The sequence below is a fragment of the Rhodanobacter sp. C06 genome (assembly GCF_002001105.1).
Classification (GTDB): domain Bacteria; phylum Pseudomonadota; class Gammaproteobacteria; order Xanthomonadales; family Rhodanobacteraceae; genus Rhodanobacter_A.
Genome location: NZ_MUNP01000041.1, coordinates 1 through 54,971 on the forward strand (window position 1 = coordinate 1; position 54,971 = coordinate 54,971).

The 54,971-nt window shown below is 69.0% G+C and carries 53 protein-coding genes and 1 tRNA gene (1 of these 54 running past the window's edge); 12 read left to right on the top strand and 42 right to left on the bottom strand.

Going from position 1 to position 54,971, the window contains the following annotated elements:
* Positions 1 to 185: 185 nt before the first annotated feature.
* Positions 186 to 848, top strand: coding sequence for a hemolysin III family protein (locus tag B0E52_RS07015; protein WP_077482985.1), 663 nt, complete (start codon positions 186 to 188; stop codon positions 846 to 848).
* On the opposite strand, the gene B0E52_RS07020 is transcribed toward B0E52_RS07015, so the two are convergent.
* From B0E52_RS07020 to pdhA, 5 genes are all read right to left on the bottom strand, one after another.
* Positions 845 to 1,333, bottom strand: coding sequence for a DUF456 domain-containing protein (locus B0E52_RS07020; RefSeq protein WP_077482987.1), 489 nt, complete (start codon positions 1,331 to 1,333; stop codon positions 845 to 847). The two genes, B0E52_RS07015 and B0E52_RS07020, sit on opposite strands and share 4 nt — an antisense overlap.
* 139 nt (positions 1,334 to 1,472) lie before the next feature.
* Complete coding sequence (locus B0E52_RS07025; RefSeq protein WP_077482989.1) at positions 1,473 to 1,934, bottom strand: DUF1456 family protein; 462 nt, start codon at positions 1,932 to 1,934, stop codon at positions 1,473 to 1,475.
* 258 nt (positions 1,935 to 2,192) lie between these two features.
* The gene (locus tag B0E52_RS07030; protein ID WP_077482991.1) at positions 2,193 to 3,551 is read right to left on the bottom strand and encodes a dihydrolipoamide acetyltransferase family protein; all 1,359 of its coding nucleotides are present in this window, start codon (positions 3,549 to 3,551) and stop codon (positions 2,193 to 2,195) included.
* 176 nt (positions 3,552 to 3,727) lie between these two features.
* A complete protein-coding gene (locus B0E52_RS07035) occupies positions 3,728 to 4,708 on the bottom strand; it encodes an alpha-ketoacid dehydrogenase subunit beta (RefSeq protein WP_077482993.1) in 981 nt (326 codons plus the stop codon).
* 3 nt (positions 4,709 to 4,711) lie between these two features.
* On the bottom strand, positions 4,712 to 5,797 hold the full coding sequence (pdhA, locus tag B0E52_RS07040; protein WP_077482995.1) for a pyruvate dehydrogenase (acetyl-transferring) E1 component subunit alpha: 1,086 nt from the start codon (positions 5,795 to 5,797) through the stop codon (positions 4,712 to 4,714).
* 274 nt (positions 5,798 to 6,071) lie between these two features.
* On the opposite strand from pdhA, the gene B0E52_RS07045 reads away from it, so the two are divergent.
* Both B0E52_RS07045 and B0E52_RS07050 read left to right on the top strand, forming a co-directional pair.
* Positions 6,072 to 6,920 carry a tryptophan 2,3-dioxygenase family protein gene (locus tag B0E52_RS07045; RefSeq protein WP_077482997.1) on the top strand — a complete coding sequence of 283 codons (849 nt, stop codon included), beginning with the start codon at positions 6,072 to 6,074 and terminating at the stop codon, positions 6,918 to 6,920.
* 175 nt (positions 6,921 to 7,095) lie between these two features.
* Positions 7,096 to 8,598, top strand: a complete 1,503-nt coding sequence (locus B0E52_RS07050) for an oligopeptide:H+ symporter (protein WP_077482998.1) — start codon at positions 7,096 to 7,098, stop codon at positions 8,596 to 8,598.
* A gap of 187 nt (positions 8,599 to 8,785) precedes the next feature.
* Here B0E52_RS07050 and B0E52_RS07055 read toward each other — a convergent pair whose 3' ends face one another.
* A complete protein-coding gene (locus tag B0E52_RS07055) occupies positions 8,786 to 9,250 on the bottom strand; it encodes a MarR family winged helix-turn-helix transcriptional regulator (RefSeq protein ID WP_077483152.1) in 465 nt (154 codons plus the stop codon).
* A 193-nt stretch (positions 9,251 to 9,443) separates the two neighbouring features.
* Between B0E52_RS07055 and hppD the strand changes: the two genes are divergently transcribed.
* The 5 genes from hppD (at position 9,444) to B0E52_RS07080 (ending at position 13,942) form a co-directional block, all read left to right on the top strand.
* The gene (gene hppD / locus B0E52_RS07060; RefSeq protein WP_077483000.1) at positions 9,444 to 10,538 is read left to right on the top strand and encodes a 4-hydroxyphenylpyruvate dioxygenase; all 1,095 of its coding nucleotides are present in this window, start codon (positions 9,444 to 9,446) and stop codon (positions 10,536 to 10,538) included.
* A 51-nt stretch (positions 10,539 to 10,589) separates the two neighbouring features.
* On the top strand, positions 10,590 to 10,988 hold the full coding sequence (locus tag B0E52_RS07065) for an endonuclease domain-containing protein (RefSeq protein WP_077483002.1): 399 nt from the start codon (positions 10,590 to 10,592) through the stop codon (positions 10,986 to 10,988).
* Positions 10,989 to 11,005: 17 nt separating this feature from the next.
* Complete coding sequence (gene hmgA / locus B0E52_RS07070) at positions 11,006 to 12,298, top strand: homogentisate 1,2-dioxygenase (protein ID WP_077483004.1); 1,293 nt, start codon at positions 11,006 to 11,008, stop codon at positions 12,296 to 12,298.
* A 200-nt stretch (positions 12,299 to 12,498) separates the two neighbouring features.
* Positions 12,499 to 13,485 carry a fumarylacetoacetate hydrolase family protein gene (locus B0E52_RS07075; protein WP_077483006.1) on the top strand — a complete coding sequence of 329 codons (987 nt, stop codon included), beginning with the start codon at positions 12,499 to 12,501 and terminating at the stop codon, positions 13,483 to 13,485.
* 73 nt (positions 13,486 to 13,558) lie between these two features.
* Positions 13,559 to 13,942, top strand: a complete 384-nt coding sequence (locus tag B0E52_RS07080) for a VOC family protein (protein WP_077483008.1) — start codon at positions 13,559 to 13,561, stop codon at positions 13,940 to 13,942.
* On the opposite strand, the gene B0E52_RS07085 is transcribed toward B0E52_RS07080, so the two are convergent.
* From B0E52_RS07085 to B0E52_RS07115, 7 genes are all read right to left on the bottom strand, one after another.
* Positions 13,926 to 14,267, bottom strand: a complete 342-nt coding sequence (locus B0E52_RS07085) for a hypothetical protein (RefSeq protein WP_077483010.1) — start codon at positions 14,265 to 14,267, stop codon at positions 13,926 to 13,928. The genes B0E52_RS07080 and B0E52_RS07085 overlap by 17 nt on opposite strands.
* A gap of 11 nt (positions 14,268 to 14,278) precedes the next feature.
* Positions 14,279 to 15,628 carry a tryptophan--tRNA ligase gene (locus tag B0E52_RS07090; protein ID WP_077483012.1) on the bottom strand — a complete coding sequence of 450 codons (1,350 nt, stop codon included), beginning with the start codon at positions 15,626 to 15,628 and terminating at the stop codon, positions 14,279 to 14,281.
* A gap of 32 nt (positions 15,629 to 15,660) precedes the next feature.
* The gene (rocF, locus tag B0E52_RS07095) at positions 15,661 to 16,575 is read right to left on the bottom strand and encodes an arginase (RefSeq protein WP_077483014.1); all 915 of its coding nucleotides are present in this window, start codon (positions 16,573 to 16,575) and stop codon (positions 15,661 to 15,663) included.
* Between the two features lie 74 nt (positions 16,576 to 16,649).
* Positions 16,650 to 16,722 (bottom strand) — tRNA-Thr (locus B0E52_RS07100).
* A 28-nt stretch (positions 16,723 to 16,750) separates the two neighbouring features.
* On the bottom strand, positions 16,751 to 17,431 hold the full coding sequence (locus B0E52_RS07105; RefSeq protein WP_077483016.1) for an SPOR domain-containing protein: 681 nt from the start codon (positions 17,429 to 17,431) through the stop codon (positions 16,751 to 16,753).
* Between the two features lie 33 nt (positions 17,432 to 17,464).
* Positions 17,465 to 18,202, bottom strand: a complete 738-nt coding sequence (locus B0E52_RS07110; protein ID WP_077483018.1) for a type III pantothenate kinase — start codon at positions 18,200 to 18,202, stop codon at positions 17,465 to 17,467.
* The gene (locus B0E52_RS07115) at positions 18,199 to 19,188 is read right to left on the bottom strand and encodes a biotin--[acetyl-CoA-carboxylase] ligase (RefSeq protein ID WP_077483020.1); all 990 of its coding nucleotides are present in this window, start codon (positions 19,186 to 19,188) and stop codon (positions 18,199 to 18,201) included. The genes B0E52_RS07110 and B0E52_RS07115 overlap by 4 nt, the downstream gene beginning before the upstream one ends.
* Before the next feature lie 182 nt (positions 19,189 to 19,370).
* Here B0E52_RS07115 and B0E52_RS07120 point away from each other — a divergent pair, with 182 nt between their 5' ends.
* A complete protein-coding gene (locus tag B0E52_RS07120) occupies positions 19,371 to 19,724 on the top strand; it encodes a hypothetical protein (protein WP_077483022.1) in 354 nt (117 codons plus the stop codon).
* Positions 19,725 to 19,805: 81 nt separating this feature from the next.
* Here B0E52_RS07120 and B0E52_RS07125 read toward each other — a convergent pair whose 3' ends face one another.
* The 29 genes from B0E52_RS07125 to B0E52_RS07265 form a co-directional block, all read right to left on the bottom strand.
* Positions 19,806 to 21,215: an ATP-binding protein gene (locus tag B0E52_RS07125; protein WP_077483024.1), complete on the bottom strand. Its 1,410-nt coding sequence runs from the start codon at positions 21,213 to 21,215 to the stop codon at positions 19,806 to 19,808.
* Positions 21,181 to 21,873 carry a response regulator transcription factor gene (locus B0E52_RS07130; protein WP_077483026.1) on the bottom strand — a complete coding sequence of 231 codons (693 nt, stop codon included), beginning with the start codon at positions 21,871 to 21,873 and terminating at the stop codon, positions 21,181 to 21,183. Before B0E52_RS07130 ends, B0E52_RS07125 begins: the two co-directional genes overlap by 35 nt.
* A complete protein-coding gene (locus B0E52_RS07135; RefSeq protein WP_077483028.1) occupies positions 21,873 to 22,199 on the bottom strand; it encodes a PepSY domain-containing protein in 327 nt (108 codons plus the stop codon). The genes B0E52_RS07130 and B0E52_RS07135 overlap by 1 nt, the downstream gene beginning before the upstream one ends.
* 82 nt (positions 22,200 to 22,281) lie before the next feature.
* Positions 22,282 to 23,280 (bottom strand): tRNA dihydrouridine(20/20a) synthase DusA, encoded by a 999-nt coding sequence (gene dusA, locus B0E52_RS07140; protein WP_077483030.1) that lies wholly within the window; start codon positions 23,278 to 23,280, stop codon positions 22,282 to 22,284.
* Between the two features lie 61 nt (positions 23,281 to 23,341).
* Positions 23,342 to 23,908, bottom strand: coding sequence for a hypothetical protein (locus B0E52_RS07145; RefSeq protein WP_077483032.1), 567 nt, complete (start codon positions 23,906 to 23,908; stop codon positions 23,342 to 23,344).
* Positions 23,901 to 25,181: a PASTA domain-containing protein gene (locus B0E52_RS07150; RefSeq protein WP_077483034.1), complete on the bottom strand. Its 1,281-nt coding sequence runs from the start codon at positions 25,179 to 25,181 to the stop codon at positions 23,901 to 23,903. The genes B0E52_RS07145 and B0E52_RS07150 overlap by 8 nt, the downstream gene beginning before the upstream one ends.
* Before the next feature lie 6 nt (positions 25,182 to 25,187).
* Positions 25,188 to 26,861 (bottom strand): DUF6519 domain-containing protein, encoded by a 1,674-nt coding sequence (locus tag B0E52_RS07155; protein WP_077483036.1) that lies wholly within the window; start codon positions 26,859 to 26,861, stop codon positions 25,188 to 25,190.
* A 10-nt stretch (positions 26,862 to 26,871) separates the two neighbouring features.
* Positions 26,872 to 29,184 carry a hypothetical protein gene (locus B0E52_RS07160; protein ID WP_077483038.1) on the bottom strand — a complete coding sequence of 771 codons (2,313 nt, stop codon included), beginning with the start codon at positions 29,182 to 29,184 and terminating at the stop codon, positions 26,872 to 26,874.
* Positions 29,181 to 32,360, bottom strand: a complete 3,180-nt coding sequence (locus tag B0E52_RS07165) for a putative baseplate assembly protein (protein ID WP_077483040.1) — start codon at positions 32,358 to 32,360, stop codon at positions 29,181 to 29,183. The genes B0E52_RS07160 and B0E52_RS07165 overlap by 4 nt, the downstream gene beginning before the upstream one ends.
* A complete protein-coding gene (locus B0E52_RS07170; RefSeq protein WP_077483042.1) occupies positions 32,357 to 35,164 on the bottom strand; it encodes a putative baseplate assembly protein in 2,808 nt (935 codons plus the stop codon). The genes B0E52_RS07165 and B0E52_RS07170 overlap by 4 nt, the downstream gene beginning before the upstream one ends.
* Positions 35,161 to 35,532: a GPW/gp25 family protein gene (locus B0E52_RS07175; RefSeq protein ID WP_254426733.1), complete on the bottom strand. Its 372-nt coding sequence runs from the start codon at positions 35,530 to 35,532 to the stop codon at positions 35,161 to 35,163. Before B0E52_RS07175 ends, B0E52_RS07170 begins: the two co-directional genes overlap by 4 nt.
* 7 nt (positions 35,533 to 35,539) lie before the next feature.
* Positions 35,540 to 35,863: a hypothetical protein gene (locus tag B0E52_RS07180; protein ID WP_077483044.1), complete on the bottom strand. Its 324-nt coding sequence runs from the start codon at positions 35,861 to 35,863 to the stop codon at positions 35,540 to 35,542.
* Positions 35,864 to 35,873: 10 nt separating this feature from the next.
* Complete coding sequence (locus B0E52_RS07185) at positions 35,874 to 36,380, bottom strand: phage baseplate assembly protein V (RefSeq protein WP_077483046.1); 507 nt, start codon at positions 36,378 to 36,380, stop codon at positions 35,874 to 35,876.
* The gene (locus B0E52_RS07190; protein WP_077483048.1) at positions 36,377 to 37,513 is read right to left on the bottom strand and encodes a hypothetical protein; all 1,137 of its coding nucleotides are present in this window, start codon (positions 37,511 to 37,513) and stop codon (positions 36,377 to 36,379) included. The genes B0E52_RS07185 and B0E52_RS07190 overlap by 4 nt, the downstream gene beginning before the upstream one ends.
* A complete protein-coding gene (locus B0E52_RS07195) occupies positions 37,506 to 37,826 on the bottom strand; it encodes a hypothetical protein (protein ID WP_077483050.1) in 321 nt (106 codons plus the stop codon). The genes B0E52_RS07190 and B0E52_RS07195 overlap by 8 nt, the downstream gene beginning before the upstream one ends.
* Positions 37,826 to 38,482, bottom strand: a complete 657-nt coding sequence (locus tag B0E52_RS07200) for a hypothetical protein (RefSeq protein WP_077483052.1) — start codon at positions 38,480 to 38,482, stop codon at positions 37,826 to 37,828. Before B0E52_RS07200 ends, B0E52_RS07195 begins: the two co-directional genes overlap by 1 nt.
* Positions 38,479 to 39,369 (bottom strand): hypothetical protein, encoded by an 891-nt coding sequence (locus B0E52_RS07205; RefSeq protein WP_168174154.1) that lies wholly within the window; start codon positions 39,367 to 39,369, stop codon positions 38,479 to 38,481. Before B0E52_RS07205 ends, B0E52_RS07200 begins: the two co-directional genes overlap by 4 nt.
* Complete coding sequence (locus B0E52_RS07210) at positions 39,366 to 40,121, bottom strand: CHAP domain-containing protein (protein WP_077483155.1); 756 nt, start codon at positions 40,119 to 40,121, stop codon at positions 39,366 to 39,368. The genes B0E52_RS07205 and B0E52_RS07210 overlap by 4 nt, the downstream gene beginning before the upstream one ends.
* Positions 40,122 to 40,233: 112 nt before the next feature.
* The gene (locus B0E52_RS07215) at positions 40,234 to 42,480 is read right to left on the bottom strand and encodes a DUF4157 domain-containing protein (protein WP_168174155.1); all 2,247 of its coding nucleotides are present in this window, start codon (positions 42,478 to 42,480) and stop codon (positions 40,234 to 40,236) included.
* An 8-nt stretch (positions 42,481 to 42,488) separates the two neighbouring features.
* Positions 42,489 to 42,785, bottom strand: a complete 297-nt coding sequence (locus B0E52_RS07220; protein WP_077483058.1) for a hypothetical protein — start codon at positions 42,783 to 42,785, stop codon at positions 42,489 to 42,491.
* Complete coding sequence (locus B0E52_RS07225) at positions 42,782 to 44,956, bottom strand: AAA family ATPase (protein WP_077483060.1); 2,175 nt, start codon at positions 44,954 to 44,956, stop codon at positions 42,782 to 42,784. The genes B0E52_RS07220 and B0E52_RS07225 overlap by 4 nt, the downstream gene beginning before the upstream one ends.
* Positions 44,953 to 46,194, bottom strand: coding sequence for a DUF4255 domain-containing protein (locus tag B0E52_RS07230; protein ID WP_077483062.1), 1,242 nt, complete (start codon positions 46,192 to 46,194; stop codon positions 44,953 to 44,955). Before B0E52_RS07230 ends, B0E52_RS07225 begins: the two co-directional genes overlap by 4 nt.
* The gene (locus B0E52_RS07235; protein WP_077483064.1) at positions 46,191 to 46,949 is read right to left on the bottom strand and encodes a hypothetical protein; all 759 of its coding nucleotides are present in this window, start codon (positions 46,947 to 46,949) and stop codon (positions 46,191 to 46,193) included. Before B0E52_RS07235 ends, B0E52_RS07230 begins: the two co-directional genes overlap by 4 nt.
* Complete coding sequence (locus B0E52_RS07240; RefSeq protein WP_077483066.1) at positions 46,946 to 47,677, bottom strand: hypothetical protein; 732 nt, start codon at positions 47,675 to 47,677, stop codon at positions 46,946 to 46,948. The genes B0E52_RS07235 and B0E52_RS07240 overlap by 4 nt, the downstream gene beginning before the upstream one ends.
* Before the next feature lie 4 nt (positions 47,678 to 47,681).
* Positions 47,682 to 48,212, bottom strand: a complete 531-nt coding sequence (locus tag B0E52_RS07245; protein WP_077483068.1) for a phage tail protein — start codon at positions 48,210 to 48,212, stop codon at positions 47,682 to 47,684.
* A gap of 10 nt (positions 48,213 to 48,222) precedes the next feature.
* On the bottom strand, positions 48,223 to 49,827 hold the full coding sequence (locus B0E52_RS07250) for a phage tail sheath C-terminal domain-containing protein (protein WP_077483069.1): 1,605 nt from the start codon (positions 49,825 to 49,827) through the stop codon (positions 48,223 to 48,225).
* Positions 49,828 to 49,861: 34 nt separating this feature from the next.
* On the bottom strand, positions 49,862 to 50,134 hold the full coding sequence (locus B0E52_RS07255; protein WP_077483071.1) for a hypothetical protein: 273 nt from the start codon (positions 50,132 to 50,134) through the stop codon (positions 49,862 to 49,864).
* Positions 50,135 to 50,303: 169 nt separating this feature from the next.
* Positions 50,304 to 51,290, bottom strand: a complete 987-nt coding sequence (locus B0E52_RS07260) for a sigma-54 dependent transcriptional regulator (RefSeq protein ID WP_077483073.1) — start codon at positions 51,288 to 51,290, stop codon at positions 50,304 to 50,306.
* A 252-nt stretch (positions 51,291 to 51,542) separates the two neighbouring features.
* Positions 51,543 to 52,187 carry a TMEM175 family protein gene (locus B0E52_RS07265; protein ID WP_077483075.1) on the bottom strand — a complete coding sequence of 215 codons (645 nt, stop codon included), beginning with the start codon at positions 52,185 to 52,187 and terminating at the stop codon, positions 51,543 to 51,545.
* Between the two features lie 201 nt (positions 52,188 to 52,388).
* On the opposite strand from B0E52_RS07265, the gene B0E52_RS07270 reads away from it, so the two are divergent.
* From B0E52_RS07270 to B0E52_RS07280, 3 genes are all read left to right on the top strand, one after another.
* Complete coding sequence (locus B0E52_RS07270; protein ID WP_077483077.1) at positions 52,389 to 53,165, top strand: ferredoxin--NADP reductase; 777 nt, start codon at positions 52,389 to 52,391, stop codon at positions 53,163 to 53,165.
* A gap of 114 nt (positions 53,166 to 53,279) precedes the next feature.
* Positions 53,280 to 54,041 carry a cyclic nucleotide-binding domain-containing protein gene (locus B0E52_RS07275; protein WP_077483156.1) on the top strand — a complete coding sequence of 254 codons (762 nt, stop codon included), beginning with the start codon at positions 53,280 to 53,282 and terminating at the stop codon, positions 54,039 to 54,041.
* A 233-nt stretch (positions 54,042 to 54,274) separates the two neighbouring features.
* Positions 54,275 to 54,971, top strand: the 5' portion of a protein-coding gene (locus B0E52_RS07280) for an NnrS family protein (protein ID WP_077483079.1). It continues 542 nt past the right edge of the window; the window shows 697 of its 1,239 coding nt (coding positions 1–697); the start codon lies at positions 54,275 to 54,277; its stop codon lies beyond the right edge, outside the window.

A 54,971-nucleotide genomic window follows, 5' to 3' on the forward strand; every position in this document is an offset into this window, starting at 1 on the left:
ATCTCGCACCATAGCGGCGGCGCCCGCGCAGCGTGAGCGTGTCGGCATGGAGGCAGCGTGCAGGTCCGGTGAAGGCCGGATTCACGCGGCGGGGCGCGTATCAAACGCGTGGACGCCTGGCTGCGGTAGGCAAGCGCGGGCGCCGCCGCTATGGTGCGAGATCGATGTCCCACGCTGGAACCGCCATGACCGCCGCCATCGCCGCCTTGCCGCGCTACCGCCGCGGTGACGAATTCGCCAGCAGCCTGCTGCACGGGCTGGGCATCATGCTCAGCATCGGCGGCCTCGCGGTCCTGGTGTCGTTTGCCGCCTTGCGCGGCGACTCGCGTGCGGTGGTCGCCAGCGCGGTGTACGGCGTCACCCTGATCCTGCTGTACACCGCCTCCACGCTGTACCACGCGATTCCCAATGTCACAGCCAAGCCGCTGCTGCGCACGCTGGACCACATCGCGATCTACCTGCTGATCGCCGGCACCTACACGCCGTTCACCCTGCTCGCCCTGCCGGGCGTGTGGGGCTGGAGCCTGTTCGCCGCGGTGTGGACGCTCGCGCTGGTCGGCAGCGTGCTGGAGCTGGGCTGGTTCCGCCGTTGGCGCAAGCTCGCCGTGCTGCTGTACGTGGGCATGGGCTGGATCGGCATGCTCGCGTTCAAGCCGCTGGCCGCGCACCTGCAGGCGGGCGGCATGGCGCTGCTGATCGGCGGCGGCGTGGCCTATACCTTGGGCGTGCCGTTCTACCTGTGGCGCAAGCTGCCGTACCAGCACACGCTATGGCACGCCTTCGTGCTCGCCGGCAGCGTGCTGCATTACTTCGCGGTGCTGCTGTACGTGCTGCCGGCAGCGGCCTAGTCGACCAGCATCGCGAAGCCGAACAGGCCCACCATCACCAGCGAGATCACCAGCTTCACCAGCGCGCCCAGCAAGAGGCCGATCCACGTGCCGATGCCCACGTGGGCCGAGCGCAGCACGCTGGTGCCCGACGACAGCTCACCGATCAACGCGCCCGCGAACGGGCCGATCAGGATGCCGGGGATGCCGAAGAACATGCCGACCAAGGTGCCCAGCGAGGCGCCCCACAGTGCGCGCTTGCTGGCGCCCACGCGCTTGGCGCCCAGCGTGCCGGCGACGAAGTCCACGATCACGCCCACGGTGCCCAGCGCGCCGATCAGCAGTAGCCACCACAGGCCGACGTGCTGGTAATCGTTCACCGCGGCGACCAGCCAGATGCCGCCGAACACCATCGGGATGCCGGGCAGGGTGGGCAGGATCGCGCCGACCAGACCGCCCACGATCAGCAGCGCGCCCAGGGTGTAGAACACTAGGTCGAACCACATGGCAGTTCCTTGGTTCTTTGCGATCATCCTTGATCGCGAGAATCAAATGGGCGGCCATCCGTGGCCGCACTCTATCGGCACTTTTGCGATCATCCATGATCGCGAGAATCAAACGGGCAGCCATCCATGGCTGCACTCTTCAATTGCGAAGGCGTTGGGTGAGGCCGCGCAGGAAATGCCGCAGCAGCTGGTCGCCGCAGGGGCGGTAGTTGGGGTGCTCGGGCTTGCGGAACAGCGCGGTGAGTTCGGATTTCGACAGCGGGAAACCCGCGGCGGCGAGGATCGCGTGCAGGTCGTCGTCGCGCAGTTCGAAGGCCACGCGCAGCTTCTTCAGCACCAGGTTGTTGCTGACGCGCTTGGCCACCGGCAACGGCGGGCGGCTGTCGTCGCGGCCGCGCAGGTGCACCACCAGGCCGTCGAGGAAATGCGCCATCACCTTGTCGGGGCAGTCGCGGTAGCCGGGCTCGTCGTCCTTCATCAGGTACGCGTCGATGTCGGCGGGAGTCACCTCCAGCCCGGCCAGCGCCACGATGGACGGGAGCTTGCCGTCGGGCAGGTCGAGCATGTAGCGCACGCTGCGCAGGATGTCGTTGTTGATCATGGGGGCATTCTATCGGCTGCCCACGCGTCGTTCGCGTGAGGCATGCTAGTGCGCTGCCTGTTCCCCTCTCCCGCTTGGGGCGCGGGGTTGGAGGAGAGGGGCTTCGGCCTGCACGCCTGTGGGCTGGAGCGCCCTCTCCAGCCCTTCGGGCAGCCTCTCCCGCAGGCGGGAGAGGTGAAGGTCGATGGCGTGCCGTCGTCCCCGAAAGCAGCGGGGCGCCCGAAGGCGCCCCGCGATTCGCTCACAAGTTCAAACCGATCAGTTCGGCAGCGACAAGTCGTCCAGCAGCGCCTTGAGGAAGCGCGCGGCCTCGCCACCGGTGGCAGCGCGGTGGTCGAACGTCAGCGAGATCGGCATGCGGCGATGCACCTCGATGCCGCCCATCACGGCCACCACGTCGTGGCACAGCTTGCCGGCGCCGATGATGGCGACGGTCGGAGGCACCACCACCGGCGTGGCGTAGCGGCCGGCGAACATGCCGAAGTTGCTGAGGCTGATGGTGTAGCCGGACAACTCCGACGGCGGGATCGAACGGTCCTCGACCGAGCTGCGCAGGCGCTTGATCGCAGCGCGGATGCCGGCGCCGTCGAGCACGTCGGCGTTGCGCAGCGCCGGCACGAACAGACCGTCCTCGGTGTCCACGGCGATGCCGATGTCCACTTGCGGGTGCATCGTGCGCGTGAGGTTCTTGCCGTCGAACCAGGCGTTCAGCGCCGGCACCGCCTTGCAGGCGGCGACGATGGCGCGGATCAGGCGCGCGGTGATGTCCTGCTTGCCGATCCAGGCGTGCAGGTCGGCGTCGTCGACGAGGGTGGTGGGCACCACTTGCGCATGCGCGTCGGCCATCACGCGCGCCATGTTGCGGCGCACGCCCTTGAGCTGCTCGGGCTGGCCGCTGGCCTGCACCGTCGGCGGCGCGGTGCGCACGGCCTTGCCGGCGAGCGACACCGGCGTGCGACTCGGCGCGGCGCCGGGTTCGGGCAGTTCGGGCGCCAGGTGGCGGCCGGCGGCGGCGGGCACGGCGCGGGCCGGGGCGGCGCCCAGCGCGGCGCTGCCGTTGGCGGCGGCGTTCTTCACGTCCTGCATCGTGACCACACCGTCGGCGCCGGTGGGGCGCACGCGGGCGAGGTCGACCTTGAGCTTCTTCGCCAGCGCGCGCACCGCGGGCACCGCCTTCACGCCGCCGATGCTGGCGGCCTGTTCGACGTGCACGTGGCTGCCGCTGACCATCGCGCCGACCACGGTGCCTTCGTCCTCGCGATCGGCGGTGGCGGCCTTGGCCGCAGGTGCGGGCGCCGGCGCGGGCGCCTCGGCCTTCTTCGGGCCGTGGTGGTGGCCGGTGGATTCGGCTTCGGCGCGCTGCTTGGCGTTCGCATCGGGCTCGAAGTCGGCCAGCGCGGCGCCGGTCTCGATGATGTCGCCGGGGGCGCCGTGGAGCTTCTTCACCGTGCCGGTGTAGGGCGACGGCACGTCGACCACCGCCTTGGCGGTTTCCATCGAGCACAACGGTGCGTCGAGCTTGATGTAGTCGCCTTCCTTCACGTGCCACTCGACGATGGTGGCGTCGGGCAGGCCTTCGCCGAGGTCGGGCAGGTGGAATGTCTTGATGTCGGCCATGAGAGAGCTTCCAAGAGTTTTGAGGTTTTCTCCCTCTCCCCTCGGGGGAGAGGGCCGGGGTGAGGGGCCGGGGCTTGCCTTGAACTGCATCGAAACCCCTTTCGATGAGCCTTGCCGCAAGCCTTGTCCCGTCATCCGCCCCTTCGGGGCACCTTCTCCCCTGAGGGGAGAAGGGATTATGAAACCGCGAGCGCGCGCTTCGCCGCGTCGACGACACGTTCCACGCTGGGCAGGTACCTCATCTCCAGGCGGAACAGCGGGATGTGCGTGTCGGGGCCGGTGACGCGCTCGACCGGGGCGAGCAGGTCGTAGAGGCATTCCTCGGCGATGCGGGCAGCGATCTCGGCGCCGAAGCCGGCGGTCTTGGGCGCCTCGTGCACGATCACGCAGCGGCCGGTCTTCTGCACCGACTCGGCGATGGTGTCGAAGTCCAGCGGGGTCAGCGTGGCGACGTCGATCACTTCGGCGCTGATGCCCTGCTTGGCCAGTTCGTCGGCGGCTTCCAGCGTTTCCTTCACCTGCGCGCCCCAGGTCACCAGGGTCACGTCGCTGCCGTCGCGCAGCACGAAGCACACGTCCAGCGGCAGCGCCTCGCCGTCGTCCGGCACCTCTTCCTTGTACTGGCGGTAGATGCGCTTGGGTTCGAGGAAGATCACCGGGTCGGGATCGCGGATCGCCGCCAGCAACAGGCCGTAGGCGCGCGCGGGCGAGGAGGGCAGCACCACGCGCAGGCCGGGGATGTTGGTGAACAGGTGCTCGTTCGCCTCGGAGTGGTGCTCCGGCGCGCGGATGCCGCCGCCCCACGGCGCGCGCCATACGGCCGGCACGGTGAGGCGGCCGCGGGTGCGGTTGCGCATGCGCGCGGCGTGGCAGGCGATCTGCTCCATCATCGGGTAGATGAAGCCCTCGAACTGCGCCTCGGCGACCGGCTTCATGCCGGCCACGGCGAGGCCGACGGTGACGCCGGCGATGGTGGTCTCGTCCAGCGGCGTGTCGAGCACGCGCAGCTCGCCGAACTTTTCCTGCAGGCCCTGGGTAGCGCGGAACACGCCGCCGTTGACGCCCACGTCCTCGCCCAGCACCACGACGCTGTCGTCGTGCTTCATCTCGTAGGCGAGCGCCTGGGTGACGGCTTCGATGAGAGTGATTTGTGCCATGGCTTAGTGGGCCTTCTGTTCGAGCGAAAGGACGTACTCGCGCTGCTTGGCGAGGTCGGCGGGGACTTCGGCGAAGGTGTAGTCGAACATCGCCGTCACCGGCTGCGTCTTGGTCTCGAGGTAGGCGTTCACCTCGTTGTCCATCCACTCGTCGCACTCGGCCTTCCAGGCCTCTTCCTTCGCGTCGTCCCACACGCCCTTGTCCACCAGCCAGTTGCGCAGGCGCTTCATCGGCTCCTTCGCCCAGGCGTCCTTCACTTCCTGCTCGCCACGGTAGCGGCGCGCGTCGTCGGCGGTGGTGTGGTCGCCAAGGCGGTAGGTCACCGCCTCGATCACGCTGCCGCCCTCGCCGTTGCGGGCGCGCTCCAGCGCGTCCTCCATCGCCTTGCGCACGGCGATGATGTCGTTGCCGTCCACCTGGATGCAGTACAGGCCGGCGGCGATGCCCTTCTGCGCCAGCGTGGGCGCGCCGGACTGGATCTTGCGTGGCACCGAGATCGCCCACTGGTTGTTGACGATCACCGCGACCAGCGGCAGGTTCTGCGCGCCGGCGATGTTGATCGCGCCGTAGAAGTCCCCCTTGGACGAGCCGCCGTCGCCGATCGTGCACACCGCCACGCGCTTCTCGCCGCGGATCTTGAACGCCAGCGCGGAACCGGCTGCGTGCAGGCACTGCGTGGCGATCGGCACCGACCAGGCGAAGTCGTGGCGGGCCGGCTCGTTCTGGTAGTCGTTGCCGCGCTCGTCGCCGCCCCAGTACATGTAGACCTCGCGCGGCTGCACGCCGCGGTACAGCTGCGCGCCGTATTCGCGGTAGCTCACGGCCAGCACGTCTTCCGGCTTCATCGCGCTGCCGATGCCGACGTGCGCGGCTTCGTGGCCGAGGCAGCTGGCGTAGGTGCCCAGTTTGCCGGTGCGCTGCAGTGCCACCGATTTCGCGTCGAACACGCGGGTGGACAGCATCAGCTTGTACAGCTCGACCATGTGGTCGAGATCCTTGGCGAAGGCGGGCAGATCCTTGCGAACCTGCTTGCCCTCGGCGTCGAGGTATTGCAGGTATTCGATTTCGAACTTGGCGGCGATGGACACGACTCGCTCCCGTTTGGACGAATGGGGGAAGTGGGGGCGGCGGCCCATCCAGTGGGGCCTGGCGCGCTGGAACTCCCGTGCCGGACGATCGCCGTGGCGACCAAAACGGCCGGGAAAAGCCGTACATAGATAGCAGGCGGGCATGTTGCGTCGCAAGGTACGCCGCAGCATGCGGGCGGGTACGGCGCATCGCAAAAAGTGGCGCCACGGCCATGTCTGCGGGTCGAGCGTCATCAGCGGTTACCATGCACGCTTTCGGCAGCCGCGATCGACCATGACGGACAACCAGCGCGAGCTCGAGGCGGGCATCGAGCGCGATCTCTCGGGGCGCATGACCTACGCCGGCTACCTGCACCTGGATACGTTGCTGTCCGCGCAGCGGCCCGTGTCCGACCCGCCGTACCACGACGAGATGCTGTTCATCGTGCAGCACCACGTGGCCGAGCTGTGGCTGAAGCTGGTGATCCACGAGCTGCGCGCGGCGCTGGCGTTCCTGCACGACGACCGCATCGACCCTTGCCTCAAGGTGCTGGCGCGGGTGAAGCAGATCCAGCGCCAGCTGTTCGAGCAGTGGGCGGTACTGGAGACGATGACGCCGCACGAATACCTCGCCTTCCGCGACGCGCTGGGGCCATCCTCCGGCTTCCAGTCGGCGCAGTACCGCACGGTGGAATTCCTGCTCGGCAACAAGAACGCCGACATGCTCGCGGTGTTCGCGCACGACCCGGCGATCCAGGCCGGCCTGCGCGACACGCTGCACGCGCCCGGCTTGTACGACGAGGCGCTGCGCTGGCTGGCGCGGCGCGGCCACGCGGTACCGCAGACATTGCTTGAGCGCGACGTGACCCAGCCATGGCAGTTCAGCGAGGCCTTGCTGCCGGTGTTCCGCCGCATCTACGAAGCGCCTGAGCAATACTGGGCCGAGTTCCATCTGTGCGAGACCCTGGTGGACATCGAGGAGAGCTTCCAGCTCTGGCGCTTCCGCCACATGAAGGCGGTGGAGCGCATCATCGGCCATCGCCGCGGCACCGGCGGCTCCTCCGGCGTGGGCTTCCTCAAGAAGGCGCTGGACCTCACCTTCTTCCCCGAGCTGCTGGAAGTGCGCACGGTGCTGGGTACCTGATCTGCGCGCACCAACGCCTGTGTAGGAGCGCGCCCCGTGCGCGATTGGCGCCTTCGCGAAGAGCTTCATCGCGCACAGGGTGCGCTCCTGCCCGTGAGGTAGCGGCAGGCGCGAATACGGGAGAGGCGCCCGTCCGCGCTACCATGCGGCGCCTACCTGTTGCCCGGGAAACCGCATGAATCCATCCGCCACCGCCGGCGCCGCGCCGGACTATCCGCAGCTGCTCGGCCATCCGCGGCCGCTGTGGATGCTGTTCATGACCGAATTCTGGGAGCGCTTCGCGTTCTACAGCGTGAGCTGGGCGCTGGCGCTGTACATCGTGGCGCAGTTCTACCACGGCGACAGCGCGGGCCAGGCCTGGGCCAGCGCGATCTTCGGTTCGTACACCGCGCTGATCTACGGCACCGGCATCTTCGGCGGCTGGGTAGCGGACAAGCTGATCGGCTATCAGCGCACCATCCTGCTCGGTGCCGCGGTGATGGCGGCGGGGTTGTTCGTGCTGGCGGTGCCGTCGCGCCTGATGCTGCTGCTGGGCCTCGCGCTGGTGATCGTGGGCGACGGCCTGTTCAAGCCGAACATCTCCTCGATGGTGGGCCAGCTCTACGGCCGCGACGATCCGCGCCGCGACCGCGGCTTCACCCTGTTTTACATGGGCATCAATGCCGGCGCACTGGTGGCGCCGCTGCTCACCGGCTGGATGGCCGCGCATTTCACCGACACGCCACTTGAGCAGAACTACCGGCTGGTGTTCCTCGCCGCCGGCGTGGGCATGCTGCTGAGCCTGCTGTGGTTCTGGTTCGGCCGGCGCCAGCTCAAGGGTGTGGGCCGGCCGCTGCCCGGCGCGGAGAGCCGGGTGCGCGTGCTGTGGGTGTTCGCGGGCGTGATCGTGGCCGTGCCGGTGGTGTACTGGCTGCTTTCCGGCATCGGCGCGACCGGCCTGCAGTGGGTGCTGGGCCTGCTGTTCGTGGTGGTGGCCGCGATGCTGCTGGTGGAGGCGGCGCGGCACGGCCGCGTGCAGACGCACCGGGTGATCGCGATGCTGATCATCTTCGCGTTCAACGTGCTGTTCTGGATGTTCTATTACCAGCTCGGCACCACGTTCAACTTCCTCGCCGAAAACCTGGTGGACCGCAAGATGTTCGGCGGCTGGACGTTCCCGGTGGGCTGGTTCCAGTCGGTGAGTCCGCTGGCGATCATCGTGTTCGCGCCGCTGGTGGCCTTGGTGTGGGGCTGGCTGGACCAGCGTCGCATGGAGCCGTCGATCCCGCGCAAGTTCGGCTTCGGCCTGCTGTTCAACGCGCTGGGCTTCCTGGTGCTGGTGTACGCGCTGGCGAAGCTGCTCGGCGCGAACGGACTGATCCCGTTCTGGCCGCTGGTGCTGTGCTACGTGATGCAGACGCTGGGCGAGCTGTGCCTGTCGCCGATCGGCTTGTCGATGGTGACCAAGCTGGCGCCGCCGAAGCTGGTGGGCTTCGCGATGGGCGGCTGGTTCCTGTCGCTGGCGGTGGGTGGGAATCTCTCCGGTCTGTTCGCCAGCCGCGTCGCCGGCGCACACGGGCTGACCGCAGCTGCGGCGCTGGACGGGTTCACCTTCAGCTTCTGGCTGCTGCTGGGCGCCGGCGTATTGCTGCTGCTGATCGCGCCGCTGGTGAACAAGCTCATGCACGGCGTGAAATAACGGGCCATGGGTGGCCCGTCGTCAGACGCGCATCGCGCGCCTGACGGAGCCATGATCGGGCTGCGCCCGATCATGGCGAGTCCCGGGCAGGGCAGGAGCCCTGTCCCGGGACATCAATAACGGCTCTGGCTCTTGCTTGTCGGCGGCGGCCCAGTCGTCGATATCGCGGAATCGACAACGGTTCCGCTCAGCCCTCGCGACCGTCCTGCGGCATCAGCTTGTCCAGGATGCGCGTGAGCCAAACCTGTTCCTCCGGCGCCAATCGGGCCAGCAACTCCCGCTCCCGCAACCGCGCCATCGGCGCCACCTCGTCGTGGATCTTCCAGCCGGCGGCGGTGAGGCCCAGCACCGAGCGCCGCTTGTCGTCGGCGTGGATGTGCCGCCGCACGCGGCTGGCGGCCACCAGCCGTGCCAGCGCGCGGCTCACCGCTACCTTGTCCATCGCGGTGCGCTCGGCCACCTCGCGCGCCGAAAGCCCGTCGAAACGGGCGAGCACCGCCATCACCCGCCATTCGGTGACGCCCAGGTCGTGGCGCGCCTGGTAGTCGTCGGCGATAGCCTGGCTGACCGTGTTCGACACGATCGACAGCTGGTAGGGCACGAAGCGCTCCAGCTCCAGCGGGGCGTGGTCGGGGTGGCGTCCGGCGGGCATGCTGCGGTGTTCCTTGCAAATGGTTTCAGATGAAACCATGATGAGGCGGTCATCCGTGGCCGCGAAGATCAGATGGGCGGCCATTCATGGCCGCATTTTTCACCAAGAGCAGGCATCAATTTAGCGCGTGGTATGCGAAAGCACGCATGGCAGCGCGATTTGTTCCCCCATCGTAGCCCGTCGGAGAGTTCCCATGAACGCCCAGCCCAACCTCGGTATGCAGGTCACCACGTTCGAGAACCCGATGGGGATCAACGGCTTCGAGTTTGTCGAATTCGCCGCGCCGGCCGGGCGCGCGAACGAGCTGCACGCGCTGTTCCGCCGGATGGGTTTCAGCGCGGTGCTGAAGCACAAGCGCCGCCCGATCACCGTGTACCGCCAGAACGACGTGAACTTCCTGGTCAACGAGGATCCGGATTCCTTCGCCGCCGACTTCGCCGCGACGCACGGCCCCAGCGCCTGCGGCTTCGCGATCCGCTTCACCAGACCCGCCGGCACGGTGCTGGATGCGGTGCTGGCGAACGGCGGCGAGGCGATGGAGCACAAGGCCGCCAGCAAGGCGGTGGACGCCCCGGTGATCAAGGGTATCGGCGACTGCATGCTGTATCTGGTGGACCGCTACGGCGACAAGGGCAGCATCTACGGCGACGACTACGCACCGGTCGAGGGCGCCGCGACCAACCCGAAGGGTTACGGCCTCACCTTCATCGACCACCTCACGCACAACCTGTACTTCGGCAACATGCAGAAGTGGTCGGACTACTACGAGCGCCTGTTCAACTTCCGCGAGATCCGCTACTTCGACATCAAGGGTGCCAAGACCGGCCTGGTGTCGAAGGCGATGACCGCGCCGGACGGCGTCGTGCGCATCCCGCTCAACGAATCCACCGATCCGAAGAGCCAGATCAACGAATACCTCGACGCCTACAAGGGCGAGGGCATCCAGCACATCGCCTGCTTCACCGACGACATCTACGCCACGGTGGAGGCGATGCGCGCGCAGGGCGTGGAATTCCTCGACACGCCGGACAGCTATTTCGACGTGATCGATCTGCGCATTCCGGACAACGGCGAGGACGTGCCCCGCCTGGCGAAGAACAAGATCCTGATCGACGCCGACCAGGAGACGAAGCAGCGCCTGCTGCTGCAGATCTTCACCCAGAACGCGATCGGCCCGATCTTCTTCGAGATCATCCAGCGCAAGGGCAACGAGGGCTTCGGCGAAGGCAACTTCCAGGCGCTGTTCGAGAGCATCGAACGCGACCAGATGAAGCGCGGCGTGTTGTAAGGACGAGAGCCCCTCCCCCTCCGGGGGAGGGGTTGGGGAGAGGGTTCGGGCATGCCGGAACGCATCAACCCGCCGCTGCCGACACGAACGCGCGAGCAGTCGCTCGAACCGCGCAGGTCGGCTACGGAGGCGGAACTGAAGCTCTGGTATCGCCTGCGCGGCGGCCGGCTGAATGGCCTGAAATTCCGCCGCCAGCACCCCATGTCGCCTTACGTCGTGGATTTCTATTGCGCAGCGAAGAAACTGGTCGTGGAATTGGACGGCTCGCAGCATGATGAAGTGGTCGACCACGCGCGCACCCGATTTCTCGAAGCGCAGGGTATGAAGGTTTTGCGTTACTGGGACAACGACGTCCTGCAACAGACGGATGCGGTGCTCGAAGCGATCTTCGGCGCCGCGGAAAATCGGATCCTCACCCCAACCCCTCTCCCGGAGGGAGAGGGGCTTTGAAAGCGGAAGGCTTGCCCATGTCTGTCGGCATCGATTACCAATCCGGCTTCGCCAACGAATTCGCCACCGAGGCCATCGCCGGCGTGCTGCCCGTGGGCCAGAACTCGCCGCAGCGCGTGGCGCACGGCCTGTACGCGGAGCAGCTGTCCGGTACCGCGTTCACCGCGCCGCGCCACGCAAACCGGCGCAGCTGGCTGTACCGCATCCGCCCGGCGGCGGTGCACCAGCCGTTCGCGCCGCTGGCGCACGCCACATTCCACAACCGTTTCGACGAGGCGCCCGCCACGCCGAACCAGTTGCGCTGGGACCCGCTGCCGATGCCCACGGCGCCCACCGATTTCGTCGATGGCCTGGTCACCATCGCCGGCAACGGCGGCGCGGCGGAGCAGGCGGGCGTGGGCATCCACGTTTACGCGGCGAACCGTTCGATGGCAGGGCGTTTCTTCTACGACGCCGATGGCGAGCTGCTGATCGTGCCGCAGCAAGGCCGCCTGCGCCTCGCCACCGAACTGGGCGTGCTGGAGATCGAGCCGCAGGAGATCGCGGTGATCCCGCGCGGCGTGCGCTTCCGCGTCGAGCTGCCGGATGGCGCGGCGCGCGGCTACGTCTGCGAGAACTTCGGCGCGCAGCTGCGCCTGCCGGAGCTGGGCCCGATCGGTTCGAACTGCCTCGCCAACGCGCGCGACTTCCTCACGCCGCTGGCGGCATACGAGGATGTCGAAGGCGCGTTCGAGCTGGTGGCGAAATTCCAGGGCGCGCTGTGGCTCGCGCGTATCGGCCACTCGCCGCTGGACGTGGTGGCCTGGCACGGCAACTACGCGCCGTACAAATACGACCTGCGCCGCTTCAACACCATCGGCTCGATCAGCGTCGACCATCCCGACCCGTCGATCTTCACCGTGCTCACCTCGACCAGCGACACGCCCGGCACGGCGAACATGGATTTCGCGATCTTCCCGCCGCGCTGGCTGGTGGCGCAGCACACCTTCCGGCCGCCGTGGTTCCACCGCAACGTGGCCAGCGAGTTCATGGGCTTGATCGCCGGCGTCTACGACGCCAAGGCCGAGGGCTTCGTACCCGGCGGCGCCAGCCTGCACAATTGCATGAGCGGCCACGGCCCGGACGCGGCCACGTTCGAGAAGGCCTCGAACGCGGATATCTCGAAGCCCGACGTGATCGGCGGCACCATGGCCTTCATGTTCGAGACGCGCAAGGTGATCCGCCCCACCCGGCAGGCGCTGGACTCGCCGCAGCTGCAGCAGGATTACTACAAGTGCTGGCAAGGCATCGCCAAGCACTTCGCGCCTTAGACAAGTCCGGATGAATCGCGACTCCGTCATTCCAGCGAGTCGCTTTTCAACAGCCGAACGTCTGGTCATCCAGTGCCTTCCATGCATGGGGGAAGACACAAGGACACTGGATCCCGGATATCGCTGCGCGATTCCGGGATGACGGGCAAAATCAGGGCATCTTCGGTGCCGACCGCACTCACTACCGACAAGGCAGCACGATGAAACTCGCATCTCTCAAAGAAGGTGGCCGCGACGGCACGCTGGTCGTGGTCAGCCGCGACCTGCAGCGCGCGGTGAGGGCCGCCGGCATCGCACCCACGCTGCAGGCCGCGCTGGACGACTGGTCGAACGCCGCGCCGCGGCTCAACGCCTTGTCCGATGCGTTGAACGCCGGCAGCGCCGCGGATGCGTTCGCGCTGGGCGTGGACAAGCTCGCCGCGCCGCTGCCGCGCGCCTACGAATTCGTGGACGGCTCGGCCTACCTGCCGCACGTCGAGCGCGTGCGCCGCGCCCGCGGCGCCGAGGTGCCGAAGTCCTTCTACACCGACCCGCTGATGTACCAGGCCACCAGCGCCGGCTTCCTCGGCCCGCACGACGACGTGGTGGTGCCCAGCGAGGACTACGGCATCGACCTGGAAGCCGAAGTGATCGTGGTCACCGACGACGTGCCGATGGCGGCGACGCCGGCCGAGGCGAGCGAACACATCCAGCTCGTGGGTCTCATCAACGACGTCTCGCTGCGCGGGCTGATTCCAGGCGAACTGGCCAAGGGCTTCGGCTTCCTGCAGTCGAAACCGCGCTCGGCGCTGTCGCCGGTGCTGGTGACGCCGGACGAGCTGGGCGAGGCCTGGCAGGGCGACAAGCTGCACCTGCCGATGCGCACCTGGCTCAACGGCGCGTGGTTCGGCGCGGCCGAATGCGGCGTGGACATGCAGTTCAGCTTCGCCGAACTGGTGGCGCACGTGGCGAAGACGCGCCCGCTGACCGCGGGCACCATCGTCGGTTCCGGCACCATCGCCAACGAGGACACCAGCCTGGGCGCCTCCTGCCTCGCCGAGCAGCGCACGGTGGAAACCTTGCGCGATGGCAAGCCCGCCACGCCGTTCCTGAAGTACGGCGACACGCTGCGCATCGAGATCACCGACCAGGCTGGCGCCTCGATCTTCGGCGCGATCGAGCAGCGCATCGTGCCGCTGGCACGCTGATCGCGACACGACGGATGCGCCGGCCTGCGTGCCGGCGCACACTCGGCGCCTCCGTCCCGTCGCGAGGTGCCCCATGCATCACAGCCGCCTGTGTGCCCTGGTCCTGGACTGCAAGGTCGACGACCTGGGCGATGCCGCCCGGTTCTGGAGCGCCACGCTGGGCAAGCCCATCGTCACGCTCGACCAGGATGGCGACGGCCGCTACGCGGAACTGCGCACGGCGGATGACGAACCGCTGATCCTGCTGCAGAAGGTCGAGCACGAGAGCCGCGTGCACCTGGACATCGAGACCGACGACCTGGAAGCCGAGGCGGCGCGACTGGAGCGCCTGGGCGCGCGGCGCATCGCCTTCGTGCGGCAGCGCTGGTGGGTGATGGAGGCGCCCGGCGGGCAGCGTTTCTGCATCGTGCGCCGGCAGCGCGCGGCGTTCGGCCCGCACCTCAACCGCTGGGACTGAAGCCGCGCCGGCGCCACAGCCACGCGCGCAGCAGCAGGGCCAGCACCAGCACCGTGGTGAAGGCGCCATAACCACACAGCGCGGGCAGCACCTGCTGCCAGATCGCGCCGCTGGCGCGCCGGCCGGCCTCGTCGGGCACGGACGGTTGCACCGCATCGAAGCCGAGCAGGCCGGCATACGTGGCGGCGGCGAAGGCCAACAGCAGCGCCAGTACGTCGAACAAGCGGCGCGTCGGCGTGCGCGGCAGCGACTTCGGGTAGCTCGCGTAGGCCCAGCCGAGGATCAGCAGCCAGGGCGCGAGCAGCAGCAGGGCGAGGTAGCGCATCGGGGGCCTCGTCAGTCCTGCGTAGCCAGCTGTTGCAGCGCCTGGCGCAGGCGGCCGAGCATCGCGTCGCCGGCCTGCGGCGTGCGGGCGACGGTTTCGCCCTCCAGCTCCAGCACCAGCGCATCGCCGTCCTCGCGCAGCACGGCGGCATGGCCCAGCTTGCGGATGCGCTGCTGCAGCGCGCCCGCGGCCTTGGGGTCGGCGAATGGCACCGACAGCAGCAGTTCCTCGCCGTCGGTGGCGAACAGGCGGAAGCGGAAGCCGGCGTCGCCGTCGCGGAAGCTGGCGAAGCGCGGTGCCGCGTTGCCGGTCTTCGGGGCAGCCGGCTTGCCGGCCTTGGCGGCGGGCGCGGCACCCATCGCGCTCAGGCCGATGGCCTCGCGGATCGCGGCGAGCTTGGGCGTGGCGATCGCGCGCGCCTTGCTTGCGCCTTCGCGCAGGGTGGCCTCGATCTCGTCAGGCTTGGCGATCAGCGCGTCGTAACGCTCGCGCATCGGCGCCACATCGCGCTCGATGCGTTCGAACAGCCGTTGCTTCGCTTCGCCCCAGCCCAGGCCATCGACCAGTGCGGCGCGGAACGCCGCGCTCTCGGCCTCGTCGGCGAACGCGCGAAAGATCGTGTGCAGCGCGGAGCTGTCCGGGTCTTTCGGCTCGCCCGGCGCGCGCGAGTCGGTGACGATGCGCAGGATCGCCTCGCGCAGCGCCTTCGCGCCGCCGGCGAACAGCGGGATGGTGTTGTCGTAGCTCTTCGACATCTTGCGGCCGTCCAGGCCCGGCAAGGTGGCCACCTCTTCCTCGATCTGCACCTCGGGCAGCACGAAGAAATCGCGGCCGTAGATGTGGTTGAAGCGCTGCCCGATGTCGCGCGCCATCTCCAGGTGCTGGATCTGGTCGCGCCCCACCGGCACCTTGTGCGCGTCGAACGCGAGGATGTCGGCGGCCATCAGCACCGGGTACATGTACAGGCCCGCGGTGACGCCGGCGTCCGCGTCCTCGCCCGTTTCCGTATTGCGGTCCACCGCGGCCTTGTAGGCGTGCGCGCGGTTGAGCAGGCCCTTGGCGGTGACGCAGGTGAGGAACCAGGTCAGCTCGGGGATCTCGGGGATGTCCGACTGCCGATAGAACGTGACGCGCGCAGGGTCCAGCCCCGCCGCCAGCCAGCTCGCCGCGATCTCCAGCCGCGAACGCTCGATGCGCGCGGCATCGTCGCTCTTGATCAGCGCGTGGTAGTCGGCGAGGAAGAAGAACGCGTCGACATCCGCGCGCCGGCTGGCGGCGATCGCGGGGCGGATCGCGCCCGCGTAGTTGCCAAGGTGCGGGGTGCCGGTAGTGGTGATGCCGGTGAGGACTCGGGTCTGCATGTCGTTCGCTTGTGGTGTCGGGGCGTGGCGCGTCAACGGATCAGGGTGGATTTGCCGAACAGGCTCTCGACCAGGTCCACCGCCAGTTTCGCGGTGGCGTTGCGCTTGTCGAACGCGGGGTTCAGCTCGACGATGTCGAGCGAGCCGAGCCGGCCCGAGTCGGCGATCATCTCCATGCACAGCTGCGCCTCGCGGTAGTTCGGGCCGCCGCGCACGGTGGTGCCCACGCCCGGCGCGATCACCGGGTCGAGGAAGTCCACGTCGAAGCTCACGTGCAGGTGGGTGCGCGCATCCATGCCGGCCAGCGCCTCCTCCATCGCGCGCTTCATGCCCACCTCGTCGATGTGGCGCATGTCGTAGATGTCCACCGCCGCCTCGCGCACCAGCCGCTTCTCGCCTTCGTCCACCGAGCGGATGCCGATCTGGCGGAACACGTCGGGCGTCACCGCCGGCGTGTGGCCGCCGATGCCGGTGAGGGCGGCCGGGCCGTTGCCGCACAGGCAGGCCACCGGCATGCCGTGGATGTTGCCGGAGGGCGTGGCCTGCGCGGTGTTGAAGTCGCTGTGCGCGTCCAGCCACAGCACGCGCAGTTTTTTGCCGTTCTCGCGGCAATGGCGCGCCACCGCACTGACCGAGCCGATCGCGAGGCAGTGGTCGCCGCCGAGCATGATCGGCAGCCGATCCTGCGCCAGCTCGTCGTAGACGGCCGCATGCACGGCCTTGTTCCACGCCGTCACCTCGGCCAGGTGGCGGTAGCCGTCCACCGGCGGCAGCCACGGGTTCACCGGGCCGTGCAGGTTGCCGCGGTCGGACACGTCGAGCCCGCGCGCGCGCAGCTTCTCGGCGATTTGCGCCACGCGCAGCGCTTCCGGTCCCATCGAGGCGCCACGATGCCCGGCGCCGATGTCGGTGGGCACGCCCACCAGGGCGATCGTCTGCTTGCTCATGTTGCTGTGTCCACGTCGATGACTTGCAGCCCCCGAGTGTAACGGGTCGGCTGTGACGTGGCCGCTTCGGGGTATGCCGGCAGCAGGAATCGAACCCGCGACCTACTGATTACAAATCAGTTGCTCTACCAACTGAGCTATGCCGGCGTGGGGCGGGATTCTAGCAGGGGTGGCCTCAAAAACAGCTGGTGCTGTGCGAGCCCACGCCGTCGGCGCGGATGCGGCTGCGCCAGTCGAAGCCGCTGCGGTCGGTGACCAGGTCGAGCCAGTATTGCGGCGCGCTCTCGGTGCGTTCGGTGATGCGGGCAGGGAAGCCGGCGGCGATCACGTCGGCGCGGCGCTTGCGCGCGTTGTCCTGGTCCCTGAACAGGCCCAGCGAGATCGTGTTGGGCTGGTCGCCGCCGCCCACCACGAAATAATCCTTGAGGCCGCGCGCGGCGAGCTGGCGGGTCAGCGCCAGCGCCTGCGCTCGGCTGCCCGGCGCGGGCAGGTAGACCCACCAGCTGTGCGACTGGGCGACCTGTTCCTGGCGCGAACGCATGCGTTGGGTCAGCGGCGTCAGCGCACTGCGGGCCTGCTGCAGGTCGTGCGGCGTGGCGAACGGCCCCAGCGTGAGGCAGCGCAGCTGGGCGGGTGCATTCGCATTCGCCGCGGCCGGTGCAGGAGCGGGCGCGGCGACGCTGTCGGCGACTGCCGCGGTGGCCGGCTGCGCGGGCAGTTCGGAGAGCAGGTGCAGTTCCGGCACGCCCGGATCGGTGGCCGGCGGCAAGTACGCGTACGGCTGGCCGAGCAGCAGCCACGCGGCGGCCACGATGTTGAGCATGATCAGCAGCACGAACAGCAGTCGCAGGAACATCGATCCCCCGTCATTTGCGCCAGTGGCGTCCGGCTATTGTGCCGCGACCCACACCGCCAAACCGTGCAGCACACTGTCGTGCGCGAGTTGCGCCGGTGTCGCGAGCAGGGGCAGCAGCGCTTCCGCGTCGCCGCCGCCCAGGCGCAGCGCGGGCGCGCCACCCAACGCCGGCGCCATGCGCGCCGCGAAGCGCTCGATCAGCGCCGCCGCCGCCAGCCAGCAGCCGGAAGCCACCGCGTCGGCGGTATTGTCCGCCGCCTCGACGACCGTGCCCGCATGCGCGGGCCGCACCTGCGCGGTGGCGCCGAGCAGGGACCGCTGCATCAGCCGCGGACCCGGCGCGATCAGGCCGCCGAGATGGCGGCCGTCGGCGGCCAGCGCATCCAGCGTGAGCGCGGTGCCCACGCCCGCCAGCACGCAGGGTGCGAGGCCATCGGCGCGGGCGGCGACCATCGCGAGGAAGCGGTCCACGCCCAGCTTTTGCGGTTCGGCATAGGCGTTGCGCACGCCACAGGCTTCGGCCGGAGTGCGCAGCCAGAACGGCTCGTGCCCGAACGCGACGGCGACGCTGGCGGCGACCCGCGCCTCGCGCGGCGCGTCGACCACCGAGGCGCCGAATACCGCCGCCGGCTGTGGCAGGGACGACCACGCTTCGGCGAGTGCATCCGCCACGTTCTCGTTCCACGCCACCGCGCCGTTCGCGCGCCAGTCGGCGCCGTCGCGCAGCGCCCATTTCAGCCGGGTGTTGCCGAGGTCGAGCAGAAGTTTCATTTGCGACGCACCGTGATGTCGGCGCTGTCGATGTGCTGCAGTTCGCCGTCGGGCAGGCGCAGCAGAAGGGCGCCGCGGCTGTCCACGCCGGCGCCGATCCCGTCGCGCTCGCCACCGGCGCCGCTGAGCCGCAGCGGCCGGTCGCGCAGCAGGTCGTGGCGGGCGTACTCGTCGGCGAAGGCGGCAAAGCCGTCGCGCTCGAACTGCGCGAGGCCCGCGGCCAGCGCGGCGATCAGCGCAGCCGCCGTGCGGTTGCGGTCCGGTGGCGTGCCGCCGGCCAGCGTGGCGAGATCGCAGGTGGGCTGGCCGGCCCGGGTGCGCAGCGCGTCGGTGAGGCGCAGGTTGAGGCCGATGCCGATGATGGCGGCGCACGGCCCCTGGTATTCGCCGCTGAGCTCGACCAGGATGCCGGCCAGCTTGCCGGGCGCGTGGCCGGGCGCGGCGGCCAGCACGTCGTTCGGCCATTTCAGGCCAGCGCCGGCGATGCCCAGCGATTTCAGCGTGCGCAGCACGATGACGCCGAGCGCCAGCGACAGCCCGGACAGCGCGGCGAAGCCGGTGTCGAAGCGTTTCAGGCAGGACAGGTAGAGGTTCAGGCCCGGCGGCGACAGCCAGGTGCGACCGCGGCGGCCGCGGCCAGCGCTCTGCGTCTCGGCCAGCACCATGGCGAGATCCGGCACCGCGGCACCGCGGCGCTGCAGTTCGCTGGAGGTGGAGTCCAGCTCCCAGTGCACCTCCAGCGCGCCCAGCCGCTTGGAGACGGTGGCGGGCAGGGCGGCGCGGATGCGCGCGGCGTCCAGCAGCTGGATCGGCCAGGGCAGGCGGTAGCCGCCCGCGCCGCCGGCCTCGATCGGCACGCCGCGCGCGCGCAGCGCCTCGATCTGTTTCCATATCGCGGCGCGGGTCACGCCGGCGCTGGCGGCCAGTTCGACGCCGGAAAGCGGGCTGCCCGCGGCCAGCTCGGCCAGCAGTTCGGCAGGCTGCATCAGCGGGCCGCCCGCAAGCCGGTCGGGGCGGCGATGGCGTGGCGGCGGCAGATAAAGGGGAAAGTCACACGCATCCGACGGATTCTAGCCGGGCGCCGCAGCCGGCGGCAGGGGCACTGGCAGCGCCGGTGCATTTCTGCGACTATCGACGGCCTCGCTTGTGGATCAAGGGGTTGCATGCCATGAGTGCCAGACACTGGATGATCGGTTGCCTGATCGGCCTGGCCGGCATGGGCAGCGCCATGGCGACGGACATGGATGCCCGCGACATCACCACAGGCAGCCACGGTGCCGCCGACAGCAACGCCCGCGACGCCGGCAGCACCAGCGGCGGCGACGCGCTGGGCCTCAACCGCGACTGCCCCTCGTCCCGGCATGGCAGCGACAACGAGACCAGCGACGCCAGCGACACCGACAGCCGCGGTAGCGGCGGCGCGGCCGGCGGCAGCGAACGCGGCGGCCGCATCTCCGCCCCCGCCAGCGCACGGCCGGCTGCCCTGGGTTGGCAGTCGCTGGTGCCCGGTTCCATCCAGTAGGAGCGCACCCTGTGCGCGATGGCTCTGGTGTTGGCCAGCGCCAAAACCTGCAACCAAAGCATTCGCGCACAGGGTGCGCGCCTACTCTGGCGGCAGCGTCACGCTGAAGCGCGCACCGCCCAGGTCGGGCGATCGATCCACCGTCAACTCGCCGCGGTAGGCGCGCACGATGTCCTGCACGATGGACAGGCCGATGCCGTGGCCCTGCACGCGCTCGTCGCCGCGCACGCCGCGTTGCAGCACCTTCTCGATCTTGTCCGCGGCGATGCCGGGGCCGTCGTCCTCCACGCTAATCAGCAGGCCGGGACGGCCGCGGCCGGGCTGCGGCTGCTTCTGCACCACCAGCAGCACGTGGTGGCGCGTCCACTTGAACGCGTTCTCCAGCAGGTTGCCCATCAATTCAAGCAGGTCGTTCAACTCGCCGTGGAAGGAGGCGCCGTCGGCGATGTCGAATTCGCACAGCACGTTCTTCGCGGCGTAAACCTTCTCCAGGCTCTGCACCAGGTCCTCGGCGTGGCTGGCGATCGGCACCGCGATGGCGAAGGTCTGGCGGCCCGAGGTGGCGGCGCGCGCCAGCTGGTAGGCGACCAACTCGTCCATGCGACGCACCTGGTCGAGCACGCCGCGGCGGGTGGATTCGTCGCTGGCCGATTCCAGCTGCGAGCGGATCACCGCCAGCGGCGTCTTCAAGCTGTGCGCGAGGTCGGCGAGGGTGTGGCGGTAGCGCGTGCGCTGTTCGCGCTCGCTGTCGATGAAGGCGTTGATGCGCTCGGTGAGGCCGGTCAGCTCCAGCGGGTACTGGCTGTCCAGGTGGTCGCTGTCGCCGCGCTCGACCTGGCTCATCTCGCTGGCCACCTTGCGCAGCGGGGTGAGGCTCCAGCGCAGCAGCAGCAGCTGCAGCACGATCAGCATCACGCCCAGCACCGACAGCCACAGCGCCAGCGTGCGCCGGTACACCGCGTTCTCGCCTTCGAGCTGCTGCTCGGTCTGCGCCACCATGATGGTGGCGGGGGTGGACTTGCGGCCCGGGAAGTCGAACGCGACGCCGATCGCGTAGTAGTAGAGCCGGCCCATGCGGGTGTCGACGGGGCCGGTGAACACTTGTTCGCCCGCCGGCAGCGGCTTGAGGAAGCGGAAGTCGTGGCCGATCGCCGAGGTGGATTCCCAGTGGTAGCCGTCCGGCCCCAGGATGACCGCGTACAGGCCGGAGCCGGGCTGGGAGAACTTCTGCGGCGGCGAGTCGGGCGGCAGCAGGCGGCCGTCGCGGTTGGCGTCAGTGTGGGTGATGATGTCGGTGATCGCGGCGTCGCGCAGCTGGCCCTGCAGGTTGTTCAGCGCACTCTGCTGCTTGGTGACGGACATGACCACGCCGACCAGGCCAAGGAAGGCGGCCAGCACGAAGCCGGTGGTGATGGCCGAGCGCGCCGCCAGCGAAAGCGGGCGGCGCGCCGCGGGTTCACTCGTCGTCGCCGTCGGTGCGGGGGATGGCAAAGCGGTATCCGCGTCCACGCACGGTCTCGATGGGCTTGAGGGCGCCTTCCGGGTCCAGCTTGCGGCGCAGGCGGCCGATGAAGACTTCCAGCACGTTGGAGTCGCGGTCGAAGTCCTGCTGGTAGATGTGCTCGGTGAGATCGGCCTTGGAGACCAGTTCGCCGGCGTGCAGCATCAGGTATTCCAGCACCTTGTACTCGTAGCTGGTGAGGTCGACGATCTTGCCTTCCACCGTCACCGTCTGCGCGGTAGTGTCGAGCTTGATCGGGCCGCAGGCCAGCACCGGCTTGGACCAGCCGCTGGCGCGGCGCACCAGCGCGTTGATGCGCGCCAGCAGTTCCTCGACGTGGAACGGCTTGACCAGGTAGTCGTCGGCGCCCTGCTTGAGGCCTTCCACCTTGTCCTGCCAGCCGCCGCGCGCGGTGAGGATCAGCACCGGGTAGCGCTGGCCGTGCTCACGCAGCGCCTTGATCAGCTCCATGCCGGACATCTTCGGCAGGCCCAGGTCGATGATGGCAAGGTCGAACGGCACTTCGCGGCCGAGGTAGAGCGCTTCTTCGCCATCCTGCGCCGCGTCGACGGCAAAGCCGTCGCGCTTCAGTCGTGCCGCCAGCGTCTCGCGCAGCGGGGCCTCGTCTTCCACCAAGAGGATGCGCATCAGTGTTTCTCCTTGCCGCCGGGACGCCGGGCGGGCGGGTTGCGGGTTGACGGGGAGGTTGGCCGGATACTGTCGCCGCCGCTGGCGGGTATCGTCATCACCCGCACGTGGCCCTGTGGCGTCAGCACCTTGACGCGGTACTCGGTGCGGCGGTCCCGGCGCACCGAGTCGGCCGACAGCACCTGGCCGTTGGTTTCCTGCTGTGCCCGGCTCACGGCCTCGCCGAGGCTGAGGTCCTTGGACTTGGCCTGCGCCCATGCCGCGGGGCTTGCACCCAGCACCAGCGCCAACGGCATGAGCAGCGGGAGGATTCGGTTGGCCTTCATCGGCATGCTTCGACCACGATCTGTCTCAGGCCGTTCAGTTTGGGCGAGCAGGGCTGAATAGTGACCGGACGGGCGGTCGCTGTCACGCGGCCGCCACCAGCGGCGCCAGCGCCTGCTCGATCAGCCCCCAGCCCGCGCCAGGCAGGTGCGCCCCCTCGCTGAGCACGCGGCGGAAGCCGCGCGCGCCCGGCTCGCCCTGGTACAGGCCGAGCAGGTGCCGGGTGATGTGCTTGAGCGCGGTGCCGCGTTTCAGTTCGGCCTCGACGTAGGGGCGCAGGCGCCGCAGCACGTCGTCCCGGCCGGGCAGCGGGGTGCCGTACAGCGCCTGTTCGAGCCGGGCGAGCAGGTACGGGTCGTGGTAGGCGGCGCGGCCCAGCATCACGCCGTCCAGCTCGGCCAGTTGCGCCTCGACCTGTTCCACCGTGGTGATGCCGCCGTTGATCGCCACCACCAGTTGCGGGAACTCGCGCTTGAGCCGATGCACGCGCGGGTAGTCCAGCGGCGGGATCTCGCGGTTCTCCTTCGGCGACAAGCCCTTCAGCCAAGCCTTGCGCGCGTGCACCACCAGCACCCCGACGCCGGCTTCCAGCATGGTTTCGGTGAAGTGCTGCAGGTCGGCGTAGTCATCCTGTTCGTCCACGCCGATGCGGCACTTCACCGTCACCGGCACGCCCACCGCGTCGCGCATCGCCTTCACGCAGTCGGCCACCAGTGCCGGCTCGTACATCAGGCAGGCGCCGAAGCGGCCCGACTGCACGCGGTCGGACGGGCAGCCCACATTGAGGTTGATCTCGTCATAGCCCGCCGCCGCGCCGAGGCGCGCCGCCTCGGCCAGCTCGCCCGGCTCGCTGCCGCCCAGCTGCAGCGCCACCGGATGTTCCTCGTGGCTGTGTTCGAGCAGGCGCTGCTGCTTGCCGCGCACCAGCGCCGCGCTGGTCACCATCTCGGTGTACAGCCGCGCGTGCGGCGAGAGCAGGCGATGGAAGTAGCGGCAGTGCCGGTCGGTCCAGTCCATCATCGGGGCGACGGAGAGCTGCCAAGCCGAGGCCGCGGGCTCGATGGGGAAAATGGCGTGAGTCATGACGCCGCCATTGTCGTCGATTGCGGACGTCAGCGTGTACCTCGCGCCTTTGCCGCCCGCGTCATGACGATCGACCGATCCGCAGTCCGGGAGCCTTGAAATCGATTCGCGCCGGGAGCGGCAGCTTTCGCGATTCCTTGTCGAGCAAGGTGGCGTTGCCGTATTTCAATCGCACGCCGATGTCGACGTCGCCGGCGCCTACCGCGGTGATCCGGCCATCGGCGATCAACAAGGCCGCGCTGCGGAAACTGGCTGCCAGTTCGAGCGTGAAACGTAGCGACGCGCATTGGGCCGGATCGATCGTGACCTCCAGCACCGGGTGGACGGTCTTCACGAAGCTGTGCCTGGCCAGATACACGATGGACCGCTCGCCAGGCGGGTGCCTGGCCGGATCCGAATATTCCTGCAACTTCTCCGCCATGCACCAACCCTGCGCCAGCAACTCGAATACATCGCAGTCGAGCACGCTGCGCACCGCATCGGTGGCTTCCGAGCCGATGAACCCCCACGCCAGCTTGCGTGGATCGATGCGCGAATCCTTGCTGAGCTCCTGCTTCATCACGCTGTCCATGCGCGGGAGCGAAGCCGGCAACAGATTGCGCACCGGGTAGCCGCTGGACTCAGTCATGTTGGATCTCCTGCCGCTCGATCGACACCGGGTCGGTGAAACGCACCTCACCCGGGTGCAAGGATGCCCGCAGCGCCAATGTCCGCCCGATTGACGGGGTCGCACCGACAAGCTGCGTTCCGCCATCGTGTGTCAGCGATGGACGGATGTGCAGCACTGCGCGCGTATAGGCCAGCCGTCGCTTTGCACGGACATGCCTGAGCAGCAGTCCGGCTGCGAAACCCAGGATCAGCAACGGGATCACGACGAGACCCGTCACTGACAACCACGCGTACGGCCACCACAGCAGCACCATCGTCCCCCGCGGGACATGACTTCCTGCTGGCGGATCCTGTCGGGATATGCGACCCGTCCCGGCGAGTGACAACTCGGGAATCGGTTTGCCTGCGGTCAAGCTGGCCTTCCGAAGAATCACCAGCGCATCAGATGGAATCACGCCTGTCACGGATGGCACGCTCGCCATGTGCGGCAGCGGAGGCTGGGGCGGAGGTGGGGGCGACGGTCGCTTGCCGAGCGATGTCCAGTAGGTGACGGGCGTGTCCTGCAGGACCCTCTTTTCCGCCGGGGGATCGGTGTGACTGACACTGCCGACAGGCTCTTCGCTGAATTCACTGCCCCCTGGGATCGGGACAAGGTGCCTCCCATTGATGGCCTCCACCGCGCTGGCTACTGCATACCCGCGGACCAGGGGTACGGTGGTCATCGCCTGCTTCTTAGGCTTCGGACCCATGGTTGCAATCGCAGCTGGCGGAACAATGCCTTCCGAAGGGGGTTTCGGGCCAGGACCCGTCGAGACGAACAGCGTTACTTGCGTGCTCGACGGCAGTTGGGTGTCTGCAGGCGGATCCGAGCTAGACACTACGCCGCTTGGTAAATCGCTCGGCTGCCGCACTGCTTTCGCAGGACCGCGATCGGCCCGTTTGAAGCTGCCTTCGACGATATCAAGGGTGCATCCCCTCACATGGGGCATGTAGCGTTGACGCAGCCTCGCAATGAGCGTGGCGGGCTGGCAGTCTGCCTGTGCATCGTTTGTTGCTGGTGGTTGTTGAAGCAACGCCGGCACCGGATGCATGGCTGCATCGTCAAGCGGCCGCGTCGGGTTCGTCGGTTGCGCCAGCAACGGCAACTTCGGCGTCAGCATGAGCAGCGCCGCCAGCGCAATGGCTGGGTAGCTCGCTGCTTTCGTTGTCGTTTGTTCGCGCCGCATGCTGTCCTTGCCCCTTGGCTGCAAGACTCGCTCATCGGGCACCGCCCAGACCGTTCCGTCGGTCATCCGCAGCTAACCTGTTTTGGGTTTGTTGACGGCACTCTTCTTTTTCGTCGCGCTGTTTGTGTTGCCGGCCACCTTCGCCGCGGCCGATGGTGCGAGCACGGCATTGCTCGGGGCGGTGCCAGGTTGTTGCTGTTGGAGGGCCTGGATCAGTGCGCACAGCGAATCGAAACGGCAGCAGCATTCCTGGTAGCCCTTGTCGCCGTTGACGCCGAGCACGGCGTAGTGGTGCAGGCCGCGTGGCGGCAGGCTGGCGGGGTTGCCGCTGGTGTCGGTGGGCCAGTACAGCATGCCGCTGCCGGCCACGCGCGCGGGGATCAGCCAGTAGTCGCCGGTGGCGTACAGGCCGCCCGGTGCAAAGATGATCTGAATGTTGTCCTCCAGCGTGATCGTGGTGCCCTCGACCACGGCCACCAGGCCTGGCGCGTTCGCGTCCTCGCCATGGTCCCAGCGGCGCAGCAGCGGGTGCTTGGCGGGTGCGTTGCTCAGCGGCCACGCGGTAATGCCCTTGGGTACCGCCAAGGTGACCGTGCTGTTCGCCACGTCGACGGGCCCGATCACCTTCAGCAACGGATAGGCGCGCTGACCCAGCGTGTAGTCATCGTCGACCAGTTCGACCCAGTCGTTCGCCGCCAGTCCCAGCCGCGCGTCTCGGCCCAGCCGGGCCAGCGTCACCACGAGCTGCGCGCTGCCGTCGGGCTGCGCGGTGGGTGGCGCGACGGAGGCGACCGGGAACACCACCGAGCCGTTCTCGCGCGACCACTTGAAGCTGGCCGTGCCGGGCGCCGCCGCGGTGCCGGCGAGGCCGCCCTGGTGGATCTCCACCCGGTACAACTGGTTTTCGCAGCCGCGGTAACGCGCATCGGCGGCGATCACGCAGGGATCGCTGTCGGACGGCGCCTGCCCCAGCACCGCGCTGAGCCCGGGCAGGGCGTAGCTGGCGCGTGCGGCGAGTACCTGGCGCACCAGCGTGCAGGGCGAATCGTTGGTGTTGCCCGTGCCATTGCTGTTGGCCGTGCCGTCGATGCTGCCTTGCAGGGCAGTCACGGAGTCGATCTGCCTTTGGATGGTGGCCTTTGCGGCGCCGTCGGCAGTGGCCGACATGCGCAGGTTCAGTGCGGAATTGACGTCCTTGAGCCGCTGGTCGGCATGTGCCTGGTCGAGCATGCGCAGCTGCCATACCACTTGGGCGCGCGAGGCGGTGTCGACGCCTTCGAGCGCCACGTCGGCGATGGCCGGCGCCTCAAGCGCGCACAGGTGGCGCTCCCACACGTCCAGCCACAGCGCGAAGTTCGTGAGCTGGGTTTCGAAGCCGCTGCTGCCGTCGCCCGTGCCGTAGTCGAACGTGGGTGCGTTCGGCTGGGTCGCCAGCGTGCAGTCGGCCTCGTTGACGCAGAGGATGCCGTCGACGTAGAAGTGCCCCGCTTTCAGCAACCAGTCGGGGGGCTGCAGGGACTTGCTGGTGCCGTCTGCGTTGGGCGGGCTGCTGGTGCTGATGGTGAAGCCGTCGCCGACCGCCCAGCACGGCCCGACCAGGTCGCGGATCAGGGTGCGCAGCAGGTGCAACTGGATACGGCCCTGCTCGTTCCAGTCCGCTTCCAGCAGCACGCGCCCCTGTTGTTGCAGCACCTGGCTGTAGTGCAGGGTCGGATCGAAGGTGAATCGGGCGAAGTCGCCTTTCATGGTCGATCTCCTAATTCGCGTAGAGAATGCCGGCGTCCGTGCCCGCCGGAACGTATTCCTGCAAGCGCAGCGCGACGTTCGCCGCGCGCTGCGGTTCGTACAAGTCGTGGTAGACGCCCATCGCCGAACGGTCGGAGGCGCCGCTGCGGATCTCCGCGCAGCAGTCGTCGGCGAGGCGCAGGTAGTGCGGCGAGCCATAGCGCAACGCGCGGAACTGCGGCACCACGCGCAGGCGCTCGCGGGCCTGTTGCGCTCCCAGCGCCTGCAGTATCTGTTGTGCCTGTTGCGTCGATCCGCTCTGCGCTGCCTGCTGGGTCGCCGTCTCAGCCAGATTCGCCAGCGCCAGATCCGGCTGGCAGTGGAAGCGCCGCGGCGTGCGCGAGCCGTCCGCCACGTAGCAGAAGCGCACGCAGCCCTGCTGCCGGCGCAGTACGCGCAGCGGACCGGCGAAGATCGAGTCCTCGGCCAGCGCGATGCCATGCGCCTGCACCGCGCCGATCACGGTACAACTGCGGAAACTCGCTTCGACGTAGGCCACCGCCTCGTCCGGCGCGCCCAGCGCCACGCGCTCGGGGCCGGTGGCGTCGAGGATGCTGTCGCACAGTTCCAGCGTGGGCGGCTCGCCGCGGTGAGCGGGGCTGATGACGGCGATGGCGCCGAGGATGCTGTGCTCCACGCGCAGCGCGGCGCGCGTACCGTCGAGCGTGATGCTGGGCTCGGCCGGACGTTTGGGGTCGCAGTCGCACTGCAGCGCCCAGCCCGGCACCAGGGTGCAATGGCGGATCACCAGTTCGCACAGATCCGCGCCCGCGGCGCTGCCCTCATCCGGTCCCTGTACCTCGATGCCGCGGCCGGTGACCAGCAGGCCGTCGAGCAGCACGCGGCTGCCGGCGCCGCCGGCGATGCTCAGCGCATCCGGCTGGCTGGCGCGCACGTCGAGCAGGCGCAACACCGGCCGCGTGCCTTCGGCCGCGCGCAACTGGATCGCCTCGCCGGCGTCCAGTTGCAGATCCACGTTGCCTTCGTACACGCCGCTCTCGGCCAGCTCGACGATCAACGCGCGCAGCGGCTGCCCGGCCGGCGCGGCGGCCTTGGCTTGCGCCCATGCGGTCAGCGCGTCGGCGATGCTGGCGTAGTGGCCGGGCGGCCACGGGGCGTTCGGGTCGCGATCCGGCTGCGGTGCATGCACCAGGTAGCGCGCGGCGCCTTCCAGCTCCGGCGTGATCCGCGCGTACTCGCCGCCGCCGAGATCGGCGGCGAAGCCGTATTGGTAGCTCACCCACACGCCGCGCTTGGGCCGTTGGTTGGCGGGGAACATCAGCCGGCCGCGCTCGGGATCGACCGCCACCCGATTGCGCGGCACCTGGCCGCTCCATCCATCCAGATCGGCCGGAATCAGCAGCTCGCGCGGCACCGGCATGCCCTGGCCCTTCGTGGGCCAATCCGGCGCCCAGATCTCGACGCTGCGGCCGTCGCCGTAGAGATCGGGCGACACGCCGGCGTAGTCGGCCAGCGGGCCGCGCTCGGCGAAGCGCCAGCGCCGCAGCGGCAACGGCAGATTGCGTTCCTCGGCAATGTGGGTGGGCGCGGTTTCCTCGACCGGGCGCTGGAACAGCGGCGTGTCGTTGCCCAGTACGCTGAAGCTGAAACAGTGCGGACCCTGTTCCTCGACGCAGTAGGCCGAGGTGCGAGTCACCGGGTAGCTGCGCAGGCGGCAGACGAACACGCCCACCGCGGGGATGTTCCAGCGGCCGCGGCGGTGCCGACTGCCCAGACGCCGCACGTCGACGCTGTGCGCGAACGGATCGAACGCACCGTTCGCGAAGGCGATGCGCTGCAGGCGGCCCGGATCGCGCAAGTCGGCGGTGCCGCCGCGGCGCGGGTGCTGATGGTCGAGGTGCTGCATCCAACCCAGCCGGCGCCGGAACTCCACCGCGCGCGCCGGCCAGCCGGCGGCGTCGCGGGCGAGATCCTCCAGCAGCGACAGCGTGCCCTTGCGGCGACGTGCGTCGATGGTGTTGGCCACGTCGGCGCGCGGCGCCAGCACACGGCCCAGGCGTGCATCGCGGTGGCCGTCCTCGCCCAGCGCGGCGGCCTCGGGCAGCAGGCTGTAGCCGAGCAGGTCGCCGATGTACGGCACCAACCAGTCGTCGCAGGTCTCGATGAACCAGTTGTCGTAGAGCCGCGCGATGTCCTGCTCCAGCACGTCGGCCTGCGCCGAAAGCACGCGCAGGAAGTCGCGCAGCGGGTAACCCTGCTCCGCATCGCGCAGGCGGTAGACCACCGGCAGCAGGTCGTAGAGCCGGTCCGGCTTGGCGGTCATGGCGTCGCCTCCTGCAGCAGCAAGGTGTCGGGCACGTCCGGCAGGAAACAGGCGAGCTGCGCCGGCAACACGCTGATGCCGTCGGTGTCGAAGCGGGCGGGCAGCGCCTGCACGGTCGGCAGCAGCGCCGGCCAAGGTGTGGCCGCGGTCGCCTGGAGCAGGCGGGCGGATGCGCCGGCGAGGTTCGCCCCGTCGTCACCCTTGCCGCTGTCGCCACCGCCCAGGTCGTCGATGATGCGCCGTTCGTCGGCGTAGTCGAACGCGTCCACGTCGATCCAGGCCACGCCGCGCACTGCCTGCAGGCAGGCGACGATTTCGCTGAGGTAGACGTTCTGCGCCAGCGCGCGGCGTTCGAAGCCGAACGCATCCAGCAGTGCCGCGCGAAGCGCCGGTTCGACCGACTCCCACGCATAGTCGGGCGCCAGGCCCGCCTTCGCGCTCAGGGTCAGCGCCCGCAGCTCGCGCACGTCCAGGCCCACGGGCAGGCCGGGATCGCCGTACTGCTGCAACGCCTGCAGCAGGTTGCGGTAGAGGTCGGAGGTGTTGTCGATCGGCGCATCGGCGGCGCCGGCGATGCTCACCTGCACGCGGTTGCCAAGCTTGATCGCCGCAGCCTTGCCCACGCCGCCGAACGTGCGTGCGAAGTCGGCGTAGTCCGGCACCGACACCAGCCGATCCAGCGCCAGCACCGCCAGCGGCACGTTGCCGCGGGCCTGGTCGCGCGTCTCCGCGTCGGCGCCGCCGGAGGCGCGCAGCGGATTGACCACTGCCTTCACCCCCAGCGGCCGGGTCGCCAGCAGGCTGATCTGCTGGGCGTCCACATTGCCCGGTGCGCCGATGCCGTTGCGATAGACCGCCACCACGTTTTCCACGCCGGTGGGCAGGCGCGCGCCGTGGCTGCCGTCACCGAACTGCACCGTGGTCTTGCTGGCGTTGTCGGTGGACGTGACGAAGTTGCGGTCGGTGGCACCCACGAAGGCGAGATTGCGTGTCTCGTGCCACAGCATGCCGTTGACGCTCACCGCGAGCGTGCTCTGTACGCCGTCCACGGTCGCGGCGGAGACGTAGGTCAGCGGCGACTGCTTCAGCACGAAGGCCTGCATCGCCGTGGCGCCGCTGCCGCTGCCCAGCACCTCGTTGCGCGTCTCGCCATGGGTGGCGCGCACCACGTTCGCGCACACCGTCACGGTGTCGCGTTGGTAGGCGTAGGCCAGCCCTTGGTTGGCGAACACCAGGGTGCTGTGCACGGTGTCGCCGGGCAGGTTCGCATTCGTGCCTTGTTCCACCGCGGCGATCATCACCAATTCGCCCGCGTTCACCGCATTGGTGCCGGGCACGTCCGTGCGTTGCCCCTGCACGACCACCCAGCGGCCGGGCTTGAGGCCGTCCACCGCGCCGTCGAGGGTGAGGTGGGTGGCGTCGTCCTGGGTGATGCGCGCCGTGCCGTCATTGGCCGTGGTGGTGCCGACGATATCGGTGATCACCAGTTCGGCCAGCGGCAGCGCTTCGCTCTGCGCGTAGACCTGGGTGCCGCGCAGGGTAGCCATGTCCGGTGCAGGCCAGAGCGCGGGCGTGTCATTGGCCGCGGGATCGGCCAGCACGATGTCGGTGGTCTTGCCGCTGATGCCGTAGTCGCTGCGCGGATGCACCTGGACGCTTTGCGCTTGCGCCACGATCGGCAACTCGCCGGTTTTCTGGATCAGCAGATAGCTGCTGGCGAGTACGCCATCGTAGGCGTTGTCCAGTTGCACGCGATCATCGAACTCCGACGGCGAGCCATTGCGGCTGGTGGACGTACTCCAGTCGCCGTCGGGCATCGAGACATAGGGCACGGTTCCCTTGGTATCAGGGTCCTGGTTCAGGCCCAGCCCCATGATGCGTGGCGCGTTGTAGCCGAACAGCGGCGCAGCGAGACGCAACGCGAACACGCCGCTCAGTGCGGGCGAAGGCTGGCCCTGCGGCACGCTGGTCCAGGCGCGATAGAAGCTGTCGACCAGACGCGGCGCGAAGTTCAGCAGCAGCTGCGGACGCGCGTCGCTGGGGGTGCCCAGCGCGGTGGTCGGGCTCTGCAGCAGGCGCAGGTGGTTCGCCGGTTGCAGGGTTGGCGTGAGCGTCAGCGCGCCGAACAACGCGCCGAAACCCGTCGCTCCCATGGAGGGTGATGTCGGCGTGCCGAAGGCGGCGTTCACCGCGTCGCGGAAGGTGGCGACGGGATCGGGTACCGGATCGGGTGGTGGCTGGTCATTGCCGAACGGTGGCCCCATCAGACCCGCATAACTGCCGCCGTTGCTGCCACCGAGCAACAAGGTCGAGCGCACGTCCTCGATCGCGGTCAACCACTCCTGGAAGTTGGGGCCGGTGCCCGACTGGATGAGCGCGCCGATGGCCGTATTCGCCGCGGCCGCGATCTGCGCGGTCGCCGGATCGAGCGGCTGCAACACCACCTTGCTGCGCGAGCTCTGCGGCTGTGCCTCGACCGACTGCACCAACCGGATCGCTGGCACACCGTCCTTGGTCAGGTCGCCGAACACGAACAGCAGGCGGTCGTTCGGCTTGAGGTTGGTGGCGGCGCTGGCGACCCACAGCGTGTCGAGCGCGGCGACGTTGTCGAGCGAGATGTCCTGCGGCTGCGTCAGCCGCGGCTTGAGCGCGTTCCACTCGTAGCGCGCGTCCAATGGCTCGGCGGTCTCGAAGGTCTGCATCTGCTCGCCTGGCGCGGGCACCGATTGCGCGCGTGCGCCGGTGGGGATGGTTACCGGCGCCGCGTTCGGCTCGATGGTATAGGCGAGGTAGACGCTGGCGGCTACGCCGGGGCGCAGGCGGTAGTCGACCAGCCGCGCCAGTTCCAGCACCGAGCGCCGCTCGGTGGCGGTGCGCAGGTAGCCTTCGTTGGCTATACGCTCCTGGTAGAAGCCCAGCACGTCGGCGCCGACCGCCCAGGCATCGAGCAGGGCGATCGCCGGATCGTCGGCCTCGCGCGTGCGCAAGCCTGCCAGCGCGGGCAGGGCGGCATCGCTAAGTTCCGCCTGCATGGTGGCGCGGAAGTCGGCGTACGTGCCGACGCGATAGTTCAGGGCGGTCAGCCCCGGCCGGTTGTAGATCGGCAACGGGGTGCCCGCGATGGCGCCGCAACCACAGGCGCAGGCGTGCTTGCCACAGGCGCTGCAGCAGCTCATCGGCCACCTCCCATCGTGAAACGGATGCTGCCGTGATCGGGATGGTCCGGGTCGTCGTCGACCTGGGCGATCTCCCGCGCGGCGATGTGCAGCACGCCGTCGGCGGGCACGTCGACGGGTGGCGCGGGGTCGTCCATGCGCACCAGCGTGGTCACTTCGACATGGGCGACGCCGGGAATCGCCTGCGCTTCGGCCAGCAACGCGCTGACGTAGACCGGCGAGCCCAGCGTGAGCCGGTCCGGATGGAAGAAGCCGGGCGTGCCGTCGCGGCGCAGGCCGGAGGTGAAGCGGTCATCCAGTTCGGCCTCGACATGGGCGGTGAGGAAGTCCGGCAGCACACAGACGAACAGCACGATGCGCAGCGGCACGTAGCAGGCGCCGCGCACTTCCACGTCGTGGCCGATGCGCCGGTAGCGCGCGAGCTGCGCGCCGATGGTTCGGGCCAGCGCGGCCGGCAGGCCTTCGCGGCCCAGCGGGTCGACTACCACATCGGCGGCGTACCAGCTGCCGTTCCACTCCAGCGCGGCGGCGGCACCTTGCACACCGGGCACGGCAGCGGCGAAGGCCGCGTAGTCGTCGGCGATGATCGCGCGCAGCGGATTGGCACGGAACGCGCCGGGTGCGTACAGTTTCACCTCGGCGAGACTCTCCGCTGCGGTGCCGCCGCTGGCCGGCAGCGGATTGCGCGGCTGCAGATCGGCCGAGAGCACGCCGGATTTCAGCGCCAGCCACACGATGCTGTCGCGGCCCACGTTGCCGGCCGGGCCGTTGCCCAGGCGCAGCGCAGCGCGGAAGAAATCGCCGGCCTGCAGCTGCGCGCCCAGCACGCCGTCGCCAAAGCGCAGATGGGCGGCGCCGTCGTCGTCGATCTCGACCACGCAGTGGCGATCGTCCGGGCTGCTCTCCAGCAGGTCGTACTGCGGCAGCCACTGCCAGCGTGCGTCCGGCGTGCCGCTCACCAGCACGTCGGCCAGTGCGCCGCCGTAGACGGTCAGCTGCGGAAGTGCCTGACGCGGATCGCGTGCGAAGAGTTGGCACACCGGTACGTTTGGCGGCAGCGGTTCGGCCCAGGTCAGCGGCGTGCCGGGCAGCACGTGGCCGGTGTCTGCGGGCGGGCGGCGCACATCGAGTACTGCGCCGTCGCAATGGCAGCAGCCGTATTCGGTGTTGCCGGGCACCAGCCAGCAGTCCTCGGCCAGCGCGCCACAGCGCGTGCAGGCATCCGGCATCGCGGCAAGCGCGGCGGCAAGGCCGGGATAATCGCCGTCACTGCCGGTCGGCGCGCAGATCGGCGCCGAGCTGCACTGGCCTTGCACGTGCTCGCCGTGGTCGACCAGCAGCACGTTGCCGCGCGCGAGGCTGACGTCGTGCAGCCAGCGGCAGTCGGGCGCAGGCAGGCGCACCGACAGGCAGAGGTCGAACGGCAAGGCGTCGCAGGGATCCCACGCCACCTCCAGCAGCAGGGTGCCATCCAACGGATCGACGGACGTCTGGACGTCCGTGAGTCGCACGGCATGGCGGTGCGCGGGATCGGCATCGGCGGGGTTGCCGGTCTGCGGGCCCAGCACTTCCTCGAAGATCAGCAGGTCGCCCACGGCCAGCTTCAGCGTGCGCGACGGCGCGGCGGCGTCGGCATGGGTGATCGCCGTCGGCGCCGTGCCGGGGGCCGGGGGCAGTGCAGTTGGCGACGATGGCGCCGGCGAGGAGGGCGGCGCAGGCGGAGAGGGCAAAGCACTCGGCGGAGCGGCATCCACCAGCGTGGCCCGCGTGCAGCCGCGCGGCAGGCAGCAGAGTTCGTCGCCCCAGCTGTAAAGGTGGATCTCGCTGTGCGTGGCGACCACGGCGAACGTGGTGATGCCGTCCCGCGGCATCGGCTCGTAGATCAGCGCGCCCTGCGCGCGTGCCGCCTCGAGTTGCACTGCGTCGATGATCCCCGGAACCGGATGGGTCTGTCCGGGTGGCGGCACCAGCAACAGCAGGTTGTCCAGCGCGAGGTCGAGGTCATCATGCGAATTCAGCGTCACCAGTGCACGGGCGTTGCAGCCCTCGTGCATGCGGTAGTCCACCAGCCGCGCATGCCGACGTACGGAGATGCGCCTTCGCGCGGTGGCCAGGTAGGCCTCGGTGGCCACCGCATCCTGGTAGTAGCTGAGGTAGTCGGCGGTATAGGCCAGCGTCTCCACCAGGGCGATGCCAAGGTCCGGCACGTGGCGCTCTTGCCACGCCGGCATGTCCAGCGCGAGGCGGTCGAGGAACAGCTGGCGAAAGCTTTCGTAGTCCTTGGCGAGGTAGTTGATCTCGGGCAGCGGCACCGGCACGGGCACGCAGGGCGCCGCATCGGCGCAGTCCTGGCCTGCTGCACAGCCGAGGCGGAAGTGCAGCGCGACGCGGGCATAACGCGGATCGAAGCCGGGATACGGCAGCCAGCTCGCCGGGGCGTTGCCCGAGGCCGCATCCACCAGACACAGGCAATACGGGCTGTGGTCGCCTTCGCGGTCCAGCACCACGCGCAGGCAGGCGTCGTCGTGCAACTCCGGCTCCAGCTCGGCGCTGACGCTGAGCACGCGCAGGCCGGTGATGCGATCGCCCCCGCTGACGCGCACGTTCGCCACACCCAGCCCTTGCGGGATCGCGCCGAACAGGTGCACGCACAGGCTGGTGCCGTCATCGCCCACCTCGACGTAATCGATGCCGTTGAGCGTGCCGCTCGCGCGCAACTTGTCGCGTCGCGCTGGCACGCTGCACGCGGGCAGTGTGCTGCAGCCGATCGTGTCGAGCCGGACGCTGTCGTTCGTCGTGCTCATGGCAGGCTCCGCACGAAGCTGTCGTTGCGGGTGTCGCCGCTGGCGCGCACGGTGTAGCTGAGGTCCACGCGCAGGGTCGCGTCGTCGCTGCTCACGCTCAGCGTGCCCACGTCGATCACGTCGCCCAGCCAGCGCTGCAGCGCTGCCTGCAGGGTGAACTGCAGCGCGGCGGCCAGTTCCGCACTGTTCGGCGCGAACACCAACTGCAGCAGGCCGCTGCCGAAATCGGGCCGGTTCACCCGTTCGCCCGGACTGGTGAACAGCAGTTGCTCGATCATGTCGCGCACATGGTCGTCGTCGCCGGTCTCCGCGGTGCGGCCGCGCGGGTCGAAATGGAAGGGGTAGTCGATGTTCATCACGGTGCTCATGGCGACCTCACATCGCGGTGACGCGCGTCTGGCTGGCGACGATCAGCAGCGGCGTGCCGGTAGGCGCGCAGATCGCCTGGCTGTCGAAGCAGAGCAGCGGCTGGCCGTTCGAAGTGACCCGCGTTGCCGCCGTGACGAACTGCGCGGTGACGCAAGGACCATTCGCGGCGGGTGGCGGCGGCAGCGCACAACCGGCGACCAGCCACGGCGCGGCCATCGTCACCGTGGGCTGGCCGCTTACCGTCACCCGCGGGTTCGGTACGGTGGCCTGCGCCTGGCCGCCGTGCGAACAGAGCACGCTGGCGCCGACATGGATGAGGAAGCCCGGCATCGTGCATCTCCTACGTCGCCACCAGCGCGCCGTTGTTGATCGTCACCGTGGGACCCGCGAGCACCACGGTGGCGCCCTTGCCGTTCGAGATCGTGATGCCGACGTCGTTGACCAGGATCATCGCGCCGGTGGCGCTCTTGATCAGGATGCCGCCGGTCGGCCCCGGCACGTCGCTGATGGTGATGCCGTTCTGCAGCCCCGACTGCAGTACCAGGCTGGGACTGACGGGATTGCCGGCCAGCGCCAGCGCGGGCACTTCCGCCGCGCTGCCCCAGAAGCCGCCGCTCCAGATCGGGTAATCCGGATCGCCCTGCTCGAATTCCACCCACACGCCCGCGCCGACCTGCGGCACCACGTACACGCCGCTCTGCTTGCCGGCGAACGGCACGCAAGGCATCGCCCAGCTCGACGGCAGCAGGCCGGAGACATCCGGCACCATCACCTGGATGCGCCCGATCTGTTCGGGGTCCACGTTCTGGATCACCGTGCCGCGGAACTTGCCGTAGTACTTGCTCATGGCGGCACCAGCGGCACGGTGGAGATCAGGCCCTTGCGCGAGAGGCTGAAGCTCTGCTTGTACTCGCCGCGCTTGATCGTGTGGCGCACTTGGCTGACGTAATGCAGGCCGTCGAAGGCCGGTCCCACGCCGCGCACGCCGACCAGCTGGCGCGACTGCAGCACGCGGCCGTAGCGCACCACGTCGAGGCTGCCGGTGCCGGTGACGGTGTCGGCGGATTTCGCCGCCTCGGCCATGCCCAGCAGCAGCGCACGCTGCGGCGTGTACTTCGCGGTCTCCGGCAGCGGGCGGAACTGCTGCGGCGGCGGGTCGAGCAGGCCCAGCGGCGGATTCAACGGACCGATGTCCGGGATCGGCAGCGGCAGCGGCACCTTGGTCTGCGGGTTCTGCACGTAGATCACCGGCAGCTGGCGCGCGTTGCCGTTGTAGCTGAAGCTCAGCTGCTCGACGTTGCTGGCCGCGTCCATGTCCGCGTTCAGCGCCGGCTGCGGCACGCCGACCTTGATCTTCGGGCCCCAGTACGCGGTGCTGGTGCCGGGCAACGGGCCAGGGTCGAGATAGAACACGTAGCCCACGCGCTCGGCCAGCAGGCGGATGTATTCGAGGTCGCTGCCCTGCTGGGTGGGAATGCGATCGGTGGGCACCGGCACGTCGAACGCGATGCTGGGGATCACCAGCGGCACGATGCCGAGGAAGGCGTACTTGGCCAGCAGCAGCATGACGATCGCCTCGGCCGGCATCGCCGGATACGGCACGCCGGGCAGGCCGGAGAACTCCAGCTTCTGCATCACCGTGGTGAGGTCGTCGCCGGTGACCTGCAGCGTGGTGTGGCGCTGGTCGGCACCGGGCAGCACCTCAGTCTTCGTCACCACGCCGTCGATCAGCACCTGCGGCATGCCGTTCACCGTGACCACCACGATCACCCGCAGCAAAGGCACCACGCTGCCGCCCGAGAGCAGGAACAGCGTGTGCAACGGCGATTGCACGCTCAGCGTGAACTGCAAGGTGAACGCGCCCGCGGCCTCGTCCGGCTGCACCACTTCGAGTTGGGTCAGCGCGTCGAGCACGAGCTGGGGCACCGGCACCGGCACCACCGGACCGACCAGCAGCGTCAGGTGTATGCCCTCAAGCATGCGGCACCCCTGGGATGCCTTGCGGCAAGGTGATCGCGAGCGGGCGACCGATCGTCTCGGTGAGCTCCTCCGGGCGCAGCGCGCGATTCGCGTCGCACAGCCGCCAGAACAGTTCGGGGTCGCCGAGGTATTGCGCCGCGATGTTGTCCAGCCGCTCGCCCTGCACCACGCGATGCCACTGCAGCAGCGCGAAGCTCTCCGGCGCGGGCACGAAGCGGCGGGCGAGATACGTCACCATGCTGCCGTCGGCGCGCACCAGGCTCTTCGTGGGCGTCAGCGCGTAGCGGCTGGTGGGTGGGAAGTTCGCGTTCATCACGGCACTCCGGTGAGGCCGAGCGCGGACAGCTGGCCGGCGGCGCCGCCGGCCAGGCGCTCCTTCTGCTGCAGGTAGCTCATGAACAGGCTGGCGGCCTTGTGCCCGGTGGGCACGTCGTTCACCGACAGCACGCGCAGGCCCAGGCTGACCTTGGCGCGGATCGGGTTCAGCGCCGTGTCGAACGCCTCCTCGGTGATGCTGAGCTCGGTGATGCGCACCGGCAGGATGCGCGTCTTGCTCCACACGAACAGCGCCAGCGGCGTCTCCATCGGCACGATCTCCAGCGTGCCGAACTGCGCCATCAGGTCGTTCGCCTGCAGCTGCCCGCTGGTGGGGTAGACCATCGTCTCCAGCGCGGCGAGCTGGGCGAAGATGCCTGACGTGGTGGCGCCGCTGTTCTGCTCCGGAAACTCCAGCTGGTCGGTAGCATCGATCTCCGCTTCCAGCTTTAGCGTCTCCACCGGCGGGCCCTTCAGCCGCAGCACCTCGGAACGATCGCCGCCGTCCGCGCTCACCGCCTGCACCTGCAGCGAGCGGGTCAGCGAGTCGGGGTTGTACTGCAGCGCGATAACGCGCTGCACCGCCGAGCTGTCGGCGTCGATCAGCACGATGCCGCCCTTGAGGATGCGCGGGGAACCGGGGAAGGCGCTCATGGCTTGCCTCCTCTACTCGAGGGCGGCGTGCCGCCATGTGCGGCGCCGCCACCGCTTGCGGCCGGTGGTGCGAGGTCGGTCTTGGTGACGTCGATGATGGTGACGTCGTGGCCGTTGAAGGTGCCCTTGCGAAACACGCGACGGATACTGTGCGAACCGATGATCGCGCCGTTGTAACCGTAGTCTTGTCGACACACCGATTCACAGGAATCGAGATTGCGCGGATTGCGCGTGGCATCGTGCAGGAAGCTCACCCGTTCCGACTGCGATGTGTGGATATCGTAGAAGCGGTTGCGCATGGCCGGCTGCTCGGGTCGCACGCCGCGTCCACGCATCGAGGCGCCGATCGGGAAATGCGAGTGTCCGTTGCATGGACCTGGAACGGTGAGCGTGTCTGGACAGGTAGACGAAGTCTGCTGCACCGCTTCGACGACTTCGTTGCCGTCCCAGCTCGTGCTGTCCGGCAACACCTCCATGCGCGCGATGATACCCAGGCCCGAGAGATAACCCGCCTGCAAAGCGGCCTGGGTGTAGCTGGTGACCGTGTCGACGCGCGTGCCGGTGGGGTGCGCGCCCGGCGCGAGCTGCGTGCCGCCGCCGCGCGGTCCGTCGTTCACGGATTCCAGCGTGTCTGCGTCGGCATTGCCGTTGCGCGCCTCGCGCCTCGCGCTGACCGGTAGTTGCGTGAAGTCGCGCATCATCGCGTGCGCGTTTGGCGCGCCACGGATTTCGCCGGCCGGAGTCCGCGACGATCGTAGCGGCGTGGCTGGCTGCGTCGCGCTTGCCAGCAGCGCACGTCGGCAATCGGAGCAGCCGCACCGCCGCTTCACGCCGGCGAAGTGTGGGGGCGAGGGCGAGGACCGTCGGCTTCGCATGAAAGCGCTCATGGCACGTGTCCGTAGCCGAGCAGCTTGTCCATCCGGCTCAGCACATAGGAGAAGCCCTGCACGCGCGGGCTGCGGTTGCCTTCGATGGTGTAGAGCATGCCGTCCTGCACCGAGTGCACCAAGCCGACATGGCCCAGCCAGCCGGCCAGGCTCACTCGCCACCACACCACGATGTCGCCGGACTGCGGCAGGTAACCGCTGCCCGGCGCCGAGGCCCAGCCCTGCTGCTTGAATTCCGCCAGCATGCCGCGCGCGCTCGGCATGTAGGCGAACGGCATCTGCGCCTGGTTGCCGCCGCTGGCTTGCAGATAGCACCAGCTGACGAAAGAGGCACACCACGCGTTGCCTTCGGCCACGCCCGCCGGCGCCAGGTACTTGCGCACGAACGGGCCGCAGTTGTTGCCACCTTGCTCGCAGGCGCCGGCCTTGAGCTCACCAATCGCCGCGGCCAGTGCCGCGCGGCCAAGCGTGCTGCCACCGTTCGTCGGCAACACCGCGTAATCCACCGCCGTCGGCGTGTCGATCACGGGCTTGGGGTTCTGCAGGCTCCACCACGTCAACGGTCCGGCCACGCCGTCTACCACCAGCGGCTGGCCGTGCTGGTCTAGGTTCTGCGCCTGGAACGCGCGCACTGCCTGCCAGGTCTTCGTGTCGAAGGTGCCGCTGGCGTCGACCGCATAGCCGCGTTGCGTCAGCAGTTTCTGCAGCTGGGTGACTTGCGGTCCCTGGTCGTTCTTGCGCAAGGTATCCATGCTCATTGCCCCCGGCTGCCTGCGGCGCGCAGCGCCAAGAGGCGGTCAAATACCGATATTGCGCGCGGACGCGACGGCTGGCGTTCAATCGAGGCGGCTGAGCGATGGGTCATCATTGTTTTCCGCACTCTTCCTGCGGCACCCGTCGTTGGGGGGGCAAGGGCGACATGTTCGCGGCGGCATAACTGGCATCGGATTCGTCACAGCCCGATTTGGAGCTGGCAGGCACCGGCTCCTTGCCCATGACCTTGTCCTTGTGCAAAGCCACCTCGACCCTGCGCAGAAACGGAAAAGCCTTTTCCCAACGCGGCCGGTTGGCGAGGCCGAGTCCCCGGGCGTCGCGCCCATCGACAAAAGCCTGTATGTCGGCCAATGCCTTCCGCCGTCGTTCGGGGTCGCCCCGCACGACATCATCAACGCCCAATGCATCCAGTCGCTGCTCGTCGCTCAGCGGTGCCAGCAGGCTCACCAATTGCGGCGTTAGATCCTTGTCGGCGGTTTCGCCTTGGCCACCGAGGTTTCCGAGCTGTTCGCCCTTGCCGACGGCTTCGGGCAACACCGCGTCAGGAGCCTTTTTGGCAGCCAGCACGGCCATTTGTGAGCGCGCGTAGTCGGCACGACGTTGGCTGAGTTCGACATTGCCCTTGAAGCCCGGCACAGGCGGGTGCGGAGCATCCTGCGAGCCTTCGGGCGAGGCATAACCCCAGATGTGCTCGACACTGAAGCCCTGGCCCAGCAAGCCGACAGCCGAAGCCACGCTACCGCCAAATGCCCTCTTGTCAGCCGGCGTGGTGCTGTTGTAGTTGAACAGCAGTTTCGTGGTCAGATCCTTCGCTGGTTCCTTTTCAATCGGTCGATCGTGCGCTTTGACATTTCTGGTGCATTTGTACTCCGGCAATGGCGGCGGACAGTCGCACTGGAAACAACGCACGGCAGGTGTCTTGTCCGGGCCGCCGAAGGTGCCCTTGATGCCGCCGCCGAACACCGGCGGACCTCCCTCCGTCGGCACGGTCACCGTGGGACCCAACGTGATGTTCTGTAGTGGGCCGATATTCGGCAGCGGTGCGTCGAGCCCGGCGGTTACATCCCCCTTGCTGCTTGATGGTCCGTTCACCCTCGATGTGTCGATCTGTTCATAACGCAGGCTGACCGCGAAATGCTCGGTCGCGACCCTGCCTTCCAGGGTGTAGGTCGTGGTCGATTGCAACGGCGTCTTGCTGAAGTCGGCCCCTCCCGTCACGGTGAAGCTCATCCCGTGCGGCGTGATCTTCAGCACGCCGCGCACGTTCAATTGCTGGCCGCCGGTGCCGACGGTGGTATTGCCCTGGACGGATGCCTGAAGGATGCCGTCCACGGTCAACGTGATATCGCCGGATCCGCTGATCGTCGCCTGGTCGAGCCGGTCGTCGAGAAGCGCGCCCGGATTGCTACCCAGTGTCGGATTGCTTTGCAATGTGGTGAGCAAACCCTTGGCCGACTCGATCACTTTGTCGTAGCTGATCTCGCCCTTGCTGCTAAGTTGGACGCGTCCGTTGCAGATGCTGTAACGCATGCCAATGGCATTGGCTTCCTTGTCCCAGTAGAAGATCTTGTCGCTAGGCGTTTTCTCGGTCTTTGCCTCGGAGGTGCAGGGTCGTTCGGTCACGGTGCGCACGATGTCCACGGTCGTGTTCTCGTCGATGCTGCGCTTGATGCTCTCCGACTCGCTGCCTCCGGCGGCGGTGCCGATACCCGTAGTTGCGCCGGGTTTCGCGTCACGTTGCAACAGCTTGGCTTGCACGCCGACAGCGGCCCCTCGACGTACGCTCGCCGTGCGTCCGGCCAGGGCGGCATCGGCCGCGACGTCGGCCTCGTGTTCCAGTGGCGACTCGGCGGCACCGATCTCGACCCTGCCCGTGGGGGTATCACTCGCGCCTTGCTGCTGCAGGGTATGACCGAGTTCGTGGGCGATCAGGCGCATGCCTTCGCGCTCCTGCGGTCGCCATTGGCCGGCGGCGAAATGAATGTGCTGGCCCACGGTGAAGGCGAGGGCATCAACTTTCCGTGCCGCAGCCTGACTCGCAGAGTCATGGTGAACGCGCACTTCGGCGAATTCGCTGCCGTACAGTGGTGCCAGCGAAGCGCGGATGTCGGCCGGCAGGCGCGTGCCGCCCTGCACGAGTCGGGATGTCATCGCATACGACGGCGGCGTCGAGGTGCGCCCTCCGCGGTCCGCTTCACGCTGCAGGCCGAGTTGTTTCTTGTTCCTGCATTCGGCGCATTCGCCGCCGTCGGCATGAGCGCCGCAGGCGCACTTGCGCTGCAACAGCCCGAGCGAGGGAGAAGCGGTTGTCCTCGACTTCGACGACGCATTGATCATGCACCCGGTCATGACCGTGTCCTCGCGCGGTGGCTGTGCGCGGGAGATGCAGCCATCAACGGCAGGCCCAGGCCCGTGCCGACCGCAGCGGCAATGCGTGCGCCGGGCGCTTCGCGCTGACTTCCGGCAGACACCGGTGGCAGGCGGTCGACTGCGCCAATGCCGCGCAGTTTGTCGATGGCGCCGGGCAGCGCCAGCTGTCGCGCCAGCGCGCGTTCGATGGCGGCGCGCACGCTTGCGGGGGGCTCGCTGCCGAGCACCGCCGCGTCCACCACCAGCCGCTCGATATGCAGCTCGATGCTCACGACTGGCCTCCCGCACTTTCCAGCCAGCGGAAGTCGGCCTCGTTGACCGGCTTGTCGAGCTTGCGGCATTCGCCGCGCACGGCGTCGAGCAGCAGCGGCATGGCGATCTGCGCGCCGGCGCTGGCGGCCATGAAGGCGGCGTTGAGCGCGATGCCCTGGATGCTGCCGCCGGTGAGTGCGAAGCGCGCCAGCCGGTCCAGGTCCAGCGCGCCCACCGCGGCCTGCGGCGGGAATGCCGCGGCCCAGATCGCCCGGCGTTCGGCCAGGCCGGGGAACGGGAAGTTGACGATGAAGCGCAGCCGGCGCAGGAACGCATTGTCGAGCGCGCCCTTCAGGTTGGTGGCGAGGATCGCCAGGCCGCGGTACGACTCCAGCCGCTGCAAGAGATAGTTCACCTCGATGTTGGCGTAGCGGTCATGGCTGTCCTTCACCTCGCTGCGCTTGCCGAACAGCGCGTCGGCCTCGTCGAAGAACAGGATCGCACCGCCGTCTTCGGCGGCGTCGAACAGCTTGCGCAGGTTCTTCTCGGTCTCGCCGATGTACTTGCTGACCACGGCGGACAGGTCGATGCGGTACAGCGACAGGCCCAGCTCGCGCGCCAGCGCCTCGGCCGCCATGGTCTTGCCGGTGCCGCTCTCGCCGGCGAACAGCGCGCTGATCGACAGGCCGCGGTTCATCCGCGCGCGGAAACCCCAGTCGTCGTAGACGGTGCCGCGCTGGGCGACCTGGTCGGCGATCTGGCGCAGCAGCGCCTTCTCCAGCGCGGGCAGTTTCAAATCGTCGAGGCCGGCCTTGGGCTCGATGCGCTGGGCGAGCTGGTCCAGCGCCGGCCGCGTGTGCGCCAGCGCGCTCTGCCACAGCGTCTGCGCCAGCGCGGCGGGCTTGCCTTCCACCGCGGCCAGCGCGCCGCGCGCGATCTGCTCGATACGACCGAGGTTGAAATCGAAATGGCCGGCCAGTTGCTGCGGATGCGTGCCGGCATCCGCGCCGAGCAGTTGCTGCCACTGCGCGCGCTGTTCCACCGCGCTGGGTTTGGCCACGTCCACGCTGAGCGCGCGGGTGGCGGCGCCGGCCCACGGCTCGCGCGCATCGATGAAGGCGAGCCCGCCGGCGCGGGCGAGGAAGCGCTTGACCAGTGCCGAGTTGGCGTCGCCGCGCTCGACCTCGGCCGCGTCGAGGTACAGCGCCAGCGGCAGCAGCTGGCTCTCGCGTTGCCACAGCCGCAGCAGGGTTTCCTGCTCGCCCGCCGTGGTGGGCAGCAGTTCGGCGGAGAGCCGCCAGGCCTGCGCGCCGAAAGTGGCGGCGATGGTCTGCGCCACCGCCTGCTTGCTGGTGCCGTCGCTGCCCAGCAACTGCACCACCGGTAGCGGTTCGCCCGGCGGCACGTGGCGCAAGGTGTCCAGCACCTGGTCGACCAGCGCCTGCTGCGACGGCGGCAGCACGGCGGGCGGCAGCGCGGTGAGCAGGGGCGTGAGGCGGTCGTCGAGGTAGTTCAGGCCCTTGACGAAATTCACCACGCGCTCGTCCGCGGCCAGCGCCGCACCGATCAGCGGCTGCGCGCCGGGTTGGTGGATCTCCAGCAGGCGCCAGTAGCGCAGCGGGCGCTCGGGCGACAACGTGTCCCAGCTCGGCGCGTCCAGCACCGCGAAGGCCAGCGCGAACGTGGGGTAGGGCTTGGCCGGATCGTGCTGAGCCTGCGCGCACAGCGCGGGGAAGCGCGTGTCCAGCTCCATGCCGATGCACAGCAACAACAGGTCGCGCTCGAACGCGTTGAGGCCCAGCCGGTTCGCGAGCAGCACCAGTGCCGGGGTGTGCTCGGGGGCCGTGGCCGGCGGCAGGGCCGCCGTGGTGCCATCGGCTGCCGGCACGGCGGCGACGATGGGCCGCGGCGCGGGCGGTGCGATCGCGTCCAGTTCCGCCGTGCTCAGCGTCGGGTGCGTGTGTGCGCCACCGAACAGCCGTGCGAACCAGGAGGGCTTCGGTGTCGGCGTGTTCGTCGTTGCGTCCACCGCCGGCGCCACCTCCATCAGGGCGGTGGCCGGCGGGGCGGGCGGCGGTGCGATGGGCTCGTCGCTGCGCTGCGCCGCGCGCTGCAAACGCTCGCGCAACTCGGCCAGCGCCGCGGCGAGATAGCGGTCGTTCGCTTCCAGCCAGGGTGCGTAGTCGCTCATGTCACCACCACCTGCTGGTTGGTGGCGAACGCGGGCGCGCTGCCGCTGTAGTCCACCGGAATGCTGTCGGCGCCGTCCACGCGCAGGCGGACGGTGTAGCGACCGGCCGCCACGCCGGTGACCAGGAAGGTGAGCGCGGTGGGTTGATGCGGGTCAGCGGGGTTGACGAGGCTCTGCGGCGCAAGCACGCGGTCACCGAACAACAGCAGCACGCGCTGGCCGTCGCGGATGCGCGGCATGCAGGTGAGCTGCAGCGTGAGGTCGCCGGCCGGCGCGCTCGGCGGGCTCACGGTGATGATCGGCGCCAGCGCCAGCGGCAGCTCGTTGCTCAGCAGCGCCGGCAGCCCCGGCGACTGCATCAGCAGGGCCACGGTGTAGATGCCCGGCGCCCAGCGTGAGGCGGCGTCGGGGTCGGTGGTCGCATCGGCCAGGGGCACGCGCAGCGTGCCGGCCGCGCCGGGCTGCGGTGCCACGTCCACCGGCGCGTCCAGGCGCAGGCTGCTGAAGCGCGCCAGCGTGAAGTCGGCACCGAGCTGGCGGCCGCTCAGCACGATGTCCTCGCCCAGCCGCACCGCTGCCTGCGCATGCGGGAAGCTCAGCGCATCCAGCACCGCGGCGGCGGAGGCAGTGGCGATCACGCCGCGGTCCTGCGGGCCGCGGCGCAGCACCGGCAGCGGCGCGCGCACCGCGGCCTGGCTGTCGATCAGCACCACCGCCACCTCGTACACCGCCGAGGTGCGGTAGTTGGTCTGGAACGCCGTCCACAGCTTGGACAGTTCTTCCACGCTCTGCGGCAACGGCGTGACCCGCACACGCTCGATCTGGTTCGCTAGGTCGTTGCCCGGCAGCGCGTTGCGGATGTCGTCGCCGTCGAGCACGCTGCGGTCCTGCAGCGTGCTCATCGCCGCGGCCAGCACGCGATGGCTGGTGGCGTCGATGTCGCTGTCGCCGCGACCCCAGGCGGTGAGCACGTAATGCAGGTTCAGCGCCAGCGGCGGCATGCCGCTCTCGCCGGGATGCACCTGGCCGGGCGGGTCGAGGTTGCGCCACGCGGCGTTGGCGACCACCTGGTACAGGAACAGGTTGAGCTGCGCCGAGCTGGTGCCCTTGCGTGCCACATCCGGCGGCTGCAGGGTCACCTGCAGGTCGCCGAGATCGGTATCCAGCGCCGGTACCTGCGCCAGCAGCAGGTTGCGCAGGGTACGCGTGGCGGCGGCGATGGCCAGCACGTTGCTCATGGCGAGGCCTTGCCGCCGCGCTGGCGCAGGTAGTCGTCGAGACTGGCGGGGCGCGGTTCGTCGCGGCGCCGCGTTGGCGTGGCTGCGGCGGGCGCGGCACGCACTTCGATCCGGCCGATGCTGACGTGTATCACCGGCTCGCCGGTCGCCGGGGTGCGGCTGGCGGCCGCGGTCGGGCGCGGCCGGATGGTGGCGGCATGGTCGGATCGATCGCGCGCGGGTTCGCTGCGCGGGCTCGCAAACACGGGTGCGGACGGCAGCAGACTGCCGCTCGGTGGCGATACGGTTTCGACCCGGGGCGGGGCGATCCGCGTCTGCCGCGGTTGCACGGGCGGCGACATCACGGGCTCGGCGTGTGCCTGCTCGGGCGCCGGCATGCGGGCCGGCGTGGCGATCGATGCTGTCACCGGCGGTGTTGCTGGCGGTGCCGCGCGTACCGTCGCCGGTATCGCGCGATCCAGCACGGGTGCGGCGATGGGTGGCGGCATGGATGTCGCCGGCTGCTCGGCACGCGCAGGGCGCAATGAGTCGTCGTGCATCGGAGGGAGTGTGCGTGGCCGGTGCAGCGGTTCGGCGGCGGGTGGCGTGTCGTCCGCTGGCGCCGTGGCGTGGCGTGCGGTGGCCGCCGTGTCGTCGTCGACCGTCGGCAGGATAGTCGCGTGCGGCGAGGGTTCGAACAGCGATGGCAACCGCGGCGCCAGCGACGCCTCGCTACCGGTCGCGCGTGCCGCCAGCCGGGCCAGGAAATCGCTCATGGGGCGCACAGTTCCAGGTAGGCCTGCCGCCGCCGCGGGCTCAGCGCGAGGATCTCGGCCTCGCTCCAGTGGTAGGCCTGCGCCAGCGTGTCCACCTCGCGCAGCTGACGCAGCGCCCAGGCGTGCAGCTCCTGCCAGAGGAAGTGGGCGATGTCGAACAGCGGCTGCCAGGCGTGGCCGCAGTCCGGGCAGCGGAACGCGAGTTGCAGGTCGGCCTGCGGATCGGCCTGCGCCATCGCCTCGGCGATTTCGGCTTGCAGCTCCGTCGACAGGCCGTACGTGTCGTCGCCTTCCGCGGCCAGCAGGCAGCGTTCGAGCAGCAGCGTGTGCGCGGCGCCGGCATCGCCGCAATCCTCCAGCGCGATCAGGTCGCTGCTGTCGGGCAGGCGGAAGCGCACGTGCATGCCCTGCACGGACACGTCGTGCGCGAGCGTCGGCGCATCGTCGGCAGGCGTCGTCAGACGCAGATCGCTGCAGCGGAATGCCGCCTCGACCGTAGAGGCGCATTGCGGGCAGGGCGCCACCGCGTCGATCGCATCGCCGAACAGGCGTTCGCGCAGCTCCAGCAGCAAGGCGTCGCGCCGGCCCAGCGGCAGCGCCGCCAGCTCCGCGGCGGAGCGTTCGGCGTCGCCGCAGCAGCCGAGCAGCAGCAGGCCGCGGGCCGCGGCGGAGGCGCTGCCGCCGCGTTCCCAGATCTGCAGCAACTGCACGGGCGTGGGCGTGCGCATGGGTTCATCCGACGGCCGGCACCGTGAAGCTCGGTTCGCTGGGCTCCGGCACGCTCACGTCGCGCTCCCAACCCTCGTTCTCCAGCTTCAAATGCTGGATCGCCACGGCGTTCGCGTTGGCATCAAGGTCGGGCAGCGCCTGGTACTCGGACACCCAGCAGCGGTAGATCCTGTAGGCCAGCGCGAGCTGGCCGGCCTCGTTGTAGACCTCCAGGATCAAGTCCTTGCGGAAGTCCTTCAGCGAGACTTCCGCGCCCAGCCCGGCACCGAAGTTCCACACCTTGTTCGCCCACTGCTCGAAGGCGACGTCGTGGGTGACGCCGCGCTCGATGGTGATGGCGTCGTAGTCGGTGCGGCCGGGCGACTTGCGCGTGCTGCTGGGGTCGCCGCCTTCGCGGTGCTTGACCACCTCGGTGGTGCGCTTGAGCCCCGACACCTTGCTGACACCGGCCACGTAGCGGCCATCCCACTTCACCCGGAACTTGAAGTTCTTGTACGGATCGAAGCGCTGCGCATTGACGCTGAACTGAGCCATGACATTTCCCTCAGGTCTGGATCTGGCCGGCCATCTGCTGCAGCTGGATGACCACGAACTCGGCGGGCTTGAGCGGCGCGAAGCCGACCACGATGTTGACGATGCCGAGGTTGATGTCGTTTTGCGTGGTGGTTTCCTTGTCGCACTTCACGAAATAGGCATCGGCGGGTGTCTGGCCCTGGAAGGCACCCTGGCGGAACAGGTTCTGCATGAACGCGCCCACGTTGAGCCGGATCTGCGCCCACAGCGGCTCGTCGTTCGGCTCGAACACCACCCACTGCGTGCCGCGGTACAGGCTCTCCTCGATGAAGAGGGCGGTGCGGCGCACCGGCACGTACTTGTAGTCGTCGGCGAGCAGGTCGGCGCCACGCAGCGTGCGCGCGCCCCACGTCACCGGACCGACCAGCGGGAAGCTGCGCAGGCAGTTCACGCCCAGCGGATTCAACATGCCGTTCTCCGCGTCGGTGAGCGCGACGGTCAGCCCTTGCACGCCGTTCAGTGCGGCGTCGATGCCAGCCGGCGCCTTCCACACGCCGCGCTGCGCGTCGGTGCGCGCCATCACGCCGGCCACGATGCCGCAGGGCACGAAGTTGTCGAGTTGGCCCTGGCGGGTCGGATCCGACTCGATCACCCGCGGGAAATACAGCGCGGCGTTGCGCGCCGCGGTGCCGTTCAGGCCCAGCGCTGTGAGCGCCGCGTTGTTCGATTGCGTGATGGCGCCGGCGCTGGTCCAGGCCGCGGGAGCATCCACGAGCAGCAGCGCGCGCCGCTCCACGCAGAAGCTCATCGCGGTCTGGTACACCGCGTTGTTGGTGTCGCCGCCGCGCACGTCGGCCGGGATGCACAGCAGGTTGAACAGGTCCACTTTCTTCAGCGCGTACATGCCGGTCTTGGCGTCCGGGTCGCCGTTGTAGGTGGTGGCGTCCAGCGCCGCGCTGTCCACGGCGGTGGTCGATGCGCCGCTGGAGGTGCCGTCCTGGTCCCACACGGTCTTGCCCGCCGGCACCGTGTTCGACATCGCCGCGGGCGGCGTGGTCGCAGGCAGGCTCAGGCTGGCGGCCACGCGGATCAGTGAAGAGCCGGCCTGCAGCACGCGGTCGATGCGGCGCGGGCTTTCCTTGACGCTCACGTTGAGGAAGCTTTCCTGGGTGCCGCTGGCCATGTCGCGTACGCTGACGTTGAACAGGTCGGCCGTGGCCAGCCCGTACTGCGTCGCCACGTCGCTCGATACCTGGGTGTCGATGCGCACCCGCAGCTGGTTGCCCCAGCTGCCGGCCGAGGCGGCTTCCAGCGCCAGGTTGGTGATGGCCAGCTGTGCCTTGGCGGTGCTGGCGTCGCCCTTGTACAGCCGCACGATGATCGCCCGCGCGCCGCCGTTGAGGTAGAAGTCGCGCACGGCGTAGCCCAGCGGGTAGGCCGGATCCAGCGCGCCGAACGTGCGCTCGTAGTCGCCGTAGCTGTTGATGGTCACCGGACCGTCGGCGTCCGCGTCGGTCGGACCCTTGGCCGCGCGGCCGATGAAGGCGGTAATCGAGGTGGCCACCCCGGTGATGGTGCGTACGCCGCTGGGGATTTCCTCGATGTAGACACCCGGATAGGTGAGCGCAGATGGCATGGATCGATCCTCCGTCGTGAACCGCGGTTCGCCGTCAATGCGACGGCTTCGTGTGCCGGTTCAGCGCGTAAAGCACCTCGCCGTCGGGCAGTTTGTCGCGATGCAGCACCCCTTCGGCGACGAGCCGGTCCAGCACGTGCCCGATGCGCGGGCGGTCGTCCCTGTAGCGCTGCTGCGGCAGCCACCAGTTGGAAATGCCCCGCAAGGTGTCCGCCGCCAGCGGATGGCGATGCAGATACGCAAGCAGCGAGCGCGCGATCTCGCTCTCGTCGTTGTCCCACGTCTCCGGAGCTGGTGGCTTCGCCATGACTCCTCTCGGCACACGTGCAGACTCTGGCAACGAGCATGCCAGTCACCGGAGGCGACAAAACGGGCCGGGGCAACGGTTTGGTGCCGGGAGCGCGGCTGTCGTGGGTCAAGACCGACCCGCTTGCGAGACGCAGCGGGGATGGTTTCACCCGCTGCGGGCACTCGGTTCAGCGCGGCCGGAACTGCTTGGTCTCGATGCCGTGCTTCACCAGCAGCTTGCCCAACTGGCGGCGCTCGGTGCCGGACAGGCGGGCGGCGGCGCTGATGTTGCCGCAGGCCTGCTGCATAAGCCGGGTGAGATAGTCGCGTTCGAAGGCATGGATCGCGCGCAGCTTGGCCGCGCCGAAGGCGAGGCCGGGTTCGCTCGCGACGGGTCTTGGCGCGACCGACCTGCTGGCGAACGCGGGCTCCACGGCGACCAGTTCGGCGAGGTCGATGAGCGGCCCGTCGCAGCCCAGGTAGGCGCGCAGGACAATGTTGTCCAGTTCGCGCACGTTGCCGGGCCATGCGTATGCCTGCAATGCGGCCAGGGCATTCTCTCCCCACTGTCTGGCCGGGCCGCGCAAGCGCTCCGCGGTGATGTCGAGGAAATGCCGGGCGAGCAGCACCACGTCGTCGTCGCGCTCGCGCAGCGGCGGCAGGCGCAGGTGCAGCGCGTTGAGGCGGTAATGCAGGTCGCGACGGAAGCGCCCGGCCGCCACCTGTCGTTCGAGGTCGGCATTGGTGGCGGTGATGATGCGCGCATCGGATATCCGCGCCGCGCCGCCGCCCACCGGCCGGTATTCGTTGTCCTGCAGGAAGCGCAGCAGGGTCACCTGACCCTTGTCGGAGAGGGTATCGATCTCGTCGAGGAACAGTGTGCCGCCGCGCGCATGATCGATCAGACCGGCCTGGGCGGACTTGGCGTCGGTGAAGGCACCGCGGCCATGCCCGAACAGCTCGCTCTCGATCAGGCTGTCGGGAATCGCACCGCAGTTGACCGGCACGAATGGATGATCGCGGCGGGCGCTGGCGTAGTGGATCTCGCGGGCCGCCAGTTCCTTGCCGGTGCCGGTCTCACCCTCGATCAGCACCTGCACGTCGCAGCCGGCGTAGCGCTGCAGTTGCGCCCGCACGGCCTGGATCGCCCTGGATTGACCTAGCATGACCGGCATCGCCCCCTCCGAAGACACCAGCAAGTACCCGGGCACGCCATGTCTGGCGTGCGGCGGATTCCCCCTGGTTCCGGTCGCGGGCCGGTCTGAAAATGCCGGCGTATCCTTCAGAATGCAGTATGCGCAGTTTGTTGGCTGCAATCCAAGTCTGCTTCCGTCTGTAGTCCTTTGCCGTGACGTCGTTCCGGTTCGCCAGCAGTGGCGGTTTCCGGCAAAGCCGCTGCACGCCGTCGGCCGCGTGCCAGCCGGTTTTCAGGCCTGTGCCGCCCGGGCTGCCCGCGACTGCCGCGCCGAAGCGATGCGCACGACCACTGCCATCACGGCCACCAGCGCCAGCAGCCAGATCCGCTGCAGGAACCAGCAGGCGATCGCCGCCCAGGTCAGGGCGATGAAGGTGTCGTGCAGCAGCCAGCTCCAGGCTCTTGGCCTCGGCACGTCCGGCGCCAGGCCGCCGATGAAGGCCGCATAGCCCCAGCCCATGGCGAGACTGAAATTGATGGCCACCAGCGACAGCGCATAGATCGTCATCCCGACCGTCTGATCCAGGCCACTCTCGCCGGAGACCATGGTGCGGATGACCACCGGCATCAGCGCGACCAGGCTGAGCAGCAGCAGGGTGATCAGGGTCAGGGTTCGGTCGATGCGGCGCAGTTGCGCCATCGTGCGGCGATGCTGGAACCACACCACGCCGAGGATGAAGAAGGTGAGGAAGTAGGCCAGCAGAGGCTTGCCCCAGATCTGCAGCAGGGTCTGGCCCGGCTTCGCCTCCGGCCGCAGTTCCACCGCGGACAGGGTCAGCGCGATGGCAAACACGCCATCGGCGAGCATCACCAGGCGGTCGAAATGGCGTTGGTGGACGTGGTGTTCGCGTACGGCGGGTGCGGCGTTCGGTTCCATGTTCGCTTCCCTGATTCGGACCGCCCGCATGATGCCGGAGAACATGGCGGGCGGCGATGGTCCGGATCGCGTAAAATGGTGCACTGCCGCGACCCCGCGTGGCCACTCGCCAGGTTCATCGGCCCACGCCCTCCCACGCGAGTGACGCTGCCGCCATGCGCGGCAGCGCGGTGATCCCCGACCTGCACCCGAGACGACCCCATGGTAGCGATGGCAACCGAGCACGTGATCGACGTGCAGCACTGGAACGACAACCTGTTTTCCTTCCGCACCACGCGCGATCCGTCCTTCCGCTTCGACAGCGGGCAGTTCGTGATGATCGGCATGGAGCTGGACGGCCGTCCGCTGATGCGCGCCTATTCCATCGCCAGCGCGAGCTGGGAGGAACACCTGGAGTTCTTCTCGATCAAGGTGCCGAACGGCCCGCTCACCTCGCGCCTGCAGCACCTCAAGCCCGGCGATCCGCTGATGGTGACGCGCAAGCCCACCGGCACCCTGGTGCTCACCGACCTGAAGCCCGGCAAGCACCTTTACCTGTTCGGCACCGGCACCGGGCTGGCGCCGTTCATGAGCATCATCCGCGACCCCGACACCTACGAGCGCTACGAGAAGATCGTGCTGGCCCACGGCGTGCGCCATGTCGACGACCTCGCCTACGCGCACTACCTCGAACACGAGCTGCCGCGGCACGAATACCTCGGCGAGCTGGCGCGCGAGAAGCTGGTCTACTACCCCACGGTGACGCGCGAACCGTTCCGCAACCGCGGCCGCATCACCGACGCGATCGCCGACGGCGTGATGAGCGCCGTCACCGGCCTGCCGCCGCTGAACCCGGTCACGGACCGCGTGATGCTGTGCGGCAGCCCGGCGATGCTGGACGACCTCTGTGCGCTGCTCGACGGCCGCGGCTTTCACGCCTCGCCGCGCACCCGCGAGCCGGGCGATTACGTGATCGAGCGTGCGTTCGTGGAGAAATAGCGGGCGAACACGCCCGCGGGTAGTGGCGTGTCGTCGCAGAAACTCGCGACACCGCGGCGGCATGCGTATCATGCATGGGTCCACCACATGCCGACCCACACGGTGCGAGCCGCCATGCCACCAAGCCCCCCGACCGGACGATTGCGCCTGGTGCCTCGGCCGATCGCCGACGACGGCGATGCCACGCGATTCTGTTCCAGCTGCGCGTTCGCCGAGGCTTGCGTCGCGGTGGGCTACGGCAAGCCGGAGTTGCTCGAACTGCACTGTCTGGTCGAACACGTGGGGCCGTTCCGCGCCGGCGAGCACGTGTTCCGCACCGGCGACCCGTTCCGCGCGATCTATGCGGTGCGCTTCGGCTCGGTGAAGACGCGGATGTTCGACCGCGACGGCAACGAGCAGGTGCTGGGCTTCTACCTGCCCGGCGAGGTGGTGGGGCTCAACGCGATCTACCCCGAGCATTTCCCCTGTGATGCCGTGGCGCTGGAAGACACCCAGTTCTGCCGCTTCTCCTTCCCCGCGATGAGCGCGCTGGCGTCGCGCCAACCGGCGGTGCAGCAGCACCTGTTCCGGCTGATCAGCAAGGAACTGGGCGCGGTGTCGCTGCTGGCCGGCGACCACAGCGCGGACGAGCGCATGGCCGCGTTCCTGATCGACCTCTCGTCGCGCTACGCGGCGCGTGGCCTGCCCGCCACGCGCTTCCACCTCAGCATGTCGCGCGGCGACATCGCGAACTACCTGCGGCTGGCCGCCGAGACGGTGAGCCGGGTGCTGGGACGGTTCCGCAGCCAGGGGCTGATCGCGCTGGAAGGCCGCGAACTGGTGCTGCTGCGCGAGGGCAGCTTGCGCGAACTCGGCGCCAGCCTGCTGCCGGAGTAGGTCGGGATTCATCCCGGCGCGGATGGCCTTGCGCCCGTAGGTCGGGATTCATCCCGACGCGGATGGCTTCGTGTCCGGTAGGTCGGGATTCATCCCGACACGGCGCCGACACGAGACAGCGTTGTCGGGATGAATCCCGACCTACGAGCGGTGCCCGCAGGCGACTGATCCAGGTCAGGGCCGCGCGGCCCACGCGCTGCCAACATGGGAGCGATCATCATCGTCAGGCTCCCATGGACGCACCGACTTCCACCGTCACGAACGACCCCGCCAGCCTGCTGGCGGCCGCGCCGCACCGTGCGCTGTTCCTCGCCGGCACCGTGGCGGTGCTGCTGACGATGACCTGGTGGACGCTGGAGCTGGCCGCGCTGCGCTTCGGCTGGGTGCGCTGGCCGCAGCCCACGATCCCGCCGGTATGGGGGCACGCCGTGCTGATCCAGTACGGCCTGTTTCCCCTCTTCATGTTCGGCTTCCTGATGACCACGTTCCCGCGCTGGATGGACGGGCCGCAGGTGCCGCCGCGGCGCTACCTGCCGGTGGCCGGTGGCGTGCTGGGCGGCTACGTGCTGGGCACGCTGGGCCTGCTCGGCATGCCGTTGCTGCTGAAGCTGGGTCTGGTGGTGATGCTGGCCGGTTACCTGGTGGGGGTGGGCACGCTGGCCGGAGTGCTGGCGAAGGCGGCGGACCGCAACCGGCACGGCTGGTCCTGCCTCGCGGCGTTCGGCGTGGGTACGCTGGGGCTGGTGCTGTTCCTCGCCTGGTTGCTGATTCCCGGCGTGTCGCCGGACGTGGCCTGGCTGGCGGTGAAGCTGGGCACGTTCGGTTTCCTGCTGCCGGTGTACTTCACGGTCTGCCATCGCATGCTGCCGTTCTTCAGCAAGAACATGGTGGCCGGCTACGCGATGTGGCGGCCGGCGTGGAGCCTGCCGG

What these genes read in the sequence shown, in the direction of transcription:
- B0E52_RS07190 (WP_077483048.1), bottom strand. Translation starts at nt 37,513, where the DNA reads ATGCTTGAGGGCATACACCTGACGCTGCTGGTCGGTCCGGTGGTGCCG.
- B0E52_RS07275 (WP_077483156.1), top strand. Translation starts at nt 53,280, where the DNA reads ATGCCACCAAGCCCCCCGACCGGACGATTGCGCCTGGTGCCTCGGCCG.
- B0E52_RS07045 (WP_077482997.1), top strand. Translation starts at nt 6,072, where the DNA reads ATGACGGACAACCAGCGCGAGCTCGAGGCGGGCATCGAGCGCGATCTC.
- B0E52_RS07250 (WP_077483069.1), bottom strand. Translation starts at nt 49,827, where the DNA reads ATGCCATCTGCGCTCACCTATCCGGGTGTCTACATCGAGGAAATCCCC.
- hppD (WP_077483000.1), top strand. Translation starts at nt 9,444, where the DNA reads ATGAACGCCCAGCCCAACCTCGGTATGCAGGTCACCACGTTCGAGAAC.
- B0E52_RS07180 (WP_077483044.1), bottom strand. Translation starts at nt 35,863, where the DNA reads ATGCCGGGCTTCCTCATCCATGTCGGCGCCAGCGTGCTCTGTTCGCAC.
- B0E52_RS07210 (WP_077483155.1), bottom strand. Translation starts at nt 40,121, where the DNA reads ATGGATACCTTGCGCAAGAACGACCAGGGACCGCAAGTCACCCAGCTG.
- B0E52_RS07130 (WP_077483026.1), bottom strand. Translation starts at nt 21,873, where the DNA reads ATGCGCATCCTCTTGGTGGAAGACGAGGCCCCGCTGCGCGAGACGCTG.
- hmgA (WP_077483004.1), top strand. Translation starts at nt 11,006, where the DNA reads ATGTCTGTCGGCATCGATTACCAATCCGGCTTCGCCAACGAATTCGCC.
- B0E52_RS07195 (WP_077483050.1), bottom strand. Translation starts at nt 37,826, where the DNA reads ATGAACGCGAACTTCCCACCCACCAGCCGCTACGCGCTGACGCCCACG.
- B0E52_RS07105 (WP_077483016.1), bottom strand. Translation starts at nt 17,431, where the DNA reads ATGTTCCTGCGACTGCTGTTCGTGCTGCTGATCATGCTCAACATCGTG.
- B0E52_RS07215 (WP_168174155.1), bottom strand. Translation starts at nt 42,480, where the DNA reads ATGATCAATGCGTCGTCGAAGTCGAGGACAACCGCTTCTCCCTCGCTC.
- B0E52_RS07135 (WP_077483028.1), bottom strand. Translation starts at nt 22,199, where the DNA reads ATGAAGGCCAACCGAATCCTCCCGCTGCTCATGCCGTTGGCGCTGGTG.
- B0E52_RS07230 (WP_077483062.1), bottom strand. Translation starts at nt 46,194, where the DNA reads ATGAGCAACGTGCTGGCCATCGCCGCCGCCACGCGTACCCTGCGCAAC.
- B0E52_RS07160 (WP_077483038.1), bottom strand. Translation starts at nt 29,184, where the DNA reads ATGACCGCCAAGCCGGACCGGCTCTACGACCTGCTGCCGGTGGTCTAC.
- B0E52_RS07075 (WP_077483006.1), top strand. Translation starts at nt 12,499, where the DNA reads ATGAAACTCGCATCTCTCAAAGAAGGTGGCCGCGACGGCACGCTGGTC.
- B0E52_RS07080 (WP_077483008.1), top strand. Translation starts at nt 13,559, where the DNA reads ATGCATCACAGCCGCCTGTGTGCCCTGGTCCTGGACTGCAAGGTCGAC.
- B0E52_RS07085 (WP_077483010.1), bottom strand. Translation starts at nt 14,267, where the DNA reads ATGCGCTACCTCGCCCTGCTGCTGCTCGCGCCCTGGCTGCTGATCCTC.
- B0E52_RS07240 (WP_077483066.1), bottom strand. Translation starts at nt 47,677, where the DNA reads ATGCGCACGCCCACGCCCGTGCAGTTGCTGCAGATCTGGGAACGCGGC.
- B0E52_RS07055 (WP_077483152.1), bottom strand. Translation starts at nt 9,250, where the DNA reads ATGCCCGCCGGACGCCACCCCGACCACGCCCCGCTGGAGCTGGAGCGC.
- B0E52_RS07030 (WP_077482991.1), bottom strand. Translation starts at nt 3,551, where the DNA reads ATGGCCGACATCAAGACATTCCACCTGCCCGACCTCGGCGAAGGCCTG.
- B0E52_RS07235 (WP_077483064.1), bottom strand. Translation starts at nt 46,949, where the DNA reads ATGAGCGATTTCCTGGCCCGGCTGGCGGCACGCGCGACCGGTAGCGAG.
- B0E52_RS07035 (WP_077482993.1), bottom strand. Translation starts at nt 4,708, where the DNA reads ATGGCACAAATCACTCTCATCGAAGCCGTCACCCAGGCGCTCGCCTAC.
- B0E52_RS07265 (WP_077483075.1), bottom strand. Translation starts at nt 52,187, where the DNA reads ATGGAACCGAACGCCGCACCCGCCGTACGCGAACACCACGTCCACCAA.
- B0E52_RS07120 (WP_077483022.1), top strand. Translation starts at nt 19,371, where the DNA reads ATGAGTGCCAGACACTGGATGATCGGTTGCCTGATCGGCCTGGCCGGC.
- B0E52_RS07015 (WP_077482985.1), top strand. Translation starts at nt 186, where the DNA reads ATGACCGCCGCCATCGCCGCCTTGCCGCGCTACCGCCGCGGTGACGAA.
- B0E52_RS07115 (WP_077483020.1), bottom strand. Translation starts at nt 19,188, where the DNA reads ATGCAGCCTGCCGAACTGCTGGCCGAGCTGGCCGCGGGCAGCCCGCTT.
- B0E52_RS07155 (WP_077483036.1), bottom strand. Translation starts at nt 26,861, where the DNA reads ATGAAAGGCGACTTCGCCCGATTCACCTTCGATCCGACCCTGCACTAC.
- B0E52_RS07110 (WP_077483018.1), bottom strand. Translation starts at nt 18,202, where the DNA reads ATGAAACTTCTGCTCGACCTCGGCAACACCCGGCTGAAATGGGCGCTG.
- B0E52_RS07025 (WP_077482989.1), bottom strand. Translation starts at nt 1,934, where the DNA reads ATGATCAACAACGACATCCTGCGCAGCGTGCGCTACATGCTCGACCTG.
- B0E52_RS07020 (WP_077482987.1), bottom strand. Translation starts at nt 1,333, where the DNA reads ATGTGGTTCGACCTAGTGTTCTACACCCTGGGCGCGCTGCTGATCGTG.
- B0E52_RS07200 (WP_077483052.1), bottom strand. Translation starts at nt 38,482, where the DNA reads ATGAGCGCCTTCCCCGGTTCCCCGCGCATCCTCAAGGGCGGCATCGTG.
- B0E52_RS07270 (WP_077483077.1), top strand. Translation starts at nt 52,389, where the DNA reads ATGGTAGCGATGGCAACCGAGCACGTGATCGACGTGCAGCACTGGAAC.
- B0E52_RS07260 (WP_077483073.1), bottom strand. Translation starts at nt 51,290, where the DNA reads ATGCCGGTCATGCTAGGTCAATCCAGGGCGATCCAGGCCGTGCGGGCG.
- B0E52_RS07050 (WP_077482998.1), top strand. Translation starts at nt 7,096, where the DNA reads ATGAATCCATCCGCCACCGCCGGCGCCGCGCCGGACTATCCGCAGCTG.
- B0E52_RS07145 (WP_077483032.1), bottom strand. Translation starts at nt 23,908, where the DNA reads ATGACTGAGTCCAGCGGCTACCCGGTGCGCAATCTGTTGCCGGCTTCG.
- B0E52_RS07165 (WP_077483040.1), bottom strand. Translation starts at nt 32,360, where the DNA reads ATGAGCTGCTGCAGCGCCTGTGGCAAGCACGCCTGCGCCTGTGGTTGC.
- B0E52_RS07245 (WP_077483068.1), bottom strand. Translation starts at nt 48,212, where the DNA reads ATGGCTCAGTTCAGCGTCAATGCGCAGCGCTTCGATCCGTACAAGAAC.
- B0E52_RS07175 (WP_254426733.1), bottom strand. Translation starts at nt 35,532, where the DNA reads ATGAGCACCGTGATGAACATCGACTACCCCTTCCATTTCGACCCGCGC.
- rocF (WP_077483014.1), bottom strand. Translation starts at nt 16,575, where the DNA reads ATGAGCAAGCAGACGATCGCCCTGGTGGGCGTGCCCACCGACATCGGC.
- dusA (WP_077483030.1), bottom strand. Translation starts at nt 23,280, where the DNA reads ATGACTCACGCCATTTTCCCCATCGAGCCCGCGGCCTCGGCTTGGCAG.
- B0E52_RS07185 (WP_077483046.1), bottom strand. Translation starts at nt 36,380, where the DNA reads ATGAGCAAGTACTACGGCAAGTTCCGCGGCACGGTGATCCAGAACGTG.
- B0E52_RS07255 (WP_077483071.1), bottom strand. Translation starts at nt 50,134, where the DNA reads ATGGCGAAGCCACCAGCTCCGGAGACGTGGGACAACGACGAGAGCGAG.
- B0E52_RS07170 (WP_077483042.1), bottom strand. Translation starts at nt 35,164, where the DNA reads ATGAGCACGACGAACGACAGCGTCCGGCTCGACACGATCGGCTGCAGC.
- B0E52_RS07150 (WP_077483034.1), bottom strand. Translation starts at nt 25,181, where the DNA reads ATGACCGACGGAACGGTCTGGGCGGTGCCCGATGAGCGAGTCTTGCAG.
- B0E52_RS07205 (WP_168174154.1), bottom strand. Translation starts at nt 39,369, where the DNA reads ATGAGCGCTTTCATGCGAAGCCGACGGTCCTCGCCCTCGCCCCCACAC.
- B0E52_RS07090 (WP_077483012.1), bottom strand. Translation starts at nt 15,628, where the DNA reads ATGCAGACCCGAGTCCTCACCGGCATCACCACTACCGGCACCCCGCAC.
- B0E52_RS07065 (WP_077483002.1), top strand. Translation starts at nt 10,590, where the DNA reads ATGCCGGAACGCATCAACCCGCCGCTGCCGACACGAACGCGCGAGCAG.
- B0E52_RS07225 (WP_077483060.1), bottom strand. Translation starts at nt 44,956, where the DNA reads ATGAGCGACTACGCACCCTGGCTGGAAGCGAACGACCGCTATCTCGCC.